Source organism: Blautia sp. MCC283, from assembly GCF_018785565.1.
Lineage (GTDB): Bacteria > Bacillota > Clostridia > Lachnospirales > Lachnospiraceae > Blautia_A.
In genome coordinates this window covers 115,344-160,430 of record NZ_WQQB01000066.1, presented here as the reverse complement: position 1 = coordinate 160,430, position 45,087 = coordinate 115,344, and the positions used below count along the sequence as shown (strand labels likewise).

General features: G+C 37.1%; 37 protein-coding genes and 4 pseudogenes (1 of these 41 cut by a window edge). 4 read left to right on the top strand and 37 right to left on the bottom strand.

Annotation, left to right across the window (positions count from 1 at the left end; all coding sequences use genetic code 11):
- A pseudogene (locus GPK81_RS15770) lies at positions 1-160 on the top strand (elongation factor G); the annotation flags it as partial.
- 285 nt (positions 161-445) lie between these two features.
- On the opposite strand, the gene rlmN reads toward GPK81_RS15770, so the two are convergent.
- Together rlmN and GPK81_RS15760 are read right to left on the bottom strand one after the other, a co-directional pair.
- Positions 446-1,429 (bottom strand): 23S rRNA (adenine(2503)-C(2))-methyltransferase RlmN, encoded by a 984-nt coding sequence (rlmN, locus tag GPK81_RS15765; protein ID WP_002584956.1) that lies wholly within the window; start codon positions 1,427-1,429, stop codon positions 446-448.
- Positions 1,430-1,445: 16 nt separating this feature from the next.
- Positions 1,446-1,631: a cysteine-rich KTR domain-containing protein gene (locus GPK81_RS15760; RefSeq protein ID WP_003431289.1), complete on the bottom strand. Its 186-nt coding sequence runs from the start codon at positions 1,629-1,631 to the stop codon at positions 1,446-1,448.
- A gap of 398 nt (positions 1,632-2,029) precedes the next feature.
- Here GPK81_RS15760 and GPK81_RS15755 point away from each other — a divergent pair, with 398 nt between their 5' ends.
- The 3 genes and pseudogenes from GPK81_RS15755 to GPK81_RS15745 form a co-directional block, all read left to right on the top strand.
- Complete coding sequence (locus GPK81_RS15755; protein ID WP_002584957.1) at positions 2,030-2,386, top strand: helix-turn-helix transcriptional regulator; 357 nt, start codon at positions 2,030-2,032, stop codon at positions 2,384-2,386.
- Positions 2,387-2,587: 201 nt separating this feature from the next.
- Positions 2,588-2,917, top strand: a complete 330-nt coding sequence (locus GPK81_RS15750; protein ID WP_002584958.1) for a plasmid mobilization protein — start codon at positions 2,588-2,590, stop codon at positions 2,915-2,917.
- Positions 2,878-3,132, top strand: a pseudogene (locus GPK81_RS15745) (relaxase/mobilization nuclease domain-containing protein); the annotation flags it as partial. The gene GPK81_RS15750 and the pseudogene GPK81_RS15745, both read left to right, overlap by 40 nt.
- Here the strand turns inward: GPK81_RS15745 and GPK81_RS15740 are convergent.
- From GPK81_RS15740 to GPK81_RS15575, 35 genes and pseudogenes are all read right to left on the bottom strand, one after another.
- Positions 3,111-3,725: pseudogene (locus tag GPK81_RS15740) on the bottom strand (HD-GYP domain-containing protein); the annotation flags it as partial. The pseudogenes GPK81_RS15745 and GPK81_RS15740 overlap by 22 nt on opposite strands.
- The gene (locus GPK81_RS15735; RefSeq protein ID WP_227056873.1) at positions 3,700-4,413 is read right to left on the bottom strand and encodes a ParM/StbA family protein; all 714 of its coding nucleotides are present in this window, start codon (positions 4,411-4,413) and stop codon (positions 3,700-3,702) included. The pseudogene GPK81_RS15740 and the gene GPK81_RS15735, both read right to left, overlap by 26 nt.
- Before the next feature lie 137 nt (positions 4,414-4,550).
- Complete coding sequence (locus GPK81_RS15730; RefSeq protein WP_195983201.1) at positions 4,551-4,928, bottom strand: metal-dependent transcriptional regulator; 378 nt, start codon at positions 4,926-4,928, stop codon at positions 4,551-4,553.
- Between the two features lie 297 nt (positions 4,929-5,225).
- Positions 5,226-5,510, bottom strand: a complete 285-nt coding sequence (locus tag GPK81_RS15725) for a hypothetical protein (protein WP_195983200.1) — start codon at positions 5,508-5,510, stop codon at positions 5,226-5,228.
- A 359-nt stretch (positions 5,511-5,869) separates the two neighbouring features.
- The gene (locus tag GPK81_RS15720) at positions 5,870-7,342 is read right to left on the bottom strand and encodes an ABC transporter ATP-binding protein (protein WP_195983199.1); all 1,473 of its coding nucleotides are present in this window, start codon (positions 7,340-7,342) and stop codon (positions 5,870-5,872) included.
- 14 nt (positions 7,343-7,356) lie between these two features.
- Positions 7,357-8,082, bottom strand: coding sequence for an energy-coupling factor transporter transmembrane component T (locus tag GPK81_RS15715; protein WP_195983198.1), 726 nt, complete (start codon positions 8,080-8,082; stop codon positions 7,357-7,359).
- Complete coding sequence (locus GPK81_RS15710) at positions 8,082-8,669, bottom strand: MptD family putative ECF transporter S component (protein ID WP_215653171.1); 588 nt, start codon at positions 8,667-8,669, stop codon at positions 8,082-8,084. Before GPK81_RS15710 ends, GPK81_RS15715 begins: the two co-directional genes overlap by 1 nt.
- Before the next feature lie 67 nt (positions 8,670-8,736).
- Positions 8,737-10,479 carry an ABC transporter ATP-binding protein gene (locus GPK81_RS15705; protein WP_195983196.1) on the bottom strand — a complete coding sequence of 581 codons (1,743 nt, stop codon included), beginning with the start codon at positions 10,477-10,479 and terminating at the stop codon, positions 8,737-8,739.
- Positions 10,476-12,218 (bottom strand): ABC transporter ATP-binding protein, encoded by a 1,743-nt coding sequence (locus tag GPK81_RS15700; protein ID WP_215707322.1) that lies wholly within the window; start codon positions 12,216-12,218, stop codon positions 10,476-10,478. The genes GPK81_RS15705 and GPK81_RS15700 overlap by 4 nt, the downstream gene beginning before the upstream one ends.
- 137 nt (positions 12,219-12,355) lie before the next feature.
- Positions 12,356-12,976, bottom strand: coding sequence for a TetR/AcrR family transcriptional regulator (locus GPK81_RS15695; protein WP_071144592.1), 621 nt, complete (start codon positions 12,974-12,976; stop codon positions 12,356-12,358).
- Entirely contained in the window at positions 12,977-13,312 is a 336-nt protein-coding gene (locus GPK81_RS15690; protein ID WP_215707321.1) for a hypothetical protein, read from the bottom strand.
- Positions 13,313-13,367: 55 nt separating this feature from the next.
- Positions 13,368-13,778 (bottom strand): alpha/beta hydrolase, encoded by a 411-nt coding sequence (locus GPK81_RS15685; RefSeq protein ID WP_215707320.1) that lies wholly within the window; start codon positions 13,776-13,778, stop codon positions 13,368-13,370.
- Between the two features lie 8 nt (positions 13,779-13,786).
- On the bottom strand, positions 13,787-14,812 hold the full coding sequence (locus GPK81_RS15680) for a class I SAM-dependent methyltransferase (protein WP_195983193.1): 1,026 nt from the start codon (positions 14,810-14,812) through the stop codon (positions 13,787-13,789).
- Complete coding sequence (locus GPK81_RS15675; RefSeq protein ID WP_195983192.1) at positions 14,785-15,792, bottom strand: hypothetical protein; 1,008 nt, start codon at positions 15,790-15,792, stop codon at positions 14,785-14,787. The genes GPK81_RS15680 and GPK81_RS15675 overlap by 28 nt, the downstream gene beginning before the upstream one ends.
- Before the next feature lie 132 nt (positions 15,793-15,924).
- Entirely contained in the window at positions 15,925-21,057 is a 5,133-nt protein-coding gene (locus GPK81_RS15670; protein WP_195983191.1) for a non-ribosomal peptide synthetase, read from the bottom strand.
- Positions 21,058-21,075: 18 nt separating this feature from the next.
- Positions 21,076-22,707, bottom strand: coding sequence for an AMP-binding protein (locus GPK81_RS15665; protein WP_195983190.1), 1,632 nt, complete (start codon positions 22,705-22,707; stop codon positions 21,076-21,078).
- Positions 22,708-22,719: 12 nt separating this feature from the next.
- Positions 22,720-23,364: a 4'-phosphopantetheinyl transferase family protein gene (locus tag GPK81_RS15660; RefSeq protein WP_195983189.1), complete on the bottom strand. Its 645-nt coding sequence runs from the start codon at positions 23,362-23,364 to the stop codon at positions 22,720-22,722.
- 12 nt (positions 23,365-23,376) lie between these two features.
- Positions 23,377-24,825 (bottom strand): condensation domain-containing protein, encoded by a 1,449-nt coding sequence (locus GPK81_RS15655; RefSeq protein WP_195983188.1) that lies wholly within the window; start codon positions 24,823-24,825, stop codon positions 23,377-23,379.
- Positions 24,822-30,248 (bottom strand): non-ribosomal peptide synthetase, encoded by a 5,427-nt coding sequence (locus GPK81_RS15650; RefSeq protein ID WP_195983187.1) that lies wholly within the window; start codon positions 30,246-30,248, stop codon positions 24,822-24,824. Before GPK81_RS15650 ends, GPK81_RS15655 begins: the two co-directional genes overlap by 4 nt.
- Positions 30,241-31,320, bottom strand: a complete 1,080-nt coding sequence (locus GPK81_RS15645) for a Gfo/Idh/MocA family oxidoreductase (protein ID WP_195983186.1) — start codon at positions 31,318-31,320, stop codon at positions 30,241-30,243. The genes GPK81_RS15650 and GPK81_RS15645 overlap by 8 nt, the downstream gene beginning before the upstream one ends.
- Before the next feature lies 1 nt (position 31,321).
- On the bottom strand, positions 31,322-32,404 hold the full coding sequence (locus tag GPK81_RS15640; protein ID WP_195983185.1) for a hypothetical protein: 1,083 nt from the start codon (positions 32,402-32,404) through the stop codon (positions 31,322-31,324).
- Complete coding sequence (locus GPK81_RS15635; protein ID WP_195983184.1) at positions 32,401-35,598, bottom strand: amino acid adenylation domain-containing protein; 3,198 nt, start codon at positions 35,596-35,598, stop codon at positions 32,401-32,403. The genes GPK81_RS15640 and GPK81_RS15635 overlap by 4 nt, the downstream gene beginning before the upstream one ends.
- Before the next feature lie 2 nt (positions 35,599-35,600).
- Positions 35,601-36,368, bottom strand: coding sequence for a thioesterase II family protein (locus GPK81_RS15630; protein WP_195983183.1), 768 nt, complete (start codon positions 36,366-36,368; stop codon positions 35,601-35,603).
- Positions 36,355-36,690, bottom strand: a pseudogene (locus tag GPK81_RS15625) (serine O-acetyltransferase); the annotation flags it as partial. The pseudogene GPK81_RS15625 and the gene GPK81_RS15630, both read right to left, overlap by 14 nt.
- A 77-nt stretch (positions 36,691-36,767) precedes the next feature.
- Positions 36,768-37,070, bottom strand: coding sequence for a hypothetical protein (locus GPK81_RS18095; RefSeq protein WP_252196678.1), 303 nt, complete (start codon positions 37,068-37,070; stop codon positions 36,768-36,770).
- A gap of 10 nt (positions 37,071-37,080) precedes the next feature.
- Positions 37,081-37,842: an AMP-binding protein gene (locus GPK81_RS18090; protein ID WP_227056867.1), complete on the bottom strand. Its 762-nt coding sequence runs from the start codon at positions 37,840-37,842 to the stop codon at positions 37,081-37,083.
- Positions 37,843-37,938: 96 nt separating this feature from the next.
- Positions 37,939-38,625: a 4'-phosphopantetheinyl transferase family protein gene (locus GPK81_RS15615; RefSeq protein WP_215707319.1), complete on the bottom strand. Its 687-nt coding sequence runs from the start codon at positions 38,623-38,625 to the stop codon at positions 37,939-37,941.
- Positions 38,615-39,361, bottom strand: coding sequence for a thioesterase II family protein (locus tag GPK81_RS15610; protein ID WP_071144597.1), 747 nt, complete (start codon positions 39,359-39,361; stop codon positions 38,615-38,617). The genes GPK81_RS15615 and GPK81_RS15610 overlap by 11 nt, the downstream gene beginning before the upstream one ends.
- On the bottom strand, positions 39,358-40,185 hold the full coding sequence (gene epsC, locus GPK81_RS15605) for a serine O-acetyltransferase EpsC (protein ID WP_227056866.1): 828 nt from the start codon (positions 40,183-40,185) through the stop codon (positions 39,358-39,360). The genes GPK81_RS15610 and epsC overlap by 4 nt, the downstream gene beginning before the upstream one ends.
- Positions 40,186-40,197: 12 nt before the next feature.
- Positions 40,198-40,794: an accessory gene regulator B family protein gene (locus GPK81_RS15600; RefSeq protein ID WP_195983181.1), complete on the bottom strand. Its 597-nt coding sequence runs from the start codon at positions 40,792-40,794 to the stop codon at positions 40,198-40,200.
- On the bottom strand, positions 40,794-40,949 hold the full coding sequence (locus GPK81_RS15595) for a cyclic lactone autoinducer peptide (RefSeq protein ID WP_055152354.1): 156 nt from the start codon (positions 40,947-40,949) through the stop codon (positions 40,794-40,796). Before GPK81_RS15595 ends, GPK81_RS15600 begins: the two co-directional genes overlap by 1 nt.
- Positions 40,950-41,049: 100 nt before the next feature.
- Positions 41,050-42,360 (bottom strand): sensor histidine kinase, encoded by a 1,311-nt coding sequence (locus GPK81_RS15590; RefSeq protein WP_227056865.1) that lies wholly within the window; start codon positions 42,358-42,360, stop codon positions 41,050-41,052.
- The gene (locus GPK81_RS15585; RefSeq protein ID WP_173763236.1) at positions 42,353-43,087 is read right to left on the bottom strand and encodes a LytR/AlgR family response regulator transcription factor; all 735 of its coding nucleotides are present in this window, start codon (positions 43,085-43,087) and stop codon (positions 42,353-42,355) included. The genes GPK81_RS15590 and GPK81_RS15585 overlap by 8 nt, the downstream gene beginning before the upstream one ends.
- Positions 43,088-43,172: 85 nt before the next feature.
- Positions 43,173-43,412: a helix-turn-helix domain-containing protein gene (locus GPK81_RS15580; RefSeq protein WP_055152358.1), complete on the bottom strand. Its 240-nt coding sequence runs from the start codon at positions 43,410-43,412 to the stop codon at positions 43,173-43,175.
- Positions 43,413-43,605: 193 nt separating this feature from the next.
- Positions 43,606-45,087, bottom strand: the 3' portion of a protein-coding gene (locus GPK81_RS15575) for a YodL domain-containing protein (protein ID WP_195983180.1). It continues 1,275 nt past the right edge of the window; only the last 1,482 of its 2,757 coding nucleotides appear in the window; the start codon falls outside the window, past its right edge — the gene reads right to left on this strand; its stop codon occupies positions 43,606-43,608.

Below are 45,087 nucleotides of genomic sequence, written 5' to 3'. Positions count from 1 at the left end.
AGAATACAGGAACGATTTAACTTATTTCACAAATGGGCAGGGAGTCTGCTTGACAGAGTTAAAAGGATACCAGCCAGCTACTGGTAAACTTATTTGCCAACCCCGCCGCCCGAATAGCCGTATAGATAAGGTTCGGCATATGTTCCACAAGTTAGCCTAACAGCTTGCATAAGTCGTATAAAATGAGATTTGAAAGGATTGCGGAGCATAGCTTTTTTTGACCGCAAAGCATTAGGCGGGTTACAGTAAATAAAAATGGACACGGCGATACCTCCCCGATACCGCCGTATCCTTAAAAAAGGGCGACTTTAATACACTACCCGCAATCCATTCTATAATAGGGAACAGCGGCTTTTGCGCAATATTAAATAAAAAAGCCGATAACACATAGGTTTTTTGACCTAATGCGTTATCGGCTCTGCGTCTATGCGTCTGGCACTTTTAATCATTTTTTTTTGAATTTATTATATGTGTTAGCTAACTGTCCACAAGCCGCGTTAATCTCTCTGCCATGAGAAACTCTCATAGTAACTTCAAGTCCTGCTTGCTCTAATTGATGTTTGAATGCAACTATTTCCCGTTTCTGTGGTGCTTTAATTCTTGAATTGCTTGTTGGGTTGTATTGTAACACGTTAATCATAACTTTTTTGCCCCGAAACCATTTTGCAAGTTGTCTTACATCTGAGGGCCGGTCATTTATACCCGGTAAAAGCAAATACGCAAAGACAATTTTGCGATTATGCCTTTCAGAATAGGATAAGGCTTGCTTAACAACATCTTCAATAGCATATATGCGCATGTGAGGAATAATACGATTTCTTGCAGATTGTGTTGCTGCGTGTAAAGATATTGTCAACTGAATTTTAAGATGTTCCTCGCGCAATTTTTTTAATTGATCGACCGGACCAACTGTTGATATGGTAATGCCGTCGGTTGGAAAGTTGAGCCCATATCTATCTCGGAGAATATGGATTGCTTTTATCAAGTTGTCATAATTGAATAAAGGCTCTCCCATACCCATAAAAACGATACGGTTTACTTTTCGACGCAACAATATAATCTGTTGTACGATTTCTGACGATGTTAGATTACGAACAAAGCCATTTCGCCCGGACTCACAAAAAATACAACCAACAGGACAACCGACTTGTGTGCTCACGCAAACAGTTCCACCATCTCGCCGCTTGATAAAAACCGTTTCAATGTATTTGTTGTCTTTCAGTTCGTAAACATACTTTTCAGTATCACTGCTTTTGCAAATATTTTTTACCAACATTGATAGATTTTTTTTGCGTGGTAATTGCTTATATAATTCTTCATATAAGGCTTTTGCTTCATTCTCGCCAATAACTTCCGACATTTCTTTGTAAGTAAATCCGTATGGATCATTCCGTACTTCCGCAGGCGTATATTTAGGTAAACGTTTCATTTTTATATCCTTTCTTCTAAATAATAAAAGTTTGTTTTTCTGTATTTTTGATTACAATCTCTAATTTTTCTACATCAATGATATGCGTCAATTTGCATTTAGGGCAGAAAAGAGGAAAATCTTTTAATACAGTATTATGAAATACTTGAACTCTCGTCTTTCCGTTACAAATCGGACATTTTATCCAATATTTTTTAAGCATTATATTTCACTCGTCCTTTTTACACAAAAAAATGCAGGTCAATCCTCAACATGAGCATTGACCTGCATTTATAATGCACAGAGCAGTACAACAAAACTAAGGCATAGCTTGCACTATGTCTATACTATATCTATACGTCGTTAGTTTTTTGTATAGCATCCGCAAAATAAGCATGACAAAAAAGCCCATGTTGAAAATGGGAAAATCCTTTTTTTCAATGCTTATCTAATACGCATGCTATGCAACATAAACGCCGCCTCCTTTTACATAAATTTTATTTTATCAGAAAATCAGTCTACTGTCAATACACAACAGGAAGTATTTAACCTAATGATATGAATTGTGTGGACATATCCAAAAAGAAAGGTGAACTGTAAAATGTAACAGGGTGAATGAAAATGGCAAAAAGACCCGTACCATTGTACGACTTTAAGGCTTTCGGGGCAGCTATAAAAGCCGCGAGAAATGAATACGGCGAGAGCCGCAAAAAGGTAAGCGACGAGTTATATATTTCCCCGCGCTACCTTGCGAATATCGAGAACAAGGGACAACAGCCGAGTTTACAGGTATTCTATGACCTTGTAACCCGGTATCATATTTCGGTAGATCAATTTTTCTTCCCGAACAGCAATGCGGAGAAATCCACCGGGCGGCGGCAGCTTGACGCGCTGCTGGACGGTATGAGCGATAAAGGCATACGGATTGTAACCGCAACAGCAAGGGAGATAACGGAAGTCGAAAAAGCAGAGGATTAACCTCACAATATGAGAAATCGGGAGATTGCAGCGCATGGCGGCTGCAATCTTTTTTTGCGTCCAAAATCAAAGGAACGCGCAACAAATACCGCCTTTCGGTGGGGGTATGGAGTAGATAGCAAGCACAGCAAACGAGTACCCGTTTGCGGAAAATGCTTGTTGGGATAATCCCAAACCCTTATACCGAAAGGCGGTGCGGAAATGGAAAACCGAAAGAGAAATATACAGATGAAGTTTTACGTTACGGAAGAAGAAAAGCGGCTGATCGACGAGAAGATGAAGCAGCTTCCCATAAAGCAGTATGGGGCATACTTCCGTAAAATGGCGATAGACGGGTATATTCTTGTCGTTGACCGAAGCGACACAAAAGCATATATCCGGGAACTGCAAGCGGTGAGCCGGAACATCAACCAAATTGCAAAACGCGCCAATGCGACGGGGACGGTTTACAGGCAGGATATAGAGGACATTAAAAAGGCGGTGGACGAGATATGGCGGTTACAAAGACGCACCCTATTAAATCAACCTTAAAGGCTGCGATAGACTATATCTTAAATCCCGAAAAGACAGACGGGAAGCTGCTTGCGTCCTCTTTCGGCTGCGGGCTGGAAACCGCCGATATTGAGTTTGCATGGACGCGGGAAGCTGCCGGAGATCGCGGCACACATTTAGGGCGGCACTTGATACAATCCTTTGCGGTGGGAGAAACCACACCGGAAGAAGCGCACAAAATCGGCATGGGATTAAATTGTCCACATTGTCCGTCCAGGATCATTTGAATCGCTGTATCATGATCAAAAGCTTTCTTATAGCATCTTTCACTTGTAAGTGCATCATAAACATCAACAATCGATACCACCTGTGCGGAGATTGGTATTTCTTCACCTTTCAATCCATCCGGATAGCCCTTTCCATCTCATCTTTCATGATGCCACCTGCAAATTTCCCATGCGGTATGTACCAGTGGATGATCTTGTGGAAAATCCATGTCCTTAATTATAGCCGCGCCAAGCTCACTATTGGTTTTCATAATCTTAAATTCTTCATCGGTAAGTCTGCCTGGTTTATTCAATATTTCTTCCGGAATACGAATCTTACCAATATCATGAAGGGAAGAAGCAGTTGTAATCAAAGCAATATCTGCCTCTGTCAAAGGATAAGCATCTGTTACTTTTACCAGTTGTCTCAGCATCATCTCCGTTGCTGTTTTAATATGCAGGATGTGTTCTCTGCTCTCGCTGTTACGGGATTCCAATATATTACTCATAATCCGGATCATGATATTATTATTTTCTTCTTTTTCGTAAACCTGATCATAAAGCACATTGATTCGCTTCTTGCAGTACTGCACGAACTACTTTCTCCTCATAGAATCCCTTTTTTCCTTGTATAATACTGTCAATATCCGCTTCTTCTAGCAACACATCATAATCCGCATGCATCCGAGCTGTAATCCGGTTGTAAAGACTAATGATTCCCGTTTCCATAGAGTCGCAGATCTCCATATCCTCAATTCCGGAACGGAACATCAGATAATCTGTTGTAAATCCGCCAATGTCCACACCTACTACTTTAGGGTAAGAACGTATCTCCCGGTGCTGCAACATAATCGCCGCATAATCCTGGGGAAATGCCCTAACATCTGTGATAGTTACATGATATTCTTTTTGCTTATAATTAAATTGAAGCATTTCTCCAGTTCCCCGGAAAAACGTCTCATATTTATCATAGAGTTCCGCAAAATGCTTCGGCGGCAGTCCTATTGGCATTTGAACTTGGATTAAATCACCTTTTTCGATATTCGGGTTTAATTCCAGTTCCTTTGCTATTCCTAAAAGTGTCAATAAGAAAAATCTTTGATCGGCAGTCTTATCTCTCTGATATGGGATTCTCCTGTTACTCGGCACGTAAAACTTTCCGTTATACTCCAGATAATCAATTCCCCTGCCTGTGCTAATATCGCTTTCACTGATTCCAGTCGTAAATACTGTATGAACCGTTTTGATATTTCTGTTTCCATGGTCGATTGCAATTCTGATTTATTTTATTATATAAAATCTCTCCTTTTTCTTTTCTATTTATTACATACTTTTCCTACATATGAAACGCAAAATGATAAATAGAAAATCACAAGAAAAGATTCTATATTTTAATATATGTCTTCTTACAACCATCCTTTGCCTTTTTCTTGATGTTCCTTTAGTTTAAGGAAAGATTCGTCACTGATGCAGTGTTCAATACGGCAAGCCTCCGTTTCCGCTATATTAGGGCTTACTCCAGCAGATATAAGTTGCTCCTTAAAAAATTTATGTCGCTCATAAATTTTCTCCGCAACCTTTCCCCCCTCCTCTGTTAAAGAAATAAAGTGCTTATCGTCCTTTGTAAGAAAACCGCCGTCACATAAGACATTAACTGCATGGCATACGCTAGGCTTTGAAACTCCTACATAACAGGCGACATCTACCGAACGTACCTCTCCCATTTTCTTTTGAAGTATTAACACGGCTTCTAAATAATCTTCTCCTGACTCATATAGGTGCATTTAAATCCTCCAAACATATAAGTGTAGACTATTCAATACCCAACAACCAGTTGGGACTTCATCCTCCCATTGTTTAAGCTGTATAATAATTAGGCATAAATCTAGCTATGTATCCTGGATCATATGTATTTAAAAAACTCAATCAGCCCTTCATTGCCACCGTTCATTTATCCAAGTCGAACTACCATCGTTCGTTTGAGTTCACAGAAAATAGCGTCAGGAACGCAGAAGACTTTTTAACTAATTAGCAACTATACATTTACTTACATTTCAACGTGAACGATTTCCACCACTTTTTTAATCCAAACTTGACTTCTGATCATTTTCTCTTTTACATATTCTATATTTTTCAACCTCTTGTTTTTTGTTTTGAATAACCCCCAGAATAGTTTCTGCTACAATAATCCAATCAGGATCTAACATCATTGCATGACATATATTTGGAAAAATTACAGTTGTTGCCCCTAAATCATTTCCCATTTTAACCAAGTCATTTAATATAATCCCCCTATCCGCAAAACTACCAATAATTATTATTTTTTTATCATTCGGCAAATATGGTAATATAAATGGTTTTAACAATTGGATAGATAGCTTAAAAGAGCCTTTGGCAAATTATTCTTCGTAGTTCTGAATAACACTTTTGTTTAATCGATTCGAGAAATAAATATCCGATAAATTATATGAAGAAATATGTTTACCAAAAATACTAATATAATTTCTAAACATACCTCTATTAGTAGCAGGCGCTAAAAGTACAATTTTTGAAGAAATATCTGGAAGTAAATCTAATAACTTTAATGCTATAGCCTTCTCTCTCAAAGGCAGTGTATCAATATCCAATCTTCTGCCTTAAAATGTATTTCCTCCCTTATTGGGTGTCCGAATACATTTTAAGGCCATTCTAAGAAATTATTTTTCATTCTATTTCACACTTAGACTTAATTTGCGAAAGAAAAAAACTCTGCAATACATTTTTTATTATCCTCTGTCCATCTGCCACTCCATACCGTTTTGCCATGCTCAATAAACACAAAGTAATTACAACATTTTGCAATCAATTCCGGATCATGAGTTATAATAAACAATGTTTTCCCCATATCGCTAAGCCTTTGCAAATTGTCAGCAACTTCCAGCATATGATGATAGTCCAGACCACTAGTCGGCTCGTCAAATACCAAAATTTCTTTGTCCGATGCAATTGCACTTCCTATTGCTACCCGTTGCTTTTGACCACCGGATAATGACATCGGATGCAGTTCTTTATACTCTAATAGATTCAAACTGCTAAGTATTTCCTCCGTTTGGTTTTTATCGGTCTGTTCGTCCTGCCCTTGCATACTGAGCATAATTTCATCAGACACGCTTTCCGTAAAAAGCTGATGATTTACATCCTGCATGACCATATAACACTTTTTGATTCGCTGCTTTGCTCCCAAAGTTTCTTTTCCGATTTGCAGCGTACCTTTTGCCGATTTCTCCAATCCACACAAACATTTTGCAAATGTGGTCTTTCCTGCTCCATTATCTCCAAGAATTCCTACAATCGCTCCTTGCGGAACGGACATTTTCGGTATATTCATTGCTTCTATCTTTCCATATGAGAACAAAAAATCTTTAACTTCAATGCAACTACCTCCTATAACCACATTCGGTATGTTGCTAAAGCGAGCTGGATGAAGAGAACGGAGCCCCATCGTCCGAAGCTGCTCTTCACTAAATTGTGCAAATGCAGTGGCAGACATATCCTTTTCAATCCGGCCATTTTTTAAGTAAATCACCCGGTCTGCAATATCCATCAAATAATAAAGCCTATGTTCTGCAATAATAACCGTCTTGCCCATCGATTTCCATTTTGCAACAATGTGCTTCAAATCAGCAATCGTAGCCACATCAAGATTCGAGGACGGTTCATCCAGCACGAAAATTTCCGGCTCCATAGCAGAAACAGATGCACACGCTATTTTCTGCTTTTCGCCGCCAGAAAGGGCGAACAAGCTACGGTCAAGCAACTTTTGTATTCTCAATTCTCCAGTAACCTGCCCAATCCGCCTATATATCTCTTCCTTTGGTAATCCGATGTTCTCACATCCAAAAGCAATTTCCCCAGTAGTATCCACATTAAAGAACTGGGAGCGTGGATTCTGAAATACAGAACCGACCACCTTTGAAAGCTCGTACAGCGGTGTTTTAGTTGTTTCCTTTCCGTTTACCAATACAATCCCATCCAGTTTTCCCTCATAGTATTCTGGTGTCAATCCATTAATCAATCGGGTAAGTGTTGTTTTACCGCAACCAGATTCTCCACAAAGCAAAACTATCTGTCCATCCGGGATTGTTAAGTTTAAATCATAAACACCGCTCTCTCGCTCTGTGCTTTGATAAGTAAAAGTGACATTTTGAAATTCAATCATAGATTTGCCACCTCCTACAAACAAGCCCACACCAGCAGACCAGCCGAAAGTACGGCAATAATGAGGTCATATACTGTAAAACCAATGTGTGCAATACTCGTTCTGTGATTTAATCCCCCTAACCCTCTGGTGAGTGCTGCCGCTGATAATTCATCCCCAATTTTGACAACAGACATCATCAACGGAATTACCCGGTATTCCAAAAGTGCAGTAGGATTTTGCCAGAACTTCTTTGTTCCAAACTGAATTTCACGCATCCGCATAGCGTCCGTAATAGCTGCCGATTCTTCCCCTAATGTTGGAATAAAACGAAAAACAACAGTAATCGGAATGATGAACGCCTCCGGAACATGCCATTTCTCCATAGCAGCCACAAATTCATCGGTGGATGTAGATTCAATAATGTAATAGCCCAACATAAAAATCGGGAATAAACGAATCACCATTGCAACTAGCAGCACAGAAACCATGTTCAGGATTGCCGGCAATACATACATCCCCTGCGTCAGCTTTGCTACAATTGCCAAAGCGAACAGCCCTCCATAAATGAGAGCCGTCCGCATTTGGCGATTAATCAATAGCAAGGTCAACGGGATTATCGCCACCGCAGCATCCATCGCAAGATTCTCATATACAAAGAACATCAACATTGTAACAAACGCCATAAATAAGACTTTTGTACGCGGATCAAGATAAAAGCCTTTCTTTTTGGGTGGTTGATAAGCCTCGTACCGTTCCATTAGACAATACCTGCCCTTTCAAAATGTTTTTTCAACATCTTACGTCCAAGCAATGCTCCTAACAGAGAGCCAATGAATATAATTGCTATTGCGGCAATTCCCATCCATGAAGGCATATAATGGGCTAACTCGCTTGCATACTGTTCCCCCATAGATGCCTCTACCTGTGCCATATATGTATCTGCCATCACCCACATTGGAGCCTGACAACCGATCATACCGCAGGAGAACAACCAATAACCAATCACATCCACTTTAAAGTTCTTATATTTTCCCGCCTTTAATACCAAATCAGCAATCAGTCCAAATACAACGTAACCTACTATTGCTGTCCATGTATATCCCATAAAGAACCAAAAAACGCCACAAATCACAGACATAATTGTAACCATACCAAATTTCTCAGTCTTTGTCAGAAACAACATAAATGGGATTCCAGAAATCAGCGGAATCAATAGATACAAGAACGGATAAAGCACCGGAATTGCATTGAGCATACCTACAACGAAAAAGAATACGATGTAGATAGCGGTATAAATACCGACATTGATAAGGTCTTTCGCTTTGAGCTTTTTATTTGTTTCCATTTTAGAGAACCCTCCTTAAAATTTGTTGTTTATCTATTTGACTGCTGCAAAACAGTACAAATCCTGTTTAGTTGCCGGCATTCAGCTTCCAGCCGATTGTCTCCTTGCGCCCAAGTACAAAATCAGCATAAATGCCCTGCTGTTTAATCAAATCGTCATGTTTACCCTGCTGCACGATTTTTCCGTTATCCACCACCAGTATCTGGTCTGCATTCCGCACAGTTTTCAGCCTGTGTGCAATCATAATGATTGTTTTATCCTTTGTCAGTTCCTCAATGGCTTTCTGCAGGCGATCCTCGTTCTCAGGGTCTACATTTGCAGTTGCTTCATCTAAAATAACGATAGGTGCATCTTTTAACATAGCCCTTGCAATGCTGAGCCTTTGCTTTTCACCTCCGGAAAGAGAAGCTCCGCCCTCACCGATAACCGTATTGTAACCGTCAGGAAGCGCCTCGATAAAATCATCACAGCAGGCTCTTTTTGCTGCCGCAACAACTTCGGCATGGGTAGCCTCCGGTCTGCCAAACTTAATGTTATTTTCAATCGTATCTGCAAAAAGATAGACATTCTGGAACACCATGCTAATCTGCTCCATCAGGGATTCCAGCGTGTAATCCCTCACATCTTTTCCGCCAATTTTAACCGAGCCGCTATTTACATCCCAAAACCGGGCAATCAGGTTACAAAGCGTTGTTTTGCCGGAACCAGAGGGACCGATCACTGCGGTAGTGGTTTTGTCTGGAATCTGCAAGTTGATTCCATGAAGAATTTCTTTGCTTTCATAGGAGAAATGCACATCATCAAATACAATGTCATGTTTCTTCACAGCAAGTGCTTTGCCGCTTTCGTCCATCTGCTCCATGTCCTCTGTCTGTAATGTTCTTTCGATGCTACTGTCTGCCAGACGCAGCATGGAAATACCCATTCCGAACAGCTTGATCTGCCCAAACACCAGAAATGACATAATAATCACCATCAAAGTATTAACTAATGTCATTGTTCCATTTATCCAGAACACAACCGCTGCCAGCATCATGCCGATACCCGCAATCTGCAATACAAGCTCCTGAAAAATCGTGTAAGGCGTCATAAGCTGCTCCATACCAAGATTGCTTTTCCGGTTATATTCCAGCGCATCCTGAAGATTTTTATCGCCCCGCCCACTCAGGTTAAAAGACTTGATAACGCCCATTCCCTGCACATATTCCAGAACAGTTTCAACAAGAGCCGTTTGAGATTTTTGCGAGTTAGGCGCAATGACAGCAGATTTTTTCTCCATAGAAGATACAACCAGCAGATACACGATGATTCCTGCTGCGGCAATCAGCCCGATCCTCCAGTCAAAAATTAAAATCATTATAGTAAACACAACCGTTCCTATAACGCCGCCTAAAATATTTACCAATGTCATAGGAACCAGATTTTCAATATTGCCAAGTACCGTTGTACATACTCCAGTTACCTCGCCCAAACTGTTCTCGTTAAAAAATCCCATAGGCACACTTTTTAGGCGGTTCCCAATAGAAACCCTCCGGTTAGCTGCCATGAAATAGCCGGCGTGTGTCTGCTGTAATTTTGAGAAACGGCTGGTAACTGCATTTCCAATAATGCTGACGACCATAAAGGCAAGGGAAATCCAGACAGTTTTCATATCCTTATCTCCGTTTGTCAGTGCCATTACCACAAAGTAAATTGCACCAATCTCAAACATATGGAAAACAGCGTTCAGAAAACTTACCGCCACGGATTTATTGATATTGCCTCTTTCCTCACCGGAAAACTCCCATATTTTTTTGAATGTACCAATCATGCCACGTCACCGTCCTTTGCTCCAATATGCGCCTGCCACATGGATTCATACAACGGGCAGCTTTCCCTAAGTTCCTCATGCCTGCCGCTCGCCATTATTCTGCCATCCTTAACTACCACAATTTTATCTGCGTCCTTAATGGTTGACAGCCTGTGTGCAATAACAATTACCGTTTTTCCTTTTACAAGTTTTGTAATGGCTTCCTGTATGACCGCTTCATTTTCCGGGTCTATGTATGCCGTGGCTTCATCCAGAATGACTATCGGAGCATCTTTCAGCATCGCCCTTGCAATGGCAATCCGCTGACGTTCTCCGCCGGAAAGATGCGCCCCTCCGCTACCTACCTTTGTGTCATAACCCTTTTCAAGTTCACGGATAAACCCGTCACAGCCTGCCGCCCTGCAAGCAGCCTCTATCTCTGCATCTGTGGCCGACATTCTTCCCATGCGGATATTTTCACGGACAGTTTCATCAAACAGAAAATTATCCTGAGATACAAAAGCCGCCTGATCATACAACTGCTTCAGAGGAATTTTCTTTTCATCCACGCCGCCTATTGTCACTGTTCCGCTTTGCACATCCCAAAAACCTGCTATCAGCTTTGCAATAGTTGACTTGCCTGAACCGGACGGACCTACCAGAGCCGTCATGGTTCCAGCCGGAATTGCAAGGCTCACATCGTGAAGTATTTCTTTATCTCCGTGATACCCGAAAGACACATGGGAAAGCCCTATATCCATCTTTCCAAATGTGACGGTTTTTTCTTCATGCTGTTGTTCCTCTGCAAGAAGAACTTCATCCACCGATTCCACCGTTGTTCCCACTTGTGCAAGCGTATCCACAAAATTCATAGCAGCCATCAATGGCCCCGTAATACCTAAAGCCAAAATGACGGTTGTAATAAATACTTCTGCTGACAAACTTCCCCCACGGTAAAAAACAAAACCGACGGGGAGAATCGTAATCAATGTGGCAGGTACAATCGAGTAAGCCATCGACATACCAAACTGGCTTTTTTTCATCCAGTTATAGTAATATTTCGCATTGGCTTTCACTCTGTCTGAAAATTTGGCATATGAACTTTTTCCCTGGTTAAATGCCTTAATTACCTCAATGCCGTTAATGTATTCTACAATCGTTTCATTCATTTCCTTTGTTGTTCCGACAGCTCCCTCATAGTCCTTACTGTAAGAACCCATGACCGTCATTAGGAAAACCATGCCTGCCGGAATGGAAACAAGCGACAGGAGCGCCATGCGCCAGTCAAGGATAAACAGGTAAACAATAATCAGTATCGGCCCTGCTATATTTGCCGTCAGCTCCGGAAACAAATGCGCCAGTGTTGTTTCCATACCGTCCACCTGATCCACAATAAGCTGTTTCATCTTCCCACTGGACATATCTGTCACTGTTCCAAGAGGGAGTTTCGGCAGTTTTGCCAATATTTTTTTGCGGATAGTTTTTAAAACGGAAAAGGTTGCCTTATGTGATATGGACAGCGCCAAGGTATAAAGCAGTGTCCGCACTAAATAGCCTGCCATCCCAATGCACAGCCATTTGAAGTACAATGACATATCCCTATTTCCTTCAAGCAGATTCACAATCATCTGCGCCGCAGCAAAGTATGGAAGCATCCCGCCTAAGACACCGAGAAATGCGCTGATAACCGCACAAATCAGTCCTGAATGCTGCGATTTTCCAAGCTCCCAAACACGGAGTAATGGATTTTGTTTTTGCATATAGGTTCCTCCTTGATAAGTTAGATTTCGCTAACCATATATTAAAAAAATATAGTAGCCAATAAGAAGATAACAAAGTGTGCTAACAAAAATCGCAAACTAAGTTATCTATCAGGCAAAAAAGTGTGGCCTTTTATTCAAAGACCATGCACTTTCCGCCAACCGGCTGTAATAAACTCTGCCAGTGTATGCGTTGCCTGAATTGCTTCTTCTTTCGTGTAGTCATGCAGGACTGTTTCAAAGATACAGGAGTAATAAGCATGATTCAACATATGCAGCTCTTTCAGTCCAAGCCGTTTATATTTAATTCCCTTTTCTTCAAGAACATCGTACATTTTCAACGTGTCCTGAACTTCTTTTTCTACCATCCAGTCAGTAAAGTCAACATATTTTGTTCCATCCGCACAATGCAGAAGAAGTTTGAACGAATCAAAGTGGCTGAAAATAAATTCAATAAACTCGACCATTGTTTCAACCGAAACATTCCACAAATCAGTCATGTTGTCAACAGATATATAATCAAAGCATCGCTCTCCTGCAGCATCATACCTTTTACGAATCCCCTCGACAGCAGGCTCAACCAATGCCGAGAACAATGCCGCCTTATCTTCAAAGTGCCGATAGTATGCTCCAGTCGTAATCCCCGCACCCTTGCAAAGCTCCCGAAGATTTGTGCGTTCATAGCCATTTTTAAGGAATAGCTGCTTTCCACTTTCTAAAATCTTCTCATGGGTAGTCTCATAAGTGCCAACTGCCATTTATTCACCTCCTTGATGCGCCTGTGTGCTAACATAGTTATCATTATAATTATCCCCACTTTTTTTGTCAATAGTTTTTTCTATAAATTTGAAAATTAAATCTGCTATATTTCTCCAATCCGGATCAAGCATCATATCATGACATACACTATCTACAATCTTCAACTCCGCGGTGTGTATTTTAGCGTTGTCTTTAACTGCCTGCAGAATTACACATTGGTCATTATATGATCCAATTACCAGGGTTGGAATTTTTCTAACATATATAGAGAATTTTTTTTGACGTTTCATCATGGCATACTCAACCTTTTTTGACTCTTTATCTAATAATGACATATAGTATTCTTTTCGTTCTGAATCTAACCTTTCTGAAAAAAGAATATACTCCAAATTATTTTTTTCTCTGCTTTTTACTCATCTGTAGTAATTGTAAAAAATTATTTCTTACTGGCATTGGTGTAATTAAAACAACTGACTGTATTGAAGAGTATATTTCTTCCAAGCACATCTGTGCGATTCTGCATCCCAATGAATGTGCTATCAAGATAATTTTTCCATCAATCATATCTATAGTCTTTATTAGATCTTCTACCATATCCTTGACTACTATCTGATCAACATTTTCTATTCTTTCACTGTTACCGTGATTTCTAAAGCTCATAGCATAAACATTATATCCATGAGCATAAAAAAAAGGTATGAAATGTTCTTCCCAACACCATGCTGCATGATATGCTCCATGCACAAATAAAATGGTATTCTTATTTAACAGACTTACTTTTTTTATAATTTCCAATTGCATAACAAGCATTACTCCTTTGTACAATAAAAAAGTTTCTGTCCCAAAACCTCCAAATATTCACCATATCCTGGAAACTCTTCACTATTACAAAACCCATTTTCTTCAAGAATCTCCAGCCATTGTTTTCTATTCAGAAACATGGTATTTGTCGCTTTTCTCCGATCCTTTGGTGCTGTCATCATAAAAGACTGCGTTATGAGGATATCCGGAACATCCTCTACAGTTTCTATGACAAGTAAAATTCCACCTGGTTTCATTACACTATTTATCTCATAAATGCACTTATCTGTATTAACAGAATTATTCAATACTCCCACCGCTATCACAATATCCGCTTGGAAATTTGAGGGCAACTGGCTTGAAAAAGCTTCATCAATATCTAATGTTTGATGATGCATCTCTATTTTTCCATCACACTCCTTATATCGCTCTTTAGCTCTTTGTAAAAAAAATCTGGAAATATCTGTATAAAAATATACAATATGCTCTTCAAATTTATTCTCGCGAATATCGCTCAGTACCTTATTGGACGTTGCTCCTGTGCCGGCACCAATTTCGAGGATTGTTGCATTTGCATTCTCATGTAAATATCCCAACACTTTTTTCGACAGAGAATGGTTCAAATATTGCAAAATCTTTGTCTCTTTATAAAGTGCATGTGCATATATATCTTCTCCCTGTTCAAAGAGCAATAGCGTTGCCTGCTGCTCTTTCTGAATCAATTTGTCCCAATTTTTAATATTATTAATAATATAATCCAAAACTAAAGGAGACTCCAATTTCCCTTTCCAAAGGTATTCTACTTCTTCCCATCCATATTTTAATCCTTTTTCATATATCTCGATTTTACATACATAAATCCCATCGGTTTCAGTTACATAATTATACTTTTTCAACAGTTCAATCCATCTATATATAATATCATTATTGTCCGTATTTACCGATAGGCATTTTAGTATTTGATTTAATGTGCAAGGAATATCTTTTAGTAAAACGCCTTTTTTATTCATATAGAATAATATTGTTTGTGCCAATATTTTTTTCGCATCTCTACGCTATATTGTATGTATTCCTGACTAAAGTTATCGAATATATTTTCAATTTCACTCTCTGTTCGCAGATCAAGTAATTCTTCTAGCAATAGAGGATGATATTCCTTTTTACACTTTAACGAAAAATTTAATTTACTTAAAAGTTCTTGAGAACATCTTATATTCAAAATCTGTTGCTGCATTTTTGACGCGACATTTTCTTGCCGTTTAATATAACGTTCAGTCTTTTTTATTTCGGAGGCCAATGAATTACTATATACAGTATTTATATAGCAATCATAATTCGCCTCTCCATCTACAGTTTGAATAGTCGGATGAAACAAATACCCTTTTGAGTTCTCATTATTACTTATTTCAGGAAAAAAACCTTCCCAAATAATCGGGCCCAAATATCCTCTTAGAGAGAGATTTCCTCTGTCTGTTTGAATGTTAAATTCAACGCTTTTGGCTGTATATTTCCGTTCTAAACCATAATAAATTTTCTTATCGATTTCAAAGACTACTATCTTATTCCTTAATCTACACCAAACCCATTCTTTGCTATCCTGTTCAACATGTTGCTCAACTGTCATTTGTTGCATATTAGGTAAAAACATACCTAATATTCTAACAGCTGCATAAATATTAAAGCAATTAGTTTTAATTTCTATTTCAGCCGCCGGATCAAATGCCAATAACTTTTTTGCGATATCTACAAATATTGAAACCTTTTCAAAATTAAGAAAAGACTCATCTTCAATCACAAATTTGTTGTTTCTCTTAAACTCACGAATTACGCCCAAATAATTCTCCACATTCCACAAGCCCTGGCAAAGCACATTTACACCCTTCTTTGCCAATTGTATAAGAATTGAATAGTTCGTATGATCCGCATCCAAACAAATTAAATCCGTATCCACACTTATGCTCTCAAAATTCTGAAACACTTCAGTATCACTATATTCTTCTACAAGCCTCTCCAAAATCAAGCCCTCTTGCAATGGGCATCATATTTAAATAGTCAAACCACTTTCCACAGGCTGCCACTTTCATAAAATCATCCTTTCATGAAAGCCCCATGCTAATTCCAATTCATGAGGCTTTCTTATTTATCTTTATACCCTGTTTGCCAAATCAGAAATATTCTCACTTTGAAGAATATCATCTACAGTTACATCACACCCTAATGTTTTGCACATCTCGTCTACGAGCCGCATTAAAATTATTGAATCACCACCCAAAGTATAAAAATCGTCTTGAATACTAATATCTTCGATTTCAAAAACTTCTTTCCATATTTTCATAATTTCTTTTACGATAGGCTTTTCGATTTCTTCTTCATGAGTATCTTCTTTTTTATCAGGAGTTTCTACACTTGTTTCACAATTCGGAACGACAAATTCCATATATCCATCATGAGTTAATACACCAATAATGCCAGTATCGGCCATTCTCCCATATAATGGATGTTCTAAAATCTTATAATATGTTTTATTTCTATCATTCATTATTTCACTTTCGGAAACATAAACCTGTCCTTTTACATCTGGCGGGCATAATTCTTGTGCATAATCCAAAATCTTAATTTGCTTCAAATCGATACTCTTCAACAGATCCGGCACTACACTTTTTGTAATTATTTCTTTGGTAAGTATATTACCCCATACTTTTGTCACAAAATCATTTGTAGAATTTGCCTTATTGTTTTCGCTTATTCTTTTAATATCTTCCACAAACTCCAAAAATATCTCATCAATAATACAAGCTTCAAACAATTCATCTACTACATCCCAGGAAATATGCAATCTGCCTCCCATCTCTGTAATTTGATTATCCAAAAAGACTTGTGGAGTTTGAGAAACAGCATATTTAATACTTCCTAAACGTTCAAAATAATTTTCCGGGCAGTCAAAAAGTACGCAGGTAAATACTACTGGTAGAAGTGCTTTTCCAAAAACCCCTCTTCTTTTTGCCAGTTCTCTCATTATTTCAGTACCATCAAAAGATAAATGATCTAGGTCTTTCATTATTTGTTCTTGAACCATCTCCGCCGATTTCCAAATATCCTCTTTAGCAAAAACAAGATTAAGCGGAAGCAGTTTTGTAAAATCACCGATAATTTTTCCAGTATTCTTTTGCTGTCTCTGAAATACTGTTAAATTTAAAAGAACTTCACTTTGATTTCCCCATTTCGCCATAGTCCTTCCATAAAGAGTACATAGCAATGCCGAAGGAGAAACTTTGTGTCTACGGGCCGTTTCCTTAAAATTCCCCCACAAAACAGAATCAATAATCGCACTTTTTCTTACAATATTATAGTCCCTACAATCAGCAAGTTTCATCTTCATTGGTATCTGAGGATAACTTGATAATGAGTCAATTTTATTTAACCAATACGCTTTATCTTCTTCATAGCTTTCTGAATTCTTTTGGTTACTTATATTTTGAATATACTCCGCATATGAGTACTCAATTTTTTCAGCGTCAGATTTTCCTTCAAGCGTATCTGCTATTTCTGTAAAAAGAATTTGCATACTATCGCCGTCACATACCATTAAATCCAAACTTACCATTAAGATCCGTGAATTCGGAGATTCTATCATCTGGAATGTGAATAGCGGCCATTTCTCATGGTCATAAACTTTATGCGAAAGTATCTTTCGCTGTTTTTGCAACTCTATCTCCTTTTCTTCATCATTTTGGCATTTTGTCACTATAACAGAATAATCCGGGACATTATTCAATATCTTTTGTCTTCCGTTTTTATAAAAAATGGTCCTTAAAGCATCATGCCTTGAAACCTCTTTACGAATTGCATACTCAATCTGATTAGCTGTGTACTCTGTTTCCGCTTCAAAATAATAATGCGCATTGTACTTCCCCAATTCATAATTATCATTTCGTCCATTCAAATATGCAAGCTGAACTCCTGTTAGCGGAAACACATTCTGATTGTCTTGTTTACTTCCTACGGAAGTTGCTTCATCCTTTTTGCTATTTTTAAATGATAAACTAATCTTTTCAACTTCTTTGCTAAACTCAGCCACATTCTTTGAATGAATCACTGTTAAAAATGAAATTTTTACTTTGAAATTGTCCGCAATTTTACGGACTATTCTTTGTGCTTTTATCGAATCTCCGCCTAACTCAAAGAAATCATTTTCTGGTTCAACATCACAATTTAGAACTTCCGACCATATTTCAATAACTTTATTTAAAGAAGGATTCCGCAGATCATCTTGTTTTTCATTATGCATTTTGTTTTGTATTCCAGAATCTGCCATGCTTTTTAACATCTTACGATCTATCTTTTCATTAGTATTTAGCGGAAAGTCATCAACTCGATAATATCTATGCGGGTACATATAAGTGGGTAGTTTTTTTCTGATCGCACGTTTTATTTCAGCTATATCTAACTCTTCGCCTTTATAAAAAACTACTATTTGATTTTTATAATTAACAACCGCTATACAGTCTTTAATATTAGGGACCTCTTTAATCTGCGCTTCTATTTCTTCCAGTTCAATACGATAGCCCCCAATCTTAACCTGGGAGTCTCGTCTTCCGCAGAAAACCACATATCCTTCCCTTGAATATTTACCAAAATCCCCCGTCCTATACAGTCTTCCATATTTTGATTTAACAAAACTATTAGAAGTTTTTTCTTCATCATTGATGTACCCTTTCGCGACCCCAATTCCTCCAATATATATTTCTCCTATCACTTCTGGAGGGCATATTCTTTGCTCCGAATCCAAGATATAGATTGATTGATTTGTCAGCGGATAGCCATAAGGAATACTAGTCCAAGACGCATCAACTTTTTTAATTGGATAATAGATCGACCAAATTGATGCCTCAGTCGCACCACCAAGGCTAAAAATTGCTGCTTTTGGAAAATGCTTTTTGATTTTGTCTGGTAAATTTACATTAATCCAATCGCCACTTAATAAAACGGCCTTCATTTCATCATTTTTGTAGTCTTCATCCAAGCTATCAATAAACAACTCCATCGCGGCTGGAACAGAGTTCCATACAATATCAGAACTGCTATCTACAAGTTTCTTAATATCCTCCGTATCTCTTAGTTCTTTAACCAATTTTAATTGTGCACCTGTAAAAAAAGTTGCAAACAAATCATATACCGATAAATCGAAACATAGTGAAGACAGTCCCAGTATAGTATCACTGCTGTTCAATCCGATACGATCATTTATATCTAAAACAGTATTAACCATACTCTTATAGGCAATCTCAACACCTTTAGGTTTTCCCGTACTTCCGGAAGTATATATTACATATGTACTGGATTCCACATCAATATTTTTCCACGAATCATTTACTTCATTAGAAGAACATACTTCATATGGGTCAATAATCATATCCGCACCAGCGTTATCTAAAATATACTGTACTCGCTCAACCGGCCAATGCTTTTCAACCGGCACATATGTTGCACCTGCCAAAACTACAGCTAAAATTGTAATTATTGACTCTTTACTTTTATCAGTTTTAATCACCACATATTTACCAGGTTTAATACCATTTTTCTTAAGATCATGCATTGTAGATTTTATGTTGCGTTCTAACTCTCGATATGTTATACCTCCTTCAAAATCTGTTATAGCAATTTTATCCGCAAATTTGTAAAAAATGTTATCCAGCCGCTTACCCAAGTTAAAGAAATCAATTTCTTTTTCAGTTGAATTATAAAGTTTTATCTTTTTTTCGAATGCAGGTGAACATTTTAACTCTCCATTATTTTTCGATAACTGTTCTATAACCATGCAATAATATGAAAACATTTCTTCAACCATTGTTTCCGGATATATCTTCTTAATAAAATCCCACACAATCAATCCACCATCTTCTAACTTGTAAGTTTGATTATCTAAACTTACCTGAGAAGTTTGAGACTGCGAATAGACTACATCCATTTCAGGTAAATTAGGCAGATTTCTGAACAACATACTGGTAAAAACAATCGGAAGTGGTTTTTCTTGACTAATCTTCCCAGTCTTTATCATATCACGTATTATCTCAACGCCTTCGTAGCTACTATGGTCACAATATTCATATAACTTATTTCTAATAAACTTCAACTGTTCAGCGATTGTTCCCTTCATATCCGAAGCGCTAAAATCAAATAAAATATTTGTTGTAAAGTCCCCAACTACTTTTTCTATATCCCTTACTGTATATGGCCGACTTGATAATGTAACATTAACAGTAAACTGTGGTTCTTCACTCCAACGAGCTAAAGTTAATAAGTAGGCATATAGTAATACTATACTTACTGTTACCCCACTGTCCTTTGCCATCTTCTCTAAGGCAGCCCATTCTTCCTTCTCAATCTTCCTTTGAAGCCTTGAACATATATTGCTTTCATCCCAAATCTTACATTCAGGAAGTTTAGGTGCGTTAGGAATCAACGGCAAACGCTGCATCCAATATTCCTTGTCAATTTCATATTTTCTCTTATCTCTGGTTTCACGAACACTTTTCGCACATTTCAAGTAATCAATTTCCTGTACATCAAATTTACTATTACTATAAATATCCCAAAAATCTTTTAGTATCAATTGGAGGCTCATTCCATCTACTATAATCATTTCAATATCTACTAACAAAAAATTTTCACACGTATCAATACATATATTTTTCACATCAAATAAAGGCCAATTTTCTAAATCTCTAAGCCGCGTTTGATTATTATAGCGTAGTTTCTTAAAATATTTTTCCTTTTCCTCTCTTCCTATATTAATAGTTTCTAAACAAAATGTATCCGCAATCTTCTCTTCAAATATGAATTGTTTCTCCTCTTTGATAATACTTCTTAATGCGCCATGCCTTTTTATCAATGTACGGATAACCTTTTCTAATTTCATAAGATCCAGGTTGTGATGCACTTCCAAATATAAATGAGTAGAATTTGATGCACCATAAAATTCCTGTTCGCGTCCAATCCAATAAGACTGTTGAATCAATGATAACTGTTCTTCTCCAACAATATTTACTATATTCTTGGATTCTAAAGTTATTTTCTCAATTAGTTTATCTACCGTATCGCACATAACCAGATCTATCATTCCTAAATTTATATGAAATCCATTATTGATTTTACTTAATACTTGAAACATCTTAATAGAATCATCATATACTTCATATATTGGCATATCCTCCGTTATCTGCACTGCTAACAGCTCCTGCAAATGTTCTTTTACATCGGACTTATTGACTATTCTCATGTTCTTGCTTCCTCCTACTCAACTATTAACTTCCGGACAATTTTGTTTCTTATATTTCTTCAGCAACTCTGCTTTGCTAAATTTTCCCACTTGTGTCATAAACATATCATCTTTGAATATAACATCCGACAATTTAATTCCTGTCTCACCCTGAATAAACATAATAATTTCCTTCTTCTTTTTTGTATATTCCGCAGAAGAAATTTCTAATTCCATAAATAAATATATTTTCGATTTTTCTTCCATAGCGTTATTCTCTCCACATGCAGCACTTCTAACGCCATATCTTTCGAATATAATCTGTTCTATATCCCGCATATAAATATTTTTTCCATGCATGAAAAACATATCTTTTTTTCTTCCAACAATATATAAATTTTGCCCCGACAAAAAGCCTATATCCCCAGTACACAGCCATCCATCCGCAAACAGATCTTTATTATCTTTATTCAAGTAACCTTTACACAGAAACTCTCCTTTAAATTGGATATTTCCTACTTTCATCTGCCCCAAGTCCCTATTAAAATCATCAACAATTCTTATACTACAGCCATTTATCGTTTTCCCCTGACAAACCAAATCATTTTTTAAAATATCTATGCTCTTTAAATCAAAGTCTATGCCTGTATCTACCTGCTTTGTATCAATATCCGGTTCTCTATAAGGTACATTTAGTACTACTGCACCAGATGTTTCAGTCATTCCATATATTGGAATCAAACAATTTTCTTTCAAATGATATTGTTTATTTGCATCCAAGAACTTATGTAGATTTTTTTTAGATATTGGTTCACCACCATTTAAAATATATCTCAAACAAGATAAATCCCAATGACAATTCTCGGTCATATTATTCAATACGATTTGATATGCAAAATTGGGGCCTGCGGTCACAGTTGCCCTATAATGGTTTATCTGCTCCAACCACGTTAGAGGATTCTCTGCAAACATACTTGTAGCCATATGGACTTGTCTACATCCAACATATATTGGTAATAGTAAAAAATATATTAATCCAAACGTATGCTCTACTGGCAACCATGATAATAAGACATCTTCCTTAGTGAGGCCTAATATTTTTGCTGTTTCCTGTAGCATTCTAATTACCCCTTTATGTGTTACCATAACACCTTTCGGTTCAGATGTACTTCCTGACGAATAAATTACAAACGCCACATCATCAGCAATATTATCAGAAAAATCATTATAATCGGTTTCAATGTTTTCATCCTGACAAAAAAACTCCTTTATAGACAGTAATGGCAATTTTATGTCCGGTAATAGAGTTTGAACACATACTTTTCCCATATCGTCTGCCATGATTATAGCATCTTGATTATCACTACAAATTTTCTGCAGCATATTAGCACTGTTTTTGGTCATACTCACTGGCAAAATAATAGGACAAGCACCTGTTCTAATTAATGCCATAAATAATAAAATAAACTCTTTCTTTGAATGAATCTGAAGTATTACCTTCTTTCCATTTCCTATATTGCTTTTCACTAGCCCATTATAATATCCATGTATGCCACGCCATAAAGAATCACTAGAAATAATTTCTGTTTCTTTTTCCTGAAGCAGCGTTATGTCACTATATTTTATAGTTCCCATAGTCAACTGATCTAATCTAATAATCTCTTGTTTCATTGGTACATCCTCCTATTGTAATCCTCTAAATAGTTCAGTCGGATCAATTTCTAACATGTTGCTTTCACGACTTGCACACCAACTCAATACTGATCCTTCTACTTCATTTACTTGAAACATTTTTCCATAACGTGTAAATACACTTCCGATACAATTTGAAAAATCTATTGCTTTTATATAGGAGTCAATACCCATTCCAATACATTTGCAATAGCTTTCTTTCAAAGACCAAAACTTGGTAAACTGTACTGCCGGGTTCTCAGCATGTAATATTTTCTCTATTTCATCTGCTGTCATAGAAGAATACATACATGACATATTTTCCTTTTTTACAGAGGTGATATCTATTCCAACTGCTGAATCACTAATCATACAAGCCACACCTTTATCACAATGAGATAAATTAAAGTGAACAAACGGATAATTACTTAAATATGGTTTTCCACAAGAACCTTCGCTTAGTACAACATTTTCATTTATTCCATATTCTTTTCTCAATCCATATCTAAGTAACAAATAAGCTACAGCAGACTGCCGTTTGTTCTTTAAGAATCGAAGCCTACTTATTTTAAGCTCTCTTTGCCCACTTATATAATGTTTAGCTTTTTTTAGTTCTTCATTTTGAAATTCCTTCATTTGTCTAAAATAATATACCATTAATACATCCTTCTATGAGTATATTAGCAGGCGCAGGTCCTTGATATTTTCAGAAAACATACTATGAATCATTTCTACGTCAAATGCATCTATTACATAATCCCAATTAACTAATAGTTCTCCATTAAAGTCTGTTGCCTGATAATCCAATACTACTTGTGGAGTTTGGCTAATCGCATAGCCTTCACTGACTCCGTTTGGCAAAAAACCTTTTGTTTTTCTATCTCCCTGCAAAACGCCAGTGAAAACCACAGGAAGAATTGCTTTGCCTCTATTCATTGGATCAATCATTTTCAATATCTGTGTACCATCAAAAGAATGATAACGCACTAATTCCCATAGTTGCTTTTGTACAAAGTTTACCTCCTGCCAAAAATCCTTCTGCTGTCTATAAGCAATTGCACCTATATTTGTAAAATCTCCAATAAGATTATATATTTCTTCACTTAATGGGAGTCTATTGAACAAAGTCAAATTTAGCGAAAACTCTTTATTCTTACTATATTGCATTAATGTTTTCATATACATTGTACAAATAAGTGCCGCAGGAGTAACCCTATTATCCTTTACCAGTTTATATAGTGCGCTTGTTTCTTCTCTTGAAAATTTTTGTGAAATTCGATCAAAACGATGTCCACAAAGTTCTGACAGCTTTTTCTTATAAGGCAGATCTGGTGCCGGAGGCAGTTCAGTTACCCTTTTTCTCCAATAACTATATGCTGCATTTTCTGGATGCGTTTCACGATATTCTTTTTGTTCTAAACAATACTGCTTAAATGAATACGTTCCCCATTTCACAATTTTCCCTTCATAGACTTCAAATATCTTTGCAATCATCATTTTTGCACTCCATGCGTCCATGATAATACAATCAAAATCAATATGAATACGTGGGAATGCTTTATTTACATAAGAAATTCGTATATTGTAAAGCGGCCATTTGCATAAATCAAACACACAATGAGACCATTGTTCACGTTTCTCTTCTCTATCTTTCTCATTGCCAAACTCAAATCTTTCTATTTTATATGTCGGTACTTTTTCCAACACTGCCTGCATACCATTTGACAAAACAATCGTTCTCATTGCGTCCGTACGGGCAATCACTTCATTGACTGCCCTTTCAAAACGCACAACATCAATATCACAACAGTTTAATTCCATATAGTAGTGAGCATTAATTCCTCCTAATTCATATGCCTGGTCGCTTCCTATAAGATAGGCCTTTTGAATTGAAGTCAACGGAAACATTTCTTTAACTCCTTTACTCCATATTGCATGGTTTTCAAGGTACTTTATAATTTTTTCTTTATTTTCCTTAATACATTGCAATTCCTCGGAAGTAAGCGCACCCGCAGGCGCTTTATATTTGATTTTTCCGGCTTCTGTCCAAATTGTTATATTTCTTTTGCTTAATCGCTCCAACAGCATATGAATCATATCATCTGTTATAGCTCTCATTCTTCTCTCCATTCTTTATAAACACTTCCAAGTTTCTTTGCTAGTTCATGGGCGTTGTTTGGATTCTCCAAGCAAGAATAATGGTTCCCGGCTATCTCTATAGTCTCGAAATCGCCTATACATACATCGTCCCATTCTTGTAAAAGTGCCTCAAAATACTTAAATATTCCATTCCTTTCTGTTGTTTTAAAATATCGGATATCCCCAAAATATACCGTAGGAACAAAACGTAACGCAGCAAATGATTTTTTGAAAATTGTATAGAGATGTTTTACCATATCAAAATTTAAATTCCGTACAGACGAATCATCGCTGACTGATAAATATGTTTTAAATCTAGCCTCCTGTGTCAACTGGCTCAATTCAAGCAATCTTTCATAAATATGACAATCTTCCTGAGAATCTTCAAAGTCTGATATAGAAATACTATCTTGTTTACTATCTACAATTTTTCCAAATATTTTTTCAAATACTTTTAAATCTGTAAATTCCAATTTTTCAAGGGAAACATGAAGATTTCCTATAAAAAATAATTCATAAATAATTTCGTCTTGAATTTCAACCGGTATTGAACATCCGTCTATTATGGCTACATCTTCCACATCAATTCCAGCCTCCAGAAGTTGCTTTGCCATCTCAATGGCAATAACACCACTGAAGCTATATCCAACAATCTGAACTTTGTCCAAATTTTCTTCAAGGATTTTTTGTGTATATAAATCCGCCAAATGCAAAACAACCTCTTCCGATTCTAATTTACAATATTCATCCAAATCCGAAATTCCTATAGATATTATCTCTCCGCAATTTTGCTTTTCCATCTCAGGAATAAGATAGCGATACACATCAACTGATCCTAATGCTCCATGTAACAAAATTCGTCCTCTATTTCCATTCCGTTCCCCATTTTTTGCGATATACTCAAATTTCTTTTCACACATAGGAGATTCTATTTCTTGATTATCGTAAGCACTAATATATAATGCAATCTCTTCAATTGTAGGCGTATTCAACATCTGCCGCAATAATGCATCAAAAGGTATCTCCTTTTCTAATTTGCTCCGGACTTTGGTGGTTACCTGTGCCATAATTAGTGAATCAGCACCATAATCATAAAAATTCTCTTTTCTTCCCAAATCACCAATATCTAATGCTTCACACCATATTTGGCATATCATTTTCTCTAAGTCAGTTTTAGTTTCCTCCTTTTCTGATATCTTATCTTCTGAAATTCTATACCTCTCAAACCAATCTTCAACTGCCTTTCTGTCAATTTTGCCATTTGCAGATAAAGGTATTCTGTCTATAATACATATCTCAGAAGGTAACATATAGGCCGGCAGATATTTTTCCAAACGTCTGTTAATCTCCATTTTGTCGAGAAATGCATCTGTTCGCTTAAATTGTTTTATAAATAATCCTGCACCAAGCAATGAAGTCGGGTTATTGTTACTCGGTATTGATAACACACTTTCTTCAACTCCATCACTTTCTTTTAATACTCCACACCATAAATCTTTTGAAATAAAAGCAGCACCATCACGCAATGTATCTTCTGGCGGTGTCATCATCAGCGCCTGAGAAACTAAAAGCCATGTTTCAGGCAGTATAGTTTCAGAAAAAATCAAATAACCTTCATTTCTCACCAATTCTTTAAGTTTGTTAATCGTTTTAACTATATCTTTTACATTATTAAGTACATATGCACCTATTATGACATCATATGAATTCGGACAAAATCCTTGTGCAACAAAATCCTCATTTAAGTCCAACTTCTTAATAGTGACATTTGGATTTTTTCCAAACCGATTGACTGCATCCGGGAAAAAATATTTTGAAATATCTGTAAAGCAATATTCAAATTCACTACCCTCTAAAGCCTTAAAAACCCACTCAGTTGTTGCTCCAGTTCCTGCCCCTACTTCCAATATTTTAATTTTCTGCCCCGGCACTCTCTTTTGTACTTTTTTTATAATTTTGCATATAGATGCATTAATATATTTTGTGGCAGTATTTTCTACATATAATGCCTGAGTATATTTATTGCTTCCATCTGGATATAAAAGACTAACCGGATCTGTTTTACCAGACATTATGTTGGCAAACTCATCCGCATTTAGCTTAATATATTCCAACGTAGATACATTTCCTAATTTATCATACCATTTATCAAAAGCCACATTCCATTGTTGCTCTTTTTGGCTCCATTCTACATTTTCAATCGCTTCAAATTTGCCATCATTCCTTTTTCGGATTAATCCGCTCTTTAATAATGCTTTCAGCCATGGTACTGTCAACCATCTATATTTATCAGGAATGACACTATCATTCAAAATTTCTTCCATCAAAATGGGTTTATTTTTCAATAATATTCCCATCTTCTGGAGCCCATAAAGAAGAGAATATGCTGCTGCCTCATTTCTGGAGTCTACAGCTAACTGTACTTTTTCCTGATCAAATTCCATAAAATAATGCTCATCATACGATAACACTGTATCAAATAATTCCTGGCAGAATTTTTCTCTTTCGAGCACCATTTCCGAAGTAATAGATGCCGGTTCAACCATTGCCAGAATTTCATTCTTTTCTTTACTAACAACTGCAATTGCATCTTTGATATTCTCGACCTTTTTCAATACATTCTCTACTTCTCCCAGTTCAATCCTATAACCACGAATTTTTATCTGATTATCTTTCCTTCCAATAAATTCTATATCTCCCCCCGGCAGATAACGTCCAATATCTCCAGTCAAATATGATAATCTTCCATTTTTATCAAGAATAAATTTCTGATTCGTTAAGTTATCATCATTAAAGTAACCTTTCGCCAACCCTTTTCCCTTTATAATAATTTCTCCTTGAACCCAAACGGGACAAGATTCACCATCTTCATTGCAAACATCCATTGCCTGATTTGACAGTGGTTTTCCATAAGGAATTTTTTCATAAATTCTCTCATCACAAAATTCATGATTGATAGACCAAATAGAAGCCTCTGTAGCGCCACCTAAACAGTTAATTTTTGCCATTGGAACAATCTCTTTGATTTGCGAGGGCATATTAACTGGTATCCAGTCACCAGACAACAACACACATCTCAACGGCAACATATGAGTAGTATTCATAGTTTCCAATTCCGTCAGCAAAATTTTCATTAATGCTGGTACACTGTTCCATATAGTTATCCTATACTCTTCAATCATTTTTATCCAATGGTCGGGATTCATGTAGTTTTCCTGAATTGGATAAACTATTTTTCCTCCTACCTGCAATAAGCCAAAAATATCATATACAGATAAGTCAAAGTTCAGCTTTGAAAGTCCAAGCACTGAATCATCACAAGTCACTTTATTTTTGTTATTAATATCCTCTATCGTGTTTACTGCTGCAGCATGTGTAATTGTAACTCCTTTAGGCTCGCCGGTACTTCCCGATGTAAAAATTATGTATGCTACGTCTTCTAAACCGTACTCGGGCAGCTCAGTCTCAAACTTAATGTCAGATAAAGCATCCACTTCAATAATGGCCTTACCACTCATATACTCACTATTTTCTGCAACTGTAGTTAAAACAATATTAGCATTTGTTATTTCTAATATTTTTTTCGCTCTTTCTATCTCTTGATCTGCTACGATTGGAACATAAATACATCCTGCATACAGAGTTCCTAATACAGCAGCGACTTGATAAATACTTTTATTCATAGCAATCGCAATACAATCTTGATGCTTTGCTCCAACATTTACTATTTTCTGTCTGATTTTTAATGCGTATTGATGCAGTTCACCATATGTTAATTTCTTTTCTCCATCTGTTACTGCAACTCGATCAGGCGCTTTTTGGGCCCATTCCATAAATCCACTCTGCAGAAGATGAATCGGCAAATCTGTTTCCGTATGATTAGCAACATTCCTTTCATCAGCTTGCCATTGAGGTAAGAAAAGGCCGTTTATTTTATTCCAATCTGTTTCGTCTTTTGCCAATTCCTCTATTCGTTGCTGAAACAAATCGAACATATCATCAATCATTCCATCTGGAAAGACGCCTTCCCGAACATCCCAGTTTATTTGCAAACCAAAATCTCCATCCATAGCTTGACAATCAATAAATACCTGTGGAGTTTGTGTGATTCCCCCATCAAATTTACCTGTAATTTGTCTATTCTGGTCCGCCAACCCAATAGCACTGGTATATACTATAGGCATAAAAACCCTTTTATTTCTTTGCTTTGATAACTCCCGAATTACTTCTACACCTCCAAATAACCGGTGATCTAAATCAATGAATAACCTCTCGTTAATTTTCCTTGCTCTCTCAGCAAAATTGTTTCCGTCATTGGCATTTATCTCCAATAAATTTAATGTGGTAAAATCCCCTACTATATCCGTTACATCATCGTGTAATGGAAAGCGATTTAACACCGTTAAGTTAATACAAAAGGATTTATTATAACTCCATTTTGCAATAACATCGGAATATGCTGTCAGAATTGCCGTTGATGGTGTTATCCCTAATTTTTTTGCAGCATCTTTAAAGCTATTCCATCGTTCACTATCTAAACACAATAACTTTCTTGTAAAATTCTTTTTTACATCTTCTGCCGATAGCGTAGGTAATTCTGGTGCATCCGGCAAATATGCAATTCTCTTTTCCCAATAACGTTTGTCATTTACATATCTTTCCGATTCCTTTAATTTTCTCTCAGCAGAAAGATAATCTCTAAAAGTAATTTGAGGTACGTTTATAGAATCCTTTTTAAGATAATATAATGCCTCAAATTCAGATAATAACATCCAAATGCTTGTCCAATCTGCAATTAAAAAATCCATTGAAAAATATAAAATACTTTCTTCTGCTTTTTTTGCAACAGCAATACCAAACATCGGCCATTTTCCTGTATCATACACATGATTTCCCATTTGTTGTCTAAAATCATTGTACTCACAAATATTCTCGCCTTTAGACACATCCCAGTACGGAATTTCTAATTCAGGCACCTCTTTTAAAACTTGCTGATAACCTTCCTCAAATACTACAGTCCGTAACATATCATGTGTTTGTATTAATTTGTTCCACACTAATCTTACTCGACTTACATCCAATTTTTTATACTTCAATTCTAAATAAACATGACACGCCACTCCGCCATAATCAAACAGATTATTACGTCCCATTAGGTATGCAGTTTGTACATCTGTTAATGGGAACGGTTCGTATCTATTATCCGAATCGACTTCTACTACGATTCTCTTACTATAATTTTGTAATACTTGAATGATCTCCTCTTTGTTTCGTTTTAATGTCAGTAAATTTGCTTTGGTAATACTCTCCTTTGGAGCTTTATAACGTAATTTCTCCCCATCCAGCCAAAGAGAAAATCCTTCTTCTTTAAGTTTTTCTAATATTACAACAACATCACTCATTTTCTTTCCTCCATGTATTTGCACTCAATTCTTCAAATGGCACATAATGGTGTTCATGCTCATTGACTAAAGCCGCATAACCAAAAGCCTTTGTCATTTCCGACCATTTTTGGGAACGTAATAACCCCTGCTGCGCACTTTGATTACCATTTTTTTCATTCAAAATCATATCCTTTAACCTTAACAAATCCTTTGAAATTGCTACTGGCCATTCACCAGTTATGATGTCTTTATAGTTCCTTTTTCTAAAAGAGCCAATATTTTCTATCGAATTTTCTAACATATATGGCGGATATTCCGGTTCTTCTTCCGGTGTATATAATTTCTTAGGCACATGCATTCGAGGCTTCCATAATACCGGTCCAAACGTATCTTCCAATACTAATTTGCCAGTTGAATAAAACAGAGTAAAGCTATGTAACAAATGCATATAATTGTCTGGATCTCTAGGATCAACCTGATTATGGTACTCAATAAATATTGGCGTCTTACCTATTTCTCCCATTAATATGTCAAAAGGTCCTAATTCTTTTGTAATTGACTTAATTTTCCATGTATGAATAGACGGAACTATTCTTGATATAATGTCTATTGCAGGGTATGAAACCTGCGGGCTAAACGAAGCTCTTAAATACAATGGATTCTCTTTCTTATTAAGATACCTTGCACATTTAATAAAATTTTCCACTTCAATTAAATTAGGATATAAATCTCCCATTTGGAACAGAACATGGTTCTTTTTAGCAGCACGATAACATACCTCCATATCTTTTGGATGGATAGGCTGCTCCTGAATGACATGAACCTTTTTATTCAAAAAATATTCAGCAATATCTGTACCACTACCACCAACCGCTCTGGAACGTATTACAACACAAGCTATATCAACTTCCGGAATATCCTCTATTTGTGTATATAACGGCACATGATAAAAATCTGCACACAACTTTGATCTGTTACTTCCATTAGCCAAAAGCCCCACTACCTCAAACTCATCAGGAACTGTTTGCAGTGCTCGTATATAGTATTGTCCAAATGTACTTCCGCATACAATAACTCTAAGTTTCTTCACTTTATATCTCCCCTTCAATTTCATCACTTCCTATATTATCACGTATGCTTACTCTAATTTCTGTACCGATATTTAAAAGTTTCTTCATGACTTCTAAATTAATCTTACTTTTGCTTAAAAGGAAACTTCCCCTTTCCATGCCCATTTCCAATATTGTAAGCACAGTTGCTGCTGCAACACTTCCAGTCAGTCTCGAAGGATTACTACTGGTAAGTAATAACGACTTTTCAATAACTTCATTAGAAACCATGCCAGCAATACTACATACGAACTTTGTGATACCTGTTGTGCCAAAGCAGTCCAATTTGCTGGCTCTACATATATTTCGTAATGTTTTATCCTTATTTACCTGATAGTCATACCGTGCCCGCTCCAAAACTTTTAACGTATTTTCTCCAGATATACACATGTGCCACCTTCCTTCAGACAGTCCATACTTTTGGCACAAGTATTCTGATTCATCATCAAAGTATGGGAAACACCTCATATTCTCTATTTCATTGCAGATATACATGTTCGTTTTTTCTACTTCTGCTGGTACATATGGTACAAGTTTTCCATATTTCCACATAACCATACTTCTATTACTATTATTAAATACCCCATCCATATAATCTTTAGCCGCAGTATAAGTAAATGTTCCCTTGGCACCATAATAAAAATCTATTGATGCTACAGAATCAAAATCTTGTGCTAAATACTGAGGAATAATTCCAGATAATCCCGGAATACTCCCTGCGCCATATATAAACTTGCCCTCTGCCTCCTGTTTCGGAAGATTTATACCCAAATACACAATTGGACAATCCAACTCACCTGCAATACGGTTTATACATTCAACCGTTTCATTTCCCAGTTCCGCACTACACAGAACAAGCCGGCACCCTTTAATAAAATCTTTCCATTCATTTGAACTACTTTCCTTTATCTGAAACCATTTGTCAGACGCAAACAGCTCTTTTGCCCTTTGAGATACTTTTGAAATATTGCGTCCAGCAACCCGAATCATTTCACTGGAATTAGTCTTTATAATGTCTGCCGCCTCAATTCCGATATTTCCATATCCTCCAATTATACCAATCATATTTCACCCTCGATCATCTGCTTATTGCATTCGATTTTTTCTTCAATAATTTTTGACACTCTATCTAATTCTGCATTATTAAAGATTTCTCTTAATGACATTTCTATTTCATATTTTTGCTTTAAGCACTCTACAAACTGAGTAGCCAGTAAACTGTCACCACCTATTTCAAAGAAGTTATCATTTCTTCCTATATCCTCCACACTTAACATTTCTTTCCAAAGTTCTGCAATTTCCCTTTCTACTCCAACATAATCTGTATTTTTGACCATTGTACACTTTCTATTTCCCACAATTTGACGTATCTTTTTCCTATCTACTTTTCCATTTTGTGAGAGTGGAAACCATGCAAAAGTTATAAATTCTTGCGGCAACATATACTGCACAAGAGAATTTCTCACATATTCCTCAAGTTCTTTTAGATATTCTTTATATTTATTGGCATTAGCATTAATAAATAGCGCAGAAGATGTCGGATAAACCTTTATCATTACATCATCAAAGGCGCTCTCCTCAAAAGCTGTTAGCCATTCATCAACCGTCATCAATGCAGTATTTTTTCTTTTTCTCATATATTCTGAAAAGCCATTCTCCAGTATAGCAGAACTGATAATTGACATCGGGTCTAAGTCTTCATATTCCAATGCGAGTAACTGTCCTTTTGCCTTCAATAACATATTCGCTACATGCAGACCATGTAAAGGATTTTTATAACGATGGAGTTCTCCCAAAGCAATTACAAAGTCAAACTGCCCCAAAAGACTTTTCTCTAATAAACCATCTTCAAAATGATAATATTCAAACTGAACATCATATCTTCTAAGTCTTTCCTCGGCTCTTTTCAACATACCTGCCGATTCATCAATTAATGTAAGTTCAACATTTCTATCCAAATTATTATTCAGCAGCATTTCAACGGCCAAACCTGTTCTGGCACCTAAAACAGCAACTTTGGAATCGTGTTTTATCACTTTTGTCACATGTTCCAAAAAAATAACTGTATCTGAACCTTGCACAAGGAGCTCTTCTGGAGAAAGATACCCATTCGTCAATAGGTTACTTGCTGAAACTGTTCCTCTTATCAATTCTTGCACCATTGGTATTTGGGTCTCTAATTTCATATACCAAATATCTGAGAGAACGTTTTTTATTTCCAAATTCAGCACATATTCATCACTATCTTTATGACTTATAACATTATTAATAAGCAACCAGACATTCCAATACTGCTCAACTTTACCGTTACTATTTATCACTATATTATCGTTTGGGGTTAATGAATCAACATTGTTCCCATATACTTTTAAAATAAAAGCTGCAACTACTTTTTTTCTAATTTCTTGTATTTCAGCATATTCTGGGTTTTCTTCATTCATGAAAACTTGATGAGAAGCATTTCCTTTTTCATACTTTTCCACTACAGCTGCCACAATTTCTTTCTTGCCATTCGTTTCAACAGTCATAGCAATTGCGTCATCTATACACTCTGCTCTTTTTATTACATTTTCTATTTCCCCAAGTTCAATCCTATAACCATTTACTTTAACCTGATCATCAAGGCGTCCTAAAAATTGCACATTACCATCTTGAAAATATTGTGCTTTATCTCCTGTCTTATACCAACGTATTCCATCTATTTTAACAAATCTTTCCTGTGTTAGTTTTTCTTCATTTACATATCCCTCTGCAACACCATATCCTCCAATCCAAAGTTCTCCTGGTACTCCTACTGGGCTATCCTTTCCCTTATTATTTACTACACGTAATAATTGATTTGCTAATGGACGTCCATATGGAATAGATGTCCAGGGTTCGTCCAATATATGTACTTCATAATATACAGACCATATTGCCGCCTCAGTAGCACCACCCAAAGAAACAAATCTACATTCTGGCCATAGTTTATTAACCTTGGGGTATATTTCCAATTTAATCCAATCTCCAGACAACAAGATATTTTTCAATGTAACTTTTTCATAATCGTATCCTATTGCCAATAAAAACATCTCAAACAATGCAGGAACAGAATTCCATATCGTTACCCTTTTTTCACACAATATTTTCTTCCAAATATACGGTTCCCGTTTATTCATTTCATTCAAAACGATTAATGACGCTCCGTATCCTAGCATTCCAAAAATATCATAGACAGAAAGATCAAAATCAAGTTCTGACACTGCAATCGCACAATCATGTTCATTGATCGTAAATTTATCATTAACATCATAAATTGTGTTATATGCTGCTTTATGCGTGATCATTACCCCTTTAGGAATGCCTGTAGTACCAGAAGTAAATATAATATATGCAATTGAATCTATATCCTTAACAATCTCCGTCTCTGGCATCACAACATATCTAAAACTATTTTCAATTAGGAAACTTCGTAAAGTATCTGCCCCATCCAGTGTATTAATATGATCCCTATCTGTTAATGCATAAGATATATTTCCTGCTTCAAATATTTTCTTCTTTCTATCCAACGGCTGATGTATTCCAATGGGTACATATGTCGCCCCAATCGATAGAATTGCTAATACTGCTATAATTTGATTTTCTCCTTTCGGAAGAACGATTGCCACTTTGTCCCTTGTATGTACTCCTTCTTGCTTCAGCATAGAAGCTGTCTGCAACACTTTAATCTTCAATGCCTCATACGATAGTGTTTCCCATTTTTCATCCAAAGATAGCCATTCTAATGCTGTTTTGTCAGGAAATCTATATGCACATTCAAAAAAAGCCTCGTGCAAACACTTGAATGGTATTGATCTTTCCGTCTCGTTCATCATATTGCGAATCTCTTTCTGTTCTATAGGAAGAAAATCCGGAATTGCTCCAGACCATTTGTTTGCCAACAAGAAATCCCTCACCTGCAATATGCTAGATTTGATATCTTTAAAATCAACAATTGTCTCATCAGCGATTTCTATTATTATTGAAATTCCATCATCATTTGAAATGCTACATATAAAATCGTTTTCAACAATTGTATCTTTGTAGGAATAATCTTCCTGCACCTTTTCAAAAAGTCCTTCCCATGTATTTATTTGTGGCTTAGAATCACCCGGGAGCCACATATCTGCAATAAGCAGTCCAATACCTTTTAATACACTTTTCAAATCATACTGATATGATTCTGCTTTTTCCTTTATTTGCTTACATGCCTGCCCTTCAAAATCAACTTTATATATCATAATTATTCCTCCAATAAGTCTCTATATAATTGTTCCCAGTATTCATTACCTAAATTCAAAACAAAAAAGTGGTCACTCTGAAATTCACGCATCCTAACAACCTTCTTCGTTACACTACTCCATCTTTGCATAATCTCTTTATTCGCTTCTATGTCATTTACTCCTGAATGCAAAATTAACGGAGAATTTATGCATTCCCCCCTATAAATAAAGCTCTCATTCAATTTATAGTCACGCCTTACTTCCGGTAAAACAAAACTAAGCAGTTCCTGGTTCTGTAAAATCTCTTTAGGGGTAGCTTGATATCGAATCAATTCCTTGATCAGCGCATCATCATCCATATAACTTTTAAATTCTGTTAAATTTACTTCATTAGGAGCCTGCCTTCCCGCAACAACAATTTTTCTCGGTTCCCTACCATAGTTTTGGGCCATATATGCAGCCGCATAAAATGCCATTGCTGCTCCCATACTATGACCAAAAAACAGAATATTTCTGTCATCAGCAACGTTAATGATGCTTTCGACCAACGGGCCTACCAACTCCTCAAAATTCTCAATAAATCTTTCTTTTCTTCTGGTTCCCTTTCCGGGAAGTTCTACACATACAAAGTTGATTTTTTCTTTTTTCAAAGTCCATTTTCGATATACCGAAGCGCTCCCGCCGGCATGATGAAAGCAAAAAACTATGTCTCTGTTGTTTAGTTCATCCAAATCATACGTTGTGAACGGAAACCATTTTTTATATCGCGCCTTTTCATTTTGTTCCATTTGTTTTCCTCTGCTTTCCTGTATAAATAAAATCGTTACCCTTAACAGTTCGGCCTTCTTCAATAACCGTTTCTCCGCCTAAAATTGTTGCCCCTGCATATACAGTTACATTATTCAACAATGTTGGATGCCTTTTTGGGCCACTCAAGAGTTGTCCACCAGCCGTTGAAAGTGCTCCCAAAGTAACTCCTTGATATAATTTTACATGATGTCCTATAACAGTAGTTTCTACAATCACACCCCCGGCTCCATGATCAATAAAGAAATATTCTCCTATCGAAGCCCCAAGATGAATATCTATTCTCGTCTTTGATGGAACATATCGTCCAACATTCCCGGATAAAACAGTTCCTCTACGGCATCCCAGAAAAGGCAAAGACAGCCATCCATCTCCACCACCTAATGATCCAGCCATACCTGCGGCGTTTGGGAAATATTATAAGTCAGTTTTCCAAGCCATTTTCCTTCATTCCACTGCTCTATTCCTAACCCACTGGTAAATACAACCGGCATAATTACGCCCTGCATATCACCTGTCCGTTTCTTTAACTCACGTTCAAACTCAACCGCACTATAGGTTGAATGTTCTAAATCCTCCGTAAGCCTTTGCTGGATTGCTTTCGCCCGATCTGCAAAGTTCCCTCCTTTTTGCTGACACACTTCCAACAGCGTCAGTGTGGTAAAGTCCCCAACCAGTTCCATATCATAGTCCTCATCGTATTCCAACATTTCCATGCACACTGTAACCATAACCGGAACCAGGGCTGAGATAGTTACTTTCTCCTCCGTAATTGCCATCAGGACTGGTCGTTGGTGCCAGCACAACTTTTCCCCCTGCATCCAATGTTCCTAAAAGTCCCGGACAGCAAAGTGGAAAGTTGTGCGCTACAGGCAATGCTGCAAGATAAACACTGTTTCTGTCTAACTGGCAGCGCTTTGCTGACATTCTTGCGTTATACATATAATCTGTATGAGCGCGGGGAATCAGCTTGGGAACACCGGTCGTACCGCCGGGCAATAGCAATACTGCCGTGCTGTAGCTGTCTACTTCCGGAAATTCTCCCTGTCCTTCTGTTTCTGGCTCATACCATTCTTCCCTCTGTACTCCATCCACAAAAACATTTTGTATACATGGGAGTTTTTTCTGCATATTCATTGCCATTTCCACATAACTAAAGCCTAAATATCTTTCGGCTACAACGTACGCTGTCGGCTTGGCCAGTGCTATGATCCCCTCTAATTCTGCTTCCCTGTGAGCCGGCAGCATCATGATCGGTACAGTCCTAATCTTCGCAAGGGCAAAGAGAACCGCGACAAAAGAGATTCTGTTCGGCATCTGCACAAGTACCTTATCATCTTTGCAGATACCTTTCTCCATAAAATACTGTCCTATGCAGATTGCTTTCTGATTCAGTTCCAAATAGGTAATTTTCTTTTCACTGTCTGTAACTGCAATCTCGTCTCCATATTGCACTGCTCATTTATCAAGCTACTTTCACAGGCTTAACTTCTCACAGCCTTCCAGATCTTCATATTGTTCCATATTCTTTTTATAGCCTGCCATTTTGTATTACCTTCCTTTCCCCTGCACCGCTGCATATGCGGCATAATCTTTTATCAGAATCGGATATAATTTCCATCCAGATTTTATCTTTCCTTTTTCTATAATCTTGTTTTCCCTGACAGAAAAGAAGTCCATTCCCTTGTTCAAACCGATACCCAGCGCTTTGAGATGCGCCTCTCTTGCTGCCCAGTAATGATAGAACCGTTCAGGGCTTTCTGTTTCCTGAATTTCTGCCGCTTCTTCTTCCGTAAAGAAATTTTTGGCAATCTCCATATATTCTGAGATCTCTCGCATTTCCTGCACATCAATTCCCACAGCCTGTCGGCTGGCAAATATTGCCAGCACCCATTCTCCGGAATGGGAAAGGTTAAATGTGATCTTCCTTTGTCCCGGCGGTGCCTTCCAGTACAATTTCCCGTATTTTCCCTGTCTTAAAACAATCTTATCCTCACCTGAATACTCTTTCAAAAACATTCTCACAGCAATCTTTCCTGCAAGATAACGCATTTTATCTTCATGAAAACGGTAATGTTTCGCCTTCTGGCATTCTTCCTTTTCTAAAATAGGTTTATACCTATTCCAAAAGGTTTCCAGTTCTCTCCACCGAAGTTTCCAGATGTGTACCTCTACTGTATGCAGTTCCAGCTTTCCCATATTCAAAAGTTCCCGGTTTCCGTATAATTCAATTTTCATCCGGAACACCCAGAAGGCATTTCTGTACTTCTGACAGAACAGCTTCTTCCTGTTCCCGAATGTAAAAGTGCCCGCCTTCGAACATATGGCAGTGGAACGCCCCTTCTGTATATTTCCCCCACTCTTTCATTGCTGCTTCATCTGCTTCCCGGTCATTCCGTCCTCCAAACGCCTCAATCGGACTGCGTAAAGTGATAAGATCTTTATCATAATACGTTTCATCCATTGTAAAATCAGCTCGCAGCATAGGCAGAAAGAAATCCAAAAGTTCCTGGTTTTCCAGTATCTCCTTTGGCGTTCCTTCAAATCTGCCGAGTACCTTTTTAAATTCGTCATCTGGAAGATGATAGATTGGATTGGGTTCTGGAATACTTGGGATACGACTTCCTGATACCATGAAGCATCGGGCTGTCTTTCCTCTTTTTTCCATTCTTTTTTCTAACTCATAGGCAATCTTTCCGCCCATGCTATGTCCCCAGAATGCATACGGTCCTCTTATGTTTTCCCATATAGTTTCCTCCAATTCATCTAACATATCCGTCATATTATGATACGGCTTTTCCATAATCCTTTCTTCCCTGCCCGGTAGCTGGATCGGACAAACAGTTATGGTATCTTTCATTTTTTGAACCCAAGAATTGTATGCGGAAGCCCCGCCGCCAGCAAAAGGGAAACAAAATAATGTTATATTTTGGGAGTTAATATTCTCACCGTTTTTCAAAAGCCTTTGATTCATGTTAATCCTCCTCCAGAAATCGGTTGTAATTTCATCTCCATAAAATCTGAAAATATCTTTGTTGAAGGTGGTACAGATTGCGTTACCCATGCGTTTCCACCAATAATAGAATTTTTTCCAATCACTGTATTGCCTCCTAAGATTGTAGCTCCCGCATAAATTGTTACATTATCTTCAACAGTAGGATGCCGTTTCAACCATTTCTGTTTATGACCTCCGCGAGTTGACAAAGCTCCCAAAGTCACACCCTGATATATTTTTACATGATTCCCAATAACAGCAGTTTCTCCGATTACAACTCCTGTTCCATGATCAATGAAGAAGCTCTCTCCAATTTCTGCTCCTGGATGGATATCTATTCCTGTTATTGAATGTGCGTACTCTGTCATAATTCTTGGTAAAATAGGAACTTTCAATTTATACAGACAATTAGCTGTCCTTTGAATAAGTATTGCCAAAGGACCTGGATAAGCCGCTATGATTTCCTCATAACTCTTCGCAGCCGGATCACCTTCATATGCCGCTTTCATATCTGATATTACCAACTGCTGCAGATAGGGCAGCATTGCTCGAAATTTTCTCATCACTTCCTCTGTTCCCCTATCTTCATCTAAAAAATCCAAATGCTTTTTTAAAACCTCTTGAATCATCTGGATCGTATATCTCTCGTTCTTTTCCACATTTGACCAATATTCTATATAGAAAAATTTTCTTAACAAATAGACAAATTCCTGAGTCCATTTATTATCCAAAGATTTTTCTAAAACTTCCTTAATTTGAAATATATCATTATCGTTTCCCAGTAGTTTTTTATTATCTATCAATCTTTCATCCTTTCATAAGTTAGTAATCCCTAACTTATTTCCAAAAAAATTTTGGCTTTTGCCTAATATCAGTCCACTTGCTAAAATTATATGAGCCACTGCAATCCCTTTAGCAACTATCAAAATTCCGATATCACCAAAACAGAAAGCCAATACACATTCTATAATTAACAATTTTCTTGCAGATTTCCCATAAACCTTTCTTTCTTTTTCATCCAATCTTTTGTGTCCAGTGTCTACTGGACACAATAAAAATATAACAGCAATAGCAATGAGCCATACTATACAGAATGTAATCCCAAGCTCCGAATTAATTGCTAAATATTTTCCACAAATAAAAATCAGGAAACCGGAAACACAAATGCAGCTTACAGATCTTTTCAAATGAATTCCGCCAACGTACTGTCTTAAAATAACAAATGGCAGTAAAAAGCTGAACATCTCTAACCAGTTTCCCGTTATGATACCCAATGCAATAATAATAGAATATATAAGGATTCTGCTTAACAGCAGTCGATAAGCATATTCATACAAACTGCGTTCTTCTTCTTTAAGAATCCCCCATCGGCTTTGTAAATTATACAGCCAGTCTACCACTTTCTTCTGCATTAAAATTTCCTCAGTCTTTTAACCTCGTCCGGTTCTTCTTCTTGAAAATATAACCAATTGCAAGCAAGATTCGCTGAACGCATCGTCAGCCTGAGCGCCAAAGCATTGATTCCTTCTAATATTTTAGTTGTCATTACATTTAATATTTTTTCCATAGCAATTTGCCTCCTTTTTTTCGTAATTCTACTAAAAAATCGCCCCTATTTCAATTACCCCGGCTAAAATGGTAATTTTTTGGGCGATTTTTGCATTCTACTATTTAACTGTAAAAACAATCTTAACCGAAAACTCCTCCTCGCCAGCTTCTATCCTCATGACTCCTCCATATTTTTCAACCAATTTACCTACTGTATGTAATCCGATCCCATGATCTTCCGGATTTCTCTTTGTGCTTATATAGTGTTCTCTTTCCTTGATCAGCGGAAGAATATAGCTATTATAAAACTCCATTACCAAAAGATGTCCCTCATTCCCCATATACATATTACAAATCACATGTTGGTCTTTCTTTGTCTTTTCAGCAGCCTCGATTGCATTGTCCAAAAGATTCCCCACAATAGAAATCAAATCCAGGTCTTCTATAAAATCTGTTCTAAGATTATTTCCAAGCTTGATTTTATACAATATGCCTTTTGATTCGGCGACAAATTTTCTTTCACATAAAATACTGTTTAGAACCGGATCAGCGCAGTAACTATAATTTTTCAGTTCCTCCATCCGGATCCCCAAATGTCTCACCATGCTATCCAGTTCAAGATTTTTCCCATTTTCTATCAAACTCGCCGCAGTACAAAGAAATTTATTCACATCATGCAGAAAAACCCTTTTATCTTCGTTTACCTTATTGATATATTTCTGATTGATATTTTCAGCTTTACTTTTCTGATAAAGCAATTCCATCTTTTTTACTTCTTCAGACTTCTCAATTAATTTATCAAAGACTGCAAATATACAGATATTCGTCATTAACAACAATGCTGCCCCAATAGGAATCATGATACGATTCACGCCAGTATAAGAAATCTGCGAATAATATATACACATAAAAATGATAATTGTCGCCGCCGGCAGAGTTAACAGCACAGTAAACAATTTATTTTCAATCGTCTGGTAATTTTTCTTTCTCGTGATCTGGTTAACACATTTTACTAATAAAAATGTAATTGTGCTCATCAACAAAAGTGACAGCAACTTTTCCAACTCTGAATGAAAGTTATTTTCTGTCCCGGTTACTCCATAAGCCCCTGTAATTACAGCAAACAAAAACTCAGGTACTATAGCCAGCATATAATAGCAACAGGCCAAAATAATTTTCTTCCATACACTTCCTTGGAAAATGACAATAGAGGCAATAGTATAGCTGACAGGAATCATCATAATATTGATAAACGTAGACTCTATATGATTCACACTAAGAATAACCAATGCCGTTACGCCATATATTAGAATCCTTTTCCAACAGGTTTTAATCCTATATGGGAACATATTCTTACCGAAATCATTCAGCATAAACATTTGAAAACTGCCAATCAAAGCATCACTTAGCAAACTCATCAGATCAACCATTCCTTTCCCTCAGATATTCAAACAGTGCCTCGGTAAACTCTTCTTTCTTTGCTCTTGAAACATTCAGTTCTATTCCGCATTTCAACCGTAGTACGCCTTTTTCTAACCCTTCTACTTTTCCCAAATTAACAATGTAACTATAATGCGCCTGTGCAAATCCCTGATCTTTTAGCTGTTCACATAATTCTCCAAACGCTTCTCTGCACCGAACTGTCTCTTTTTCTTGCTCTTTCACAATGGTTATCTCACATCCTCTTTTGGCTCTGGAAACATATAAGATATTTTCCACATGTATGCGTATTATCTTCCCCGCCGATGTCACCGTTACCGCATAGTCATTCAGAAAGCGTCTCTTTACCTCAGTCATAATAGCTGCAATTTCCCGGCGTAAGCTGGTATCGTGTAAGTCCTTCATAATATACCGGAAGGGCTGCCCAAAATTAATACTGTCCACTGTCGGCTCAAAATAACTGGAACAGAAAATTAAAACTCCATCTTTGTTATAATTTCTCAATTTTAATGCTGTTTGGTTTCCATCCAGCCCCGGCATACGGATATCTATAAAGACCAATTCGTGGAGAATATCCGTATGTTTCAAAAGTTCATTTCCAGATTCGTATTCATAAAATCTGATTTCATTTTCAGGCAAACTATTTTCATGCTCTACAATCTCCCTGATCGTTTTTCTATATCTTTTATCATCATCGCAAATAGCTATCTTATACATAATCCTTCCTTTTGTTAGTTGCATCTAACCTCATTCCATAAAAAAACCATCCCGCAGAATTTTGCCATGAGATTATCTCTTACTTCTATAACTCCGGTTCCAACTCTGCAAAGATGGAATCTCCAAAAAATTCTGGTATTGTGATTTCTAATCCATCACACAACTTCTTGATTGTAACTACGCCTACATTCTTACTCTGCCCGTACAAAATATTCTTCAGCGTTGATGGCGGAACACCAGACCGTATCGCCGCCTCATTCACGGTAATATCCTTTTGCCTTATCAATTCTTCAAGACGATATATAACTGCTGTTTTCATATCCATGATTTCTACCACCTTTTCTCTATTCTATATAAATTGCCCGTAAAAGGTCGCCCATATATAGTCTTTTTGAACAAAGATACCTCTTTGTAAGCTTTGTATACTTTCGTGGTAGATAATTCAGCATTTTTACCAAAACAAAAAAAGCCGAAAGCCACATTGTTATCCGTGACCTCCGACTCCTTTCTATCTCATACTACACCGTCCTTACATCCAAATCAGCCCCTCTCTCTGGTTTATCTTTTCCCTGTTTTTCCTGGATAATTCTCTTATTGATTTCCAATCGTTCATGGATTGACGGTTTTCTCTCTTTTCCTGGCATTGCCTTTTTCTGTGCTACTGCCTTTCTTTCAGCTTTCCCTGCGTCCTTAACTGCTATATTTGTTTCAACGCCAGTTCTTGGCACAGCTTCTCTGCTCTCATTTTTCTCTGCTACCTGCTGTTCTCGTCTCTCCTTCACACCCTTTTCTTCCAGACTGCAAAAGCTCTGCAAATATGGCAACACATGATTCTGCATATCTGTCAGATCTTCCATATACTTCTGGTACTCTTCATTGCCTTTTCCTTGCTGATAGCTGATCCAGCTTTCATCTGTCAGTTTCATTTCATTCTGCATCTTTAACTGACTGATGATACCGCCGTTTCCGGTACCAATCTCTATCTTACCCTGAAAATGGTGCAGCATTTTGTCACCTTTCTCAGCATAATATACGGTAAAAAACATCTGAGCCGTTGTCGTTGGTTTATTGATTTTGGGATTTCTGTCAGCATACCATGCTTTGTCCTGTTCTGCGGTCTTGGAATCCAAATCCGATAACTTCTGGCATCGTGGATTCATGAACTCACTTTTCTCACAGTAATTGACATACACCATCGGCTCCATATCTTTCGGAAGTTCCGGTTCGTAGGACTTCAATCGTTCGATCAATACTCCGGCACGGACGGACAAATCACATTCTTCCTCTACAATGTCCTTCAAATAAGAAATATAAGAATGTGTATTGCCACTCTGCAAATCCAACATCACCTCTTGTACCGTATTTTCTCCGATTTCCACATTATCCCGATACTCATACGGATCAAAAGCTTCTGCAATCTCATCCAGTGCCTCTGCCAGCTGTTCTGTGGTCATCTTCTCTGGATACATTGCTTCTCGAACATCCCTCATCGGTACATACTTATAGTCCGGCAATGCTTCATGAATTTTCTCAATCCCTTCCCGTACCAGTGCAAGTTCTCCATAAAATCGAACATCGTCCATCAGATTTCCAAGTACTGTATTTCCTTTTACGATTGCAAATTCAGCATCATCATAGTAACTGTCTTCCGGATCACGATAGATAATCCCCATACTACATACTCGATAGGCATTTTCAGGATTCTCCCTATATTTTTCATAGACCATAGCAATCTGATTAACATCGGTACTTTTTTCATAAGCTCCCATATCATGGAACTCATCGCATTCTGCAGCAAAGTATTCCAGATACGGTTCTTTCTTCGGTGGCATATTGTTAAGTACATTGTCAATCATGTTATAATTCGCCTCTTCCAGTTCTTCTACCTTAGCCAGTGGCTTATATTCGCCCTGGCTTTTCTGAATCTCTGCCATTACAACCTCATCCATTTCTTTCACTTTTTCCATCAACTGATCATAATCCCCACAGATGCGTTCTCC

Excerpts from the sequence above, each read along its gene's own strand:
- GPK81_RS15705 (WP_195983196.1), bottom strand. The coding sequence starts at position 10,479 with ATGATTGGTACATTCAAAAAAATATGGGAGTTTTCCGGTGAGGAAAGA.
- GPK81_RS15730 (WP_195983201.1), bottom strand. The coding sequence starts at position 4,928 with ATGCACCTATATGAGTCAGGAGAAGATTATTTAGAAGCCGTGTTAATA.
- GPK81_RS15685 (WP_215707320.1), bottom strand. The coding sequence starts at position 13,778 with ATGCAATTGGAAATTATAAAAAAAGTAAGTCTGTTAAATAAGAATACC.
- GPK81_RS15580 (WP_055152358.1), bottom strand. The coding sequence starts at position 43,412 with ATGGATATGAAAACAGCAGTTATATATCGTCTTGAAGAATTGATAAGG.
- GPK81_RS15700 (WP_215707322.1), bottom strand. The coding sequence starts at position 12,218 with ATGCAAAAACAAAATCCATTACTCCGTGTTTGGGAGCTTGGAAAATCG.
- GPK81_RS15760 (WP_003431289.1), bottom strand. The coding sequence starts at position 1,631 with ATGCTTAAAAAATATTGGATAAAATGTCCGATTTGTAACGGAAAGACG.
- GPK81_RS15670 (WP_195983191.1), bottom strand. The coding sequence starts at position 21,057 with ATGAGAATAGTCAATAAGTCCGATGTAAAAGAACATTTGCAGGAGCTG.
- GPK81_RS15600 (WP_195983181.1), bottom strand. The coding sequence starts at position 40,794 with ATGCAGAAGAAAGTGGTAGACTGGCTGTATAATTTACAAAGCCGATGG.
- GPK81_RS15755 (WP_002584957.1), top strand. The coding sequence starts at position 2,030 with ATGGCAAAAAGACCCGTACCATTGTACGACTTTAAGGCTTTCGGGGCA.
- rlmN (WP_002584956.1), bottom strand. The coding sequence starts at position 1,429 with ATGAAACGTTTACCTAAATATACGCCTGCGGAAGTACGGAATGATCCA.
- GPK81_RS15665 (WP_195983190.1), bottom strand. The coding sequence starts at position 22,707 with ATGAAACAAGAGATTATTAGATTAGATCAGTTGACTATGGGAACTATA.
- GPK81_RS15610 (WP_071144597.1), bottom strand. The coding sequence starts at position 39,361 with ATGAATCAAAGGCTTTTGAAAAACGGTGAGAATATTAACTCCCAAAAT.
- GPK81_RS15655 (WP_195983188.1), bottom strand. The coding sequence starts at position 24,825 with ATGAGAGCTATAACAGATGATATGATTCATATGCTGTTGGAGCGATTA.
- GPK81_RS15585 (WP_173763236.1), bottom strand. The coding sequence starts at position 43,087 with ATGTATAAGATAGCTATTTGCGATGATGATAAAAGATATAGAAAAACG.
- GPK81_RS15590 (WP_227056865.1), bottom strand. The coding sequence starts at position 42,360 with ATGGTTGATCTGATGAGTTTGCTAAGTGATGCTTTGATTGGCAGTTTT.
- GPK81_RS15660 (WP_195983189.1), bottom strand. The coding sequence starts at position 23,364 with ATGGTATATTATTTTAGACAAATGAAGGAATTTCAAAATGAAGAACTA.
- GPK81_RS15650 (WP_195983187.1), bottom strand. The coding sequence starts at position 30,248 with ATGAGTGATGTTGTTGTAATATTAGAAAAACTTAAAGAAGAAGGATTT.
- GPK81_RS15640 (WP_195983185.1), bottom strand. The coding sequence starts at position 32,404 with ATGATTGGTATAATTGGAGGATATGGAAATATCGGAATTGAGGCGGCA.
- GPK81_RS15695 (WP_071144592.1), bottom strand. The coding sequence starts at position 12,976 with ATGGCAGTTGGCACTTATGAGACTACCCATGAGAAGATTTTAGAAAGT.
- GPK81_RS15615 (WP_215707319.1), bottom strand. The coding sequence starts at position 38,625 with ATGAAAATTGAATTATACGGAAACCGGGAACTTTTGAATATGGGAAAG.
- GPK81_RS15715 (WP_195983198.1), bottom strand. The coding sequence starts at position 8,082 with ATGGAACGGTACGAGGCTTATCAACCACCCAAAAAGAAAGGCTTTTAT.
- GPK81_RS15690 (WP_215707321.1), bottom strand. The coding sequence starts at position 13,312 with ATGTCATTATTAGATAAAGAGTCAAAAAAGGTTGAGTATGCCATGATG.
- GPK81_RS15720 (WP_195983199.1), bottom strand. The coding sequence starts at position 7,342 with ATGATTGAATTTCAAAATGTCACTTTTACTTATCAAAGCACAGAGCGA.
- GPK81_RS18095 (WP_252196678.1), bottom strand. The coding sequence starts at position 37,070 with ATGGAACTGGTTGGGGACTTTACCACACTGACGCTGTTGGAAGTGTGT.
- GPK81_RS15635 (WP_195983184.1), bottom strand. The coding sequence starts at position 35,598 with ATGATATATAAAGTTGATTTTGAAGGGCAGGCATGTAAGCAAATAAAG.
- GPK81_RS15710 (WP_215653171.1), bottom strand. The coding sequence starts at position 8,669 with ATGGAAACAAATAAAAAGCTCAAAGCGAAAGACCTTATCAATGTCGGT.
- GPK81_RS15630 (WP_195983183.1), bottom strand. The coding sequence starts at position 36,368 with ATGGAACAAAATGAAAAGGCGCGATATAAAAAATGGTTTCCGTTCACA.
- GPK81_RS15595 (WP_055152354.1), bottom strand. The coding sequence starts at position 40,949 with ATGGAAAAAATATTAAATGTAATGACAACTAAAATATTAGAAGGAATC.
- GPK81_RS15750 (WP_002584958.1), top strand. The coding sequence starts at position 2,588 with ATGGAAAACCGAAAGAGAAATATACAGATGAAGTTTTACGTTACGGAA.